This window comes from Paenarthrobacter sp. 10L420 (genome assembly GCF_056395385.1).
This window is the reverse complement of record NZ_JBFTJK010000003.1, coordinates 283,336-338,283: the sequence shown is the minus strand read 5'-3', so window position 1 is coordinate 338,283 and position 54,948 is coordinate 283,336. Positions and strand designations below refer to the sequence as shown.

The window sequence follows — 54,948 nt, the reverse complement described above, 5'->3', positions numbered from 1 at the left end:
CTGTTCAGATTCCTTCCGGCGTCGTGGGCTCTGTTCCCAAGGCCTCGCCAATGTCACTCAGTTGTTCAGGGCGCAGTAGCCCACGATTCCCGGCACGCCGGGCCGTTGCCCGGGCCATGGCCTGGTAGGCCGCAAGCACGTCCCCACCCGCACCGCCGTCGTATTCCTTCAGCGCCTGGGCGTGCGCAGCCACGGTGCCCACATCGCCCCGCGCGACGGGACCGGTAAGCGCAGACTCGCCGGACGCAAGAGCGTTCTCCAGCGTGGCCCGCAGCAATGGACCCAGCATGGTCTCGGGGGATTCGACGCCGATTTCCCGCAGCAACTGCGACGCCTGCGCAACAAGCGTCACCATGTGGTTGGAGCTGTGCGCCAGGGCCGCGTGATAAAGGGTGCGGTCTGCCTCGGCAATCGCTACCGGCTCGGCACCCATCTCCACAACGAGGGCTTGGGCAATCGGCAACATAGCGGCGTCCGCAGTGACTCCGAAGGTGCAATCCATGAGGCGGGTCAGGTCCAGGCTCATGCCGGTGAAAGTCATGGCAGGATGCATGGCAAGCGGAATGGCACCCGCGCTGCGGATCGGTTGCAGGATCCCGACGCCGAAACGGCCGGATGTATGCGCCACCAACTGGCCCGGTTGCCAGGCACCAAGCTTCGCGAGTCCCTCAACAAGTTCGCCGAGGGCATCGTCGGGAACGGCCAGCAGCACCAGTTCCGACCGCTCCACAATGTCCTGGATCCCAAGGATCGGGACTCCCGGCAGCAGCGTCTCTGCCCGCTCGCGGCTCGCTTCGGAAACGGCGGAAACCCCGACGACGGCGTGCTCGGCCGCGCGCAAAGCGGCACCCAGGACGGCACCCACCTTTCCGGCGCCGATGATGCCGACTCCGAGTCTTCCTGGCCTAACCATGCTGGGGGTCCTCCTGGGTTGGGGCTTGCGGTAGTGATTGAGGCGGTGCTTGCGGTAGTGATTGGGGTGGAGCCTGGCCGCTTACCTGCGCAAGCCATTGCTCGCTGGTCTGCCGCTTTCTCGCCTCGCGGGCACGGGCAGCCTGCTGGTCGAAGAGTTGCACAGCCTGCTCCACGTCGGCCTGATAGAGGCGTGGCACCACAGGTCCCGCCGTGGTGTGGAGGACAAGATCAGCCACCCCGATACGCCGCGCCAGCGGACCTTGCTGCAAGGCCATGGACTGTGTGCGCTGATGGGGAACCAGGACCAGGGTGCGCCACCATCGGCCGGATCGAATCAACAATGCCGTTCGCGTGGCCAGGAAACCATTGCGCCGCCAGCCCAGCGGTGCCAGGAGCCAGGCCCGGCGCGGAGTAGTGACGAAACCATCCGTGGAGGTAGGCCCAGCCAACCCTTCCAGCGCGGAAGTGAACACCCGTTCCGGATCCTCAACACCCGGGTCCGGCAGCACGAGGGACAGCATCCGCGTGACATCCGGCTTCAATCCCACTGGCAGCAAAGTTGTCCGCGCAGCGTTCTCATTGCCTGCCGCGCCACCGTAGCCGGCCACGTTAACTTGCATGCGGTACCAGCCGAAGAGCCTCCAGATGGGCGGCTGCCTGACCTTCAGTGCCTGGATTCGGCCCGGGGGCAAGGTCTGTGCCTGGGTGTCCAGGAGCCCGTAGCGTAGCCGGATCCCATCAGGGGAGATCGCCGCAGTGAAGTTGTAGCCCTTGTTGAATGAGTTCCAATAAGCAGCACCAATGCCCAGGACCGCCGGGATCAGCGCCAGGAAGATGGCGCTGTTTTCGGTGTACACGGAGATGGCTATGGATGCGGCGGCGCCGAGCAGGATACCGACGGTCTGCTCGCTCAGCAGGAGCGAGCCAATAAGCCGGGAAGGCGGCACGGACAAGACGACGTGCTCCGGCGCTTCGGGGATTTCTTGCGCAGTCTCCGGGCCGCTCACCACTCCGGCGGCACGGGCAAGGATAGTGGCGCGTAACTGTTTGGCCTGGGCCAGCGGAAGGTAAGCGAGCCGCACGGCAGACTCGCCGGCGTCGGCGACTTCAAACTTGAGCTCAGCGAGGCCAAAGATCCTCGCCAAAAGGGGCTGCACGATGTCGATCGCCTGGACCCGGTCCAACCGAGCCTGCCGCTGCTGCCTGAACACGAATCCTGTGTTGACCCGGACATAGCCCTCGGCCACCTGGTAGCGCGTGAAGTACCAGCTCAGGATGAATCCGCCCACCGTCAGGAGAAGCACAATGCCGCCACCGGCCAACAGCCAGGGAACCCGTCCGTTGAGGTTGGGATCCAGGATGTCGCGGCCCTGAAGTACGCGTTCAAAGGCGTCGCGACCGAAAAAGTATCCGACGGCGGCCAGCGCCACCCAGCCGCGTACGAACGGTGACGCTGGATGCACGCGCCGCCAATCGCCGTCGTCCGCTTTAGCCGGGAGGCCCACGGTGGCGCTACCCCCCGTGCTCACAGCCCGGCCAGCCTGGCTTCTCCACGTGCCGAGAGCTGTTCACGCAGCCGTGCGCCTTCCTCGGCAGGAAGTCCAGGCAGGTAAGCGCTGGTTCCAGCTGAAGCCGTGTGAAGTTTCAAGGTGCAAAGACCAAGGCCGCGTTCCACCGGACCAACAGTCACATCCACGTACTGCATCCGGCCGTACGGGACCACCATGGTGCGTTGGAAAAAGATGCCACGGCGAATGAGGAGATCGTCATCGCGCTCCGCGTAACCGATTGCACGGACCTGGCGCGGAATCAGCACGAGCCGCCACAACGCCAGGACAAGCATCACCGCGGGTACTGTGATGGCGAGCCACAGCGGAGGCCAGCGCCACCAACCCAGCTGCACAAACACGAGAGGGAGGCTAAGGATCGCCACCATCACCAGGTTTCCAATGGCCCACTCCACCAAGCGGACCGTGACGTACTTCGGGGAGACCCGCAGCCACTGGACGCCGGGAGGGTCAATCGCCTCGGTACGCATACTCGCCTTCGCCTTTTGCTTCCCCGCGGCGGGTTTCCGGTCCAGGGGTGCCACCTTCGAGGTCTTCCGGTGGGATCCGGCAGAATCTCTCGACCACCAGGCCGACGACCACCATCACCACGCCACCACCGCCCATCAGGACGGCGTTCCAGAGGATGCCTTCACCACTGCGCAAGGTCCCGATTCGGAGAAGGTCAAAGGAGATGCCGGCGTGCCAGCCCAGGAGGAGCGTCCCGGCATATGCGCAGGCTTGGGCAAGGATCAGCGTCCGGGCGGCAAGGATCGGGTTGAGCAGGTTCTTCTTCTTGCCGTTACGCCACCGCAGCACCCGGATTCCCATGATCAGGGTGAGTACTGCGATGACGCCCATGGTGACCAGTGCGGAAACCGGAAGCACGGGAGTGGGCATGCTGAAGCGGTTTGTTGCCGCCGTGGCCAGCCAACCGATGGCGGCAGCGATGATGGCGATGATGACCAGGACCGCGGGGCGCATGGGCTTCACTTCTACTCCACCGCTCCCGTCGCCGGAACACCTGCGATATCGCCGTAGCCGTCGAACCGACGGATGTCGGGCATGTCCTCAGCTGCGGCCGCCAACTCTGCAACGCTTTGCCCGTTCAGTTGGGCGTTCGGCTCCAGCAGCGACCATGGGTACAGGACAAAGGCGCGTTCGGCCGCCCTCGGATGAGGCAGGGTCAGGACGGGGTCGTCACTGACCACCTCACCGAAAACGATGATGTCTACGTCCAGTGTTCGCGGACCCCAACGCACTTCACGGGTGCGGTGGTGCTTCTGCTCGACGTCGTGGCAGTGCCGCAACAACTCAAGTGGACTGAGCGTTGTCTCAACTGCCATGACCATGTTCAGGAAATCGGGTTGCCCTTCCGGGCCGCCGACTGCTTTTGTCTGGACCACCGGAGACACTCCAAGGAGCCTTATGTCCGGCGGGTCCACGAGATCGGCGACGGCGGTGGAGAGGGTGTCGTTCCGCTCGCCGAGGTTGCTGCCGAGGGCCAGGATCGCTTTGGTGTATCCGGAGTTCATGATCGCTCCCTGTGGACACTCACAGTGACATCGCCAAACGGAACCTCAATGGGCGCTTTCGGCTTATGGACGGTGACATCCACTGCGGCCACGTTGTAATTGGCGAGGATGCCATCGGCGATCCTCACTGCCAACCCCTCAATCAGGTTCAGCGGCTCGCCCTCAATATGCGAGGTGATGAGCTCAGCCACCTCGCCGTAGTGCGCGGTGTACTGGAGGTCATCCGTCTCCGCAGCCTTGCTGAAGTCAGTATGAAGGACGGCGTCCACGACGAACGGCTGGCCGTCCCGGCGCTCGAAATCGAACACTCCGTGATGGCCGACGGCGGTGACACCGGTCAGCGTGATCCTGTCCACAAGGTCCTCCGGTCAGCGGGCGATTCGAGCAGCAACCTTGACGGCGTCAAGGCTCGGACCGACGTCGTGGACGCGAACAGCCCAAGCACCCTTCGCAGCGCTCAAAGCAGTGATAGCTGCGGTGGCGGCGTCGCGTTCCAGCGGTGCGGCAGACTTGCCGGCAACAGTGAGGAGCGAGCCGAGGAACCGCTTGCGTGATGCAGCCACCATGACCTTGTGGCCGAGTGAGAACAGCTTGTCCAGGTTCTTGAGGATTTCCCAGTTCTGGTTCTCGTTCTTGGAGAAGCCAATCCCGGGGTCAACGATGATCTGCTCCGGAGCGACGCCTGCCGCGTAAAGTTTGTCGCGGACACCGCTGAGCTCAGCCACAACGTCTTCCGTCACGTTGTTGTACTCCGTGAGGCTGTCCATGGTGCGGGCATCGCCACGACGATGCGTGAGGATGTACGGGACCTTGGTGCGTGCGACGAGCTCGGGCATGTCCGGCTCGATGGTCAGGCCGGAGACGTCGTTGATGATCGCCGCGCCGGCTTCCACGGCAGCGGCCGCTGTTGAGGTGTGCATCGTGTCGATACTGACGAGTGCGCCAGCCTTCACCAGCGCCTGGATCACCGGGAGGACCCGGCGTTGTTCTTCTTCAGGGGAAACGGGTTCGGCGCCGGAGCGCGTGGACTCGCCACCGACGTCGATGATGTCCGCGCCGGCGTAGAACATACGCAGCCCGAGCGCGATGGCGGTGTCCGGCGTGCGGTGGGTGCCGCCGTCGCTAAAGGAATCCGGTGTGACGTTGAGAATTCCCATAACGAGCGTGCGGTCCGTTGGCAGGTCCTCAAACCTGGCCGCGGGCCGCGGCTTGCGGAGAATCGGCAGTGGGCTTGTGGCCGGGCCGGTTCCGGGTGCTGCAGCGAGGGAATCCATATATTGCTTACCTTCCGAGTATGAGGCTCATGGCCTCGGCGCGGGTGGCCGGGTCATGGAGCTGACCGCGCACCGCACTGGTGACAGTCTTGGCGCCGGGCTTGCGGATGCCGCGCATGGACATGCACATGTGTTCGCATTCGATGACGACTATCGCCCCACGCGGGTTGAGGTGCTTGACCAGTGCCTCAACGATCTGGGTGGTGAGCCGCTCCTGCACCTGGGGCCGGCGCGCATAAATGTCCACCAAACGGGCCAGCTTGCTCAGGCCCGTCACCTTGCCCTCATGTGACGGAATATAACCGACGTGAGCCACCCCGTGGAACGGCACCAGGTGGTGTTCACACGTGGAGTAGAAGGGAATGTCCTTCACAAGGACAAGCTCTTCATGGTCAAGGTCAAACGTGGTGGAGAGGACATCTGCCGGGTGCTGGTGGAGGCCCGCGAAGACCTCCGCATAGGCCTTGGCAACACGCTTGGGCGTGTCATGCAGGCCCCCGCGATCAGGGTCTTCACCAATCGCCAGCAGGATTTCACGTACTGCCGCTTCAATGCGCGGGCGGTCTACTTTGTGGCCCCGCTTGCCGTCCGCGGCTGAGCCGTGGTCGGCGGCGAGGTCGTCGTCGTCGAAATGAGTCACAGCAGAAAGCTTAGCCGTGAAGCGGGGAGTCGTTGCCGCCGTCGGGTCCCGGTGACTGGAATGACTCCTGGCTGCTGACGCCCTGGGCATGCGGGGCTACGGCATCAAGCGGTTCATCCAGGCGAGCCTTCTTGGCCTCTTCCTGGGCCTCGCGCTCAGCCTTCTCTGCGCGCGACTCTACGGGCGGAATCGACTGAACAGGGCGGGACTCTTTGGACAGCCAGATCTCACGGAAATCGCGCTTGCGGATGTCGTGGAAGATCTCGGCGATCTCGGCCTGGTTGAGGGTTTCGCGCTCAAGGAGTTCCAGTGCCAGCCGATCGAGGACTTCGCGGTTTTCTGTGAGGATGGCGTAAGCCTCGTCGTGCGCCTGGTCGATCAGGCGACGCACTTCCTCGTCCACAACGTAGGCGATCTGGTCCGAGAAGTTGCGCTCCTGCGCGGCGTCCCGGCCAAGGAACGGCTCGCCGCCACCCTGGCCCAGCTTCACAGCACCAACGCGTTCGCTCATGCCGTATTGGGTGACCATCTTCCGGGCCGTTGACGTGGCCTTTTCGATGTCGTTGGACGCGCCGGTGGACGGGTCATGGAACACGATTTCCTCGGCAACGCGACCACCCATGGCGTACGCCATCTGGTCCAGCAACTCGTTACGGGTAACCGAGTACTTGTCGTCCTCAGGAATCACCATGGTGTACCCAAGGGCACGGCCACGGGGAAGGATGGTGATCTTGGTGACCGGAGCGGAGTTGCGCAGCGCGGCAGCAACCAGTGCGTGACCACCTTCGTGGTACGCGGTGATCTTGCGCTCGAGTTCCTTCATGACGCGGCTGCGCTTCTGCGGGCCTGCCATGACGCGGTCGATTGCCTCGTCCAGGGCACGGTCATCAATCAGGTTGGCGTTTGAACGCGCAGTCAGCAGCGCAGCTTCGTTCAGGACGTTGGCCAGGTCCGCACCCGTGTAGCCGGGAGTCTTCTTGGCAACACCCCTGAGGTCGATGCCCGGGGCCATCGGCTTGCCCTTGGCGTGGACGTTAAGGATCTGTTCGCGGCCGATCATATCCGGGGCCTCAACGGTGATCTGGCGGTCGAAACGACCCGGGCGCAGCAGCGCGGGGTCCAGCACGTCCGGACGGTTGGTGGCCGCGATGAGGATGACGTTGGTCTTGACGTCGAAGCCGTCCATCTCAACGAGGAGTTGGTTCAAGGTCTGCTCGCGCTCATCGTTACCGCCGCCGATACCGGCACCGCGGTGACGACCAACGGCGTCGATTTCATCAACGAAGATGATGGCAGGGGAGCTTGCTTTGGCCTGTTCGAAAAGGTCGCGAACACGGGAAGCACCAACGCCGACGAACATTTCAACGAAGTCCGAGCCGGAGATGGAGAAGAAGGGAACGCCTGCCTCACCCGCAACTGCGCGGGCCAGCAGCGTCTTACCAGTGCCTGGAGGGCCGTACAGCAGCACACCCTTGGGGATCTTGGCGCCAACGGCCTGGAACTTTGCCGGCTCCTGGAGGAATTCCTTGATTTCCTGGAGCTCTTCCACGGCTTCGTCAGCACCGGCGACGTCAGAGAAGGTCACCTGCGGCATGTCCTTGTTGACCAGCTTGGCCTTGGACTTGCCGAACTGCATCACCTTGGAGCCGCCACCCTGCATGCGGGAGAGCAGGAACCAGAACAACACACCGAGCAGCAGCACGGGGATGAGCAGGGAGAACAGACCGGAGAACCAGTTATTCTCGACCGGCTGGTCCGTGAAGCCCTTGTCCGGGTTGGCGCTGGTGACAGCCTTGACGACGTCCGGGCCACGGTCCGTGACGTAGAAGAACTGGACGTTCTTGCCCTTGTCCTGGCCATCAATATTCAGGTTGTCTTTCAGTACCAAGTCAACGCGGTTCTCGGCGTCGAAAATCTTGGCCTGCTCCACCTTGCCGCTTTGCGCGAGGAGCTCGAGGCCGTCCTTGGTGTCAATACGTGTGGAACCGCCCGGAGCCAGCGTTGCGAATGCCACCAGGAGCAAGCCGACGACGACAACAATCCAGATGCCCGGGCCCTTGAAGAAACTCTTAGCTTTCATCTGATCGGGGTTTTGCCCCGTCCCTCCTGGTAGTGCTGCGAGGCGCAACTTCTGCGCGCGAATGGTGCTGCTTCAGTTTCTAGCTATACACCGTTCCCAGTTATTCACGCACTGGAATGCTCAAAAGTTCCCTCTGGGCGTACACAGGATACTCGCCTGCGTCGCTCTAGGACAGCCCTGGATGGGGATTCGTGATGGATTCCCGGGTCACCAGGGGACACTCCAGAATCGTCGGTTTAGCTGCCAGGACGGCGAGGCCCGCTTTGCCCTCGATGGCATCGATCAGGCGTTCAGTAGCCCAGGCGCCCATCTCGTAGTGGGGCAGCGCCACTGTTGTCAGGCCAGGATAGAGGTTGGCGGCGATGAGCTCCTGGTCATCGAAACCCACCACGGACAGTTCGTTGGGAATGCTGATTCCTACCTCGGCCGCTGCCCGGTAGGCGCCCATTGCCATGCGGTCGTTGTAGCAGAACAGGCCCGTTGGCCGGTCCTTTCGCTTGAACATCCGCAAGGCGGCAACATAGCCGCCCATCACCTCCGAGAGTTCTGACTCCACAGGTGCGGCGGCGGCGTCGAGCCCTGCTTCGTTCAAGGCGTTCCGGAAACCACGCAAGCGGTCCCGGGTAGCCGGGACGTCGTCAGTGTTGTTCAGGAAACCGATCCGTCGGTGGCCGGCATCCAGGAGGCTCTGCACGGCTACCCTCGCCCCGCCTTCTTCGTCGGGCACTACCGAAGCGACACTCCCTGCCACGCTCTCGGAGTCCACAAGCACCGCGGGAACTGAACTCAGGTTTTCCGGCAAGGTGACCTCGCGGTGGTACATGGTGGCGTACAGAATGCCATCCACGCGCCGCTCCAGGAGGGCCTCGACGTCGGCCTGCCGGGACTGGTCACTCGCCGCACCTGAGGTGTTGATGATCATCAGGTTGTAGCCCCGTGCCCTGGCGGCCTCATCCGCACCCAGGATGATGCGTCCTGCGTGTGGTGTGGTGGCGATTTCCTCGCTGACGAGACCCAGCATCCCGGTCCGTTGCGTCCGCAGGGCCTGAGCCAGCCGGTTTGGGCCATAGCCCAGGCGTTCCGCCGTGGCTTTGACCTTCTCCCGTGTTTCCAGGCTGATACGGGCGTAGGCGACGTCGTTCAGGACGTGGGAAACAGTGGTGACAGACACGCCGGCGGCAACAGCTACGTCCTTGATGCCAATGCTTTTGTTCGTCAACCGGTCCCCACGTCCCTGTGATCCCGTGAAGGGCGTGTGTTACTCGTAAACGTGCGGAGCCAGCGTGCCCACGAAGTCCAGGTTGCGGTACTTCTCGGCGTAGTCCAGGCCATAGCCCACAACGAACTCGTTGGGGATGTCGTAGCCGACGTATTTGACGTCGATCTCGACCTTGGCTGCGGTGGGCTTACGGAAAGCCGTGCAGATCTCAACGCTGGCGGTACCGCGGGATTCCAGGTTGGATTTGAGCCATGAAAGTGTCAGGCCAGAGTCGATGATGTCCTCGACGATCAGCACATCCTTGCCCATGAGGTCGGTATCGAGGTCCTTGAGGATCCGGACAACGCCGGAGGATTGAGTGCCGGAGCCGTAGGAAGAAACTGCCATCCAGTCCATGCTGACGTGGCTGTGCAAGGCACGCGCCAGGTCCGCCATGACCATCACGGCACCCTTGAGGACACCGACGATCAGCAGTTCGCGGCCTTCGTAGTCCTTGTCGATCTGCGCCGCCAGTTCAGCGATGCGCGTTTGGATTTGCTCTTTGGTGTAAAGAACGTGCTTGAGATCTGCCTGGACGTCGTTTGAATCCACCAATGGCTCCTGTTTTGATGCTCGGGTGCGGCTACTGTTGGGGCGATTTCTGATGCCGGAATACTAGCTTCCCACAGCGTGCGGCCTCGCGGGGACCGCTGGTGGCCGAAGCAGCGGACCCTGGACCGCCGGAGGCAGCCCGTTCCTGCTCCAAATCGCTGAGGGACAAGCGATAGACACTGACGTGGCCCGGAAGTTCCACAGGGCCGGCCGAACCCTGGCGGCGAAGCAGTGCTTCCGCGGCTTGGAGCCGCCCGTAGCCGGGTTGTTGGCCCCCGACGTCGGCAGCCGCCTTTGCGATGACGCGGAACCTCAGCGCCGCGGGAAGTCCGCGGACGGCGTCCTCCGGCAACCACGCGCCGTCGTCGGTTCGCTGCACCATCGAGAGATACGTCTCGTTTGCGAGATCCTCCAGGAAATCCGCGTCCTGCTGCAGGATTGCGGCTGTCCGTGCCAGAGATTCGGCAACGCCTGGCCCCAGCTTTTCTTCGAGGACGGGCATGACCTCGACGCGGGTTCGCGAGCGTGCGAAAGCCGAGTCACTGTTGCTCGGATCGTGCCACGGCTGCAGTTCCTCCACCTCACAGATTTCCAGGGTGTCTTCCCGCCTTAGGCCCAGGAAGGGCCTTAGCAGGCGTCCCCGGGCCGGCCTCATGCCGGCCAAAGAACGCGTACCCGAGCCACGGGCCAGGCCCAGGAGCACCTGTTCGGCTTGATCGTCCAAGGTGTGCCCGAGCAGGATTCGATCGCAACCAAGATCATCTGCAGCGGCTTCGAGTGCTGCGTGCCGGGCATCGCGGGCTGCAGCTTCGGGTCCGAATCCAGTGGACGCCACCTCCACCGTACGCACTTCCACAGGTGACAGGCCCAGTTCCCGCAAGACAGCTGCCGTCCGGGAAGCTACCTCTGCCGAGCCAGCCTGAAGTTGGTGGTCAACAACCACACCTGCCACGGAAATGGGATGTCCATCCACGTGTCCGCGCCGGGCGAAGTATCCAGCTACTGCTGCGAGCGCAAGCGAATCAGGTCCTCCGCTGCAGGCTACGAGAACACGTTCCGGGTAACCCGCAGCGGCCAGGGCGTTCTGCAACTGCTTCCGTGCCTTGCCGACGACGGGCGCCAAACGGCCGGGCCGGCGTCGGCCCTTGCCTGTCACTCCATTCCCGGAACCACTGCTGGAACCACCATCTGAGGGGCCATCAAATACGGGTGCGCTCAAAGCCCCATCCGCTCGAGCCACATCCTGGAATTGTGGATCTCTTCCTCCGTGGGGAGGTTTTCGGCCGAGTTCCATACCCGGTTGAAGCCTTCCATGCCACCCACCTCGACAACCTCGCGCACGAACTTTGCGCCGTCTGTGTATTGGCGCATTTTGGCGTCGAGACCGAGGAGATTGCGGATGAACTTCTCGATCATGCCGCGGTCCTTGCCGCGATCATTGAACCGCTGGCGAATCGTCTTCACGGACGGGACGATGCTGGAATCGACCGCATCCATCACCACATTGGCGTGACCTTCGAGGAGGCTCATGACGGCAGTGATGTGGGATAGGGAAGCCTTCTCCTCAGGATCCTGCAGCAGGTCCAGAATGGCGCCCCGGCTTGGCACGTTCCCTGATGCAGCGCGGTCCTTCAGGGACTTGGCTACGGCGGCTGCCCGTTCAACCAGGGAATCCATGTTGCCCAGGAGATGACCGCTGAGCTTTTCGATTTCGGCGAGCATGTGGTCCCGCAGCCACGGCGCTGCGGCGAACTGAACGCGGTGGGTTTGCTCGTGGAGGCATACCCAGAGCCTGAAGTCGTCCGGGTGAACGTTGAGTTCGCGTTCAACAGAGATGATGTTGGGTGCAACAAGGAGCAGCCGGCCGCCCGAAGGAACGTTGGCGTCCGGGGCCAAGGCCGCGAAGGGATCGTATTGGCCCAGGACTTTACTGGACAGGAAAGCAAGGATGGCGCCGAGCTGGCTGCCCGTGATGGCCCCACTGGCGGCAGCGGCAGCAGGTGACAGGGACAGGCTGCTGCGGGACTCCAGCATTTTCTCCAGGACAGGCTGGAGCATGACGGAGAAGCTCTGGGTGTTGGCCTTGGACCAGGAGGCTCGGTCAACGACGAGGACGTGCGAATCCCGCAGGTCCCGCGCCGCTTCAAGGCCGGTGATGTCATGGACATGCGGGACGGAGATATCGGCGTTGAAGCGCAGGTTATCCACCGCCTTGCCGATCTCCCCGGCGCTCAGCGCGGGACCAGGAGGGGTAAGCCGGGCAGCCGTGGAGGCGGCCAGGTCCCAATTGATCAGGGACGGGGCCCCTGCTGACGAATCTCGGGCAGATGACACCATACGGTCCATCACACCACATGACTCTGACAACCGACCCTTAAGTTCGCTCCGCGCGGAGCGGCGGGAGTTTGCTGTTCCCTAACCGGGCTGGCGGCACCCACATGAGGCCAGCACCGACGCCGAGCGGTCCATCGCCTCCTTGTTTCCAGCCGCACCCGGTTCCAAGCCATTGCCGATGAACGAGAACACCAGCAGGCGTCCATCAGCGTCCACTACGTACCCGCTCAGCGCAATGACGGTGTTGAGCGTGCCGGTTTTGGCGCGGACAAGGCCTGCGCCCTGGGCTGTACTCGGGTCCACATACCTGTCGTCCAAGGTGCCCGTAAGGCCCGCCACCGGGAATCCGTCCAAGGCCGTCCTCAGGCTCAGGTCCGGTCCGCTGGTGATGGCGCGGACTACCTCGGCAAACTGGCGGGCAGTGACCTGGTTCTCCAGGGCCAGTCCCGAAACGTCGGCCAACTGCATTGAACCTGTGGCGATTCCCAACTCCCCCAGCCGCTGCCGCACGGCTGAAGTGGCGCCGTCGTACGTCGCCTCCTGACCGGAAGCAATGGCGGTCATCCGTCCGAGCGCCTCCGCCAGGAAGTTGTCCGAGGTCTCCAACATGAGGTCCACTTGCTCGCTCACAGTGGCGGACTCAGCGGCGGCCAGCACCTTGGCGGGGACGCCCTTGCCACGCTCGACGCCGGGACTCACCTGGACACCGGCAGCCACCAATTGTTCCGCGAAAGCCTGGGCGGTGGTGATGGCCGAATCCTGTGGACGCGGCCCAGTGGTAACGGTGGGTGAATAGCGCCCGGAATTCAAGGCAAGGGAAAACAAAGGGGCGGTCTCGCCAGCCGCGACGTCGTCCAGGCTCCACGCAGGATTGAGGGGCGCGCCGCTGAACAGGGAATCATCCACCTGCACCGTCACGGGCCCTTTGACCCCGGCGGTAGCCAAGGAAGCGGCAGTATCGGCGGCCAGGGTTGCAAGCCCGGCCCGGCCCATCACGGCAGCTGGATCCGAGGCACCTCCGCCGAGCAGCACGTCCCCTCCCCCGGTCAGCACCACGGTTGACGCATCAGAACCGGACAGCACGCGGGTGGTAAAGCGGGATTCGGGACGGAGCGCCTTCAAAGCGGCGACGGCGGTCAACAGCTTCATGTTCGACGCCGGGATACGGTTGGCGTTGGCATCGCGGTCGAACAGGACCGTGCCTGTGGAGGCGTCCATGACAATTCCCGTAATGCTGCCCGCACCGGAAGGTTTCAGGGCCTCATTCACAAGTCGCGAGAGCTCAGCCGGTACTGGCACGGGCGCATCTGCGTCCAGGGGAAGCACGCCGTTGGCCTCGGACAGGCGGTCAGGTTCCTGCTGCCATGGCGGCGCGGAAGGGGAGGGCTTGGGTGCGCTGAGGAGTCCTGGCAGCATGCCGACCACCACGATCGCCCCGAGGCACAGCAGAACCAACGTCAACAGCATCGGCCATTTCAAGCGCCCCCACGCCGTGGACACCCACTTCCGGGCACCCCCGTTTTTAACGCCCTTCATGCAGTTGCTTGGTCCTGTCAGTCCTGAAAATGTCCCCGCCGGTTCAAGAAACCCGGGCCTCTCGCTATATCCTCAATAGTAGTCGGCGGCGCTGGCTGCACTTTTGCACGCCGCGCCCCACCCCCACCCGTCAAGGAGCACGCCATGAAGCACGACGTGACCATCGAGATCCCCAAGGGATCGCGCGTCAAGTACGAAGTTGACCACGAAACCGGCCGCGTCCGCCTGGACCGCGTCCTCTTCACCTCCATGCAGTACCCCACGCACTACGGTTTCTTCGAGAACACCCTGGGCGAAGACGGCGACCCGCTGGACGCACTGGTGCTCCTGCAGGACTTCGACCTCCACCCGGGCGTCATTGTTGAGTCCCGCCCCATCGGCGTTTTCAACATGACCGACGACGGCGGCGGAGACGCCAAGGTCCTCTGCGTTCCGGTGGATGCACGCTTCGACCACATCCAGGAAGTCAGCGACGTCAGCGAATTCCTCATCAAGGAAATCGAGCACTTCTTTACCCGTTACAAGGACCTGGAGCCCGGCAAGTGGGTTAAGGCTGAGGGTTGGGGCGACCGCGCCGCTGCCGAAGCCGAGCTGGAAGCTTCCATCAAGCGCTTCTCGGCCGAAGGCCACTAGCAACACCTACGACGGCGGGTAGTGCTGTTCCCTGTGAACAGCACCACCCGCCGTCGTGCTTTAAGCAACGCGAGGTCACTTATGGCCCTTTGTGGACCCCCACATGGGCCATAACTGACCCCGCGTTGTCCACATGGGTATCTCTCCCCATCGCGGCAGCTTCGGAGTCCCCCTAGGCTGGGACGAGACTTTACGACGCATGTAACAGGGGGTTCCACATGGCTGGGTTCTACGGCGCGGACATTGCGCAGCTTCGCAGTCTGGCCGGCGTCATGGGCAAGGCTGCCGATGCCATCAATCTGCAGAGCGCGCAGCTGTCCAACGCCATCAACTCCGCAACCGCCTGGCAGGGGCGCGACGCCACAGTCTTCAAGAGCGATTGGAACAGCCAGCACAGGCAGAGCCTGGTGAAGGCCGCCAACATGCTGAGGGACAACGCGAGCCAACTCAAGAAGAACGCCAACCAGCAGGAATTTGCCAGCCACAATGACGGCTCGGGTACATCTGTGGGCGTCCTTGCAGATGTCTACGACACAGCAACGGGTGTCAAGGAACTCGGCGCGCAGCTTTGGACTGCTTACAAATACGGCAAGCTCGGCCATGCCGAATGGGTCAAGACCCGCGAGGTACTCACCAATTGGCGGGCTGGCGGTACAGTCCTGCGGGATGCCTTGAGCGCCCTGCGCAGCGGCGAGAAGGTCACTGACGTGATCACCGACCTCAAGGCCAACATTCCTTACAGCCAGGCTTTCCAGGACGCCTCGAAGTTCTCCAAGGGCCTGCGAATCGCCGGAGCCTTGGCGGCGCCATTGAACATCGTGGGCGGCATCAGCGACATGATCAGTCCCGAGCACGACGGCTGGCGCGGTACTGGAGACCGGGTAGCCGGCGGCCTGTCCGTAGTAGGCGGGGTGGGCAGCATCATGCTGATGACCGCTGGTGGTGCAGCCTTGCTGGGGCCCATTGGCGCCCCGATCGTGATCGGTGCGGGCATCGTCGCCGGCGCCTGGGCCTTGGGCAACCTGGTGGCGGACAACTGGGATTCCATCAGCAACTTCGCCCGGAACCCCGGCAGTTACATCGCCGACGGCGCCCGGGAAGTAGGCAATTTCGCCAAGGATGTAGGCAGTAAGGTGGCAGACGGGGTCGGTAATGCCGCCAAGTCAGTCGGAAACTTTGTCGGAGGGATATTCGGATGACCACGAGCACCATGAATTGGACCGAGCGGGATGTACAGGCTGCAGCGAAGGTTCTGGCGTCGGCCAGCGCCACAGGCAAGGCCCTGACGACCTTGACCGATGAAGAGGTTGTTGCCTTGGACGGCGTCCAGCACGAGCAAATCGTGGCCCTTCCGTGGCTCACGGCACAGGATGCCAGCAAGGAGCTGATGTGCGCGGTGGCCTTGCGCGGACTGCTCGCCAAGGAACTCGTCTACCCCGTCGTCTTTGAAGGCGAGACCGAGCCCACCCGCCTGCACGCAATTGAGGAAATCACCGGTGCCCTGACGCTGCGCCGCAGTGGCAGCAGCGTGGTCTCGGTGGAACGCACCGTTTCCACCGGCAAGCGCTGGCTCTACGGCTACATCCACGACGACGGCGTGCTGCTGGAGGAAGTGGACGAAGGCGGGCTGCACGGCTTCACTGTTGTCACCCGTGATCAGTTGGCTCCGCGCCTTGCTGAATTTGTTGACCCGAACACGGCCGCCCACCGCGACACCGATCCCACTGTTTATACGGAGGCTGCGTTCGAAGAATATGCTGCAACGGCCCTTGCCGATACCCAGGCGGCCAGCAACGTGGTGGTCTTCAACACTGACACGAACGAGTTTCCGACTGTCACCGTGTACACCGGTCCCAACAGCGTGCACGTCCTTACTCCCCGCGTAACTCCCAGCGTAGAAGGCGAATCTGTCTCCCTTGAGTTGAAGGAGACGTCCGCATCCACCCTTGCCCGCGTCCTCGGCGGGTTGGCTGGGCTGGCCTGACCCATGAGCAATTCGAAGTCCCAAACCGCTACTGGCTTGGTTGATGCCGTCAACGGCCGCCCTGTACGCCGCCATCCCGAGACTGGCGCCTACTTCGTGAAAGCGTCCGGAGGAGCCCACTTCTGGGGCCGCGTTCTTGACGCAATCGTGTTTCTTGCCGGGTACGGCGTCCTGGCCACGATCGTGGCCGTTGCACGCAATGCCATGATGAACAGTGGCTCGCTCCTGGCCTTCAATGACGGCTTCTGGCTGACGCTCTACATTGTTCTCTGGTTCGTTGGTTTGTTCGTTTACGGCATGATCTGGGGTACAGCGGGCAGTGTGGGAGATGCTGCCGCGGGCATGCGCTCGGTACGGATCAAGGACGGCTCGACGGCGGGTGCCTGGTTGGGCGGTTGGCGTGCCATCTGCTGGTCCTTCTTCCCATTCTTCGTGGTGATGCTGATTCTTGCGGCGTTCAGCGGGAGCTCGGACGATACGTGGGATCCGAAGTTCGCCGCTCTTGACCGACGATCCGGCGTGGCACAGGGCCGGCAGCCGGTCCCGGACCTCAAAGTGGTCGCCGCGCAGCAGCTAAAGAAATAAGAAAAATAAGCCCTTGCAGAGCGGCTACCAGCCGGTAGCATGTGATCCACTATGTTCACTCTGACCATCAACCAACGCGATAGTCGCCGGGATGGCGACCTCGTGCCCGAGCTCCTCAAGGACCTGCGGCATATTCCGGCACGGCTCGACTTCGACCGTTCGGTTGAGGATGAGGTGCAGGGCATCGTCGAGTCCGGCCACCAAGCTGTTGACACAGCACTGATCGCCCTCCGCACCGGTCAGTGGTACGTGGGAATCGGCGTCGGGCCCATCAACGAGCCCCTCCCCAACCTTGTCAAAGACGCTTCCGGGCACGGCCTTGTCTATGCCCGGCGGGCTGTTGACCGTCTCCGCAACGGGAAGGAACGGGTCCCCGTTGCCGTTGATGGCCCTTTTACGGCCTTGGCAGCAGAAGCCGAAGCAGTGCTCCGGCTCCTCGGACACATCGTGCAGCACCGAAGCGCGGCCGAGTGGCGGGTCCTGGACCTTCTCACTCCTGGAGTCCGCGGCCAACAAAAGGCTGTTGCCCAGGAACTCGGCATCACGACGCAGGCCGTCAGCAAAGCACTTGCCCGCGCGCAGTGGGTGGAAGAACATGCTGCCCGACCCGCCGCAGCCCGTCTGCTGCAAATGATCCTCGAAGTGCGCTAACGAGCCCCCGCGGACCCGCCGCTCGCACCCAACCGCGGCCGCGAACCCAAGTGAGTCGCAGTTAAGGCCGTTCTGACCACTCAAAACGGCCTCAACTGCGACTCACTTGGGTGAGTAACGCGATTACTGGTTGCCGAGGTTGTCCTTGGCCATGGCGGCGCGGTCCTGAACATCTGCAGCAGCGGCCTGGCCTTCGTCCTTCACGTTGGCAGCTGCTTCAGTGGCGCTGTCTTTGACGTTCTGGACTGCGTCCTGTGCCGGCTCCTTGAGATGCTCGGCCATCTCCTGGGCTGCGTGGCCCAGTTCCTCGGTCAGGGGCTGGGCTGCTTCCTTCACTGCCTGCGCAGCCTCGCGTTCCTTGTCCGACGGTGGGATGAGGGCCGAAACCAGCAGACCGGCGCCGAAGGCGATCAAGCCGGCAGCAATGGGGTTGCCTTGGGCTTTTCGTGTGATCACCTGTGGTGCATCACCAATGTCCGAGACCACACCGGAAACAGTGTCCTGGGCCTGGTGGGCAACATGGCCCGCCCTGTCCTGAACATCGTCGCGGGCGCCAAACACGGCCGTTTTGATCCTGTCTACCCTCCGGTTGACGATGTGGGAGGGCGTGACCTTGTCGGCAACGGCGTCAACGTTGGTACTGAGCCGCCTGCGAGTTTGTTCGATGTCGGCGCGCAGGGCGTCGGGGTTCTGCGTCATCGTGTCTCCTCGGTATTCGGTTTGAAGGTTGGAGGTATTTCCTTGACTGTCTCTGTGGTGCGCGGCATGCCCTTGATGGTGTTCAACTCCTTGCGACCCATCGAGGCCAGCACTGCTGCGACTATGCCCCAAATGACCGCCACAACAACTGCGGACCATCCCAGGCCGATGAGCTGACCCAGGGCCCACCAAAGCGCCAGGGAAAGGAACAGCATGGTCAGATGCCCGGCCCAAGCGGCTCCGGCCATCATCCCGGCGCCCTTTCCGGCCTTGGTGGCCGATTCCTTGAGCTCTACCTTGGCCAGCTCAACTTCCTGCCGCATCAACGTGGAGACGTCGCGCGTCAGGTCACTCAGCAGTTCGCCGAGGGGTACGGATTCGGCTTTCATATGGGCTTCAGTGGGAGGAAGGTCGGCAGGACTACTCATCGGGGACCTCCGTATACGGGATCATCGGGATCGCTGGGATCGTCGGGACCCACAAGTGGATCTCCTTGCGCCTTAACTCCACCGGCATCGGTTTCCGGGTACGGCATGGTTGATCCTTCAAGGCCACCCGTGGTGCCCGCGCCATATCCGGTGTCAGTTCCAGCACCCGCGCCATATCCGGTGTCAGTCCCAGCACCGGTTCCGTATCCAGCACCAGTTCCAACGCCCGTCGTTCCGTATCCTGCGGTGGTCGTCTGGGGCCCGGGCAGATCAACGGCCGGAGGAGACACAGCGCCACCCTGGGTCGGGTAGTACTGGGCACGCGGGGTGGTATCCGAGGTGGCCGTTCCCGTCATGGGCGAGTTGTCCGCCATTCCCCGGCCCAAACGTCCGGCGAGGACGCCAGCACCCGCAGCCAACAGCAAGAACGTGCCGGGCTTACGCCGGGCAAAGCTCTTTACCTCATCCAGGAGTGAACCGGGATCCCGGTTCTCCAACCAGTGGGCAACCGAGGAGGAGCGCTGGGCCGCTTGCTGTACCAGGTCCGTGGCGACTCCGCCATCCTGGGTCGAATTGGCCATGGTGGATAGTTCGTCGGAAATGGACCGCAAGCCCTCCGCAACCCTCTGCTGTTGGGTAGCGGCCTGATCCGTCAACTCGCCCTTGGTTTGTGTTAGCAATTGCCGGGCGTTCATCTTGACCTCTTGGGCCACATTTCCGGCTTCGGCCTTGGCTGTTTCGACGACGCCGCCAGCCGCATCGCGCGCTGTGCCGGCGACTTCGGCGGCTTCGTGCTTAGCCGAATCGACCGTTCCCGTGCCGGATGTGGTCCCGGTTCCCCCGGTAGTGCTTCCGTAGCCGGTAGTACCCGCGCCGGCATCGGTTTCCATGCCAGTGGTGTCGGTTTCAACCGGTGAGTCGAGGTAACTTCCCGAGTAAGGCTCGGTCCCGGCGGGGACCCCAGTCCGTGGCGCCGCGAAGCTTCCGTCCTGCGGCGATTGGCTCTCAGTCATTGTCGCTCTCTTTCCACAGTTGGCAGGCTGCGGACAGCAGCCGGGATAGTAAGTATCGTTACTATCAATGGGTGTGTACCCGCTTGCCGGGGATTCAATCGCCACATTCTGAAACGAAATCCAAGCTCGACACGCGGAGTAAGACCCGTCTACGTTGGACCAATGAGCCACAAGCCCTCCAGGCGGCGGCTGATTCCCGCGCTTCGAAAAGCTGTCACGCGTCACCGACTCCTGTTCGCCGCCAAAACCGCGGCGGCGGCAGGATTGGCCTGGTATCTCGCGCCCTTCATGCCTGGTCCTGCAGCGTCCTACCCCTACTACGCACCGCTCGGCGCACTCGTGAGCATGCATCCCACGGTGGCGGACTCCGCCAGGCATGGTCTGCAGAGCCTCATGGGCCTGGCCCTGGGTATAGGCATGGCTTTTGCTGTGACCACAGTGGCAGCGCCGACGGCGTTGGCAGTCGCCGTAGTGGTGGGGTTGGGCGTGATCATCGGCGGCCTCCCCCGGTTGGGGACCGCCTCCGAATGGGTTCCCATGGCTGCCCTGTTCGTACTCGTCCTTGGGGATTCCAACGCGGAGGGCTTCTCCTTTGCCTACGTCCTGCAGATGGCCATGGGCGTAGCCGTTGGCTTCGCTGTGAACTGGCTGGTGTTTCCGCCGCTGCACCTCGAAGGAATCGACCCCGCCCTGGCCGGGCATCAACGGGCTTTGTCCCAACAATTGAAGGACATGGCGCGCGCGATGGAGGAATCCTGGCCGCCCAACCACGAAGCCTGGGCAAGCCGTAGCGGCGAACTGTCAGCTACCGCCGCAGCCGTGCGGACTGCCGTTCATGAAGCGGAACTGAGCGCAAAAGCGAACCCCCGGTCCCGGCGTCGTGCTGGCCGGCTACCAAGTGATTTGGCTGGATTGCGGATAGTGGAACGGCTAACCTTCCATGTCCAGGACATCACGGACGTCCTGGCCAGCGTGATCTGGGAAGAGGACGCGGGAACAGTCATCCCGGACAGCGTCCTGACCAACCTGTCCGAAGCGCTGGAGGCCGTGTCCCGCGTGATTGATCAGTGGCGGGGCGAGGATGCCGGAGAATTGAAGAGCCATTTGGCGGAGGCAAAGGACAGCATCTCCGAGCTCGGGGATGCTGTCACGGAAGCTGCTGCCGGCCAGGCTTCGGTGAACGCGGCGGCGTCAGTGGCCATGAGTTTGCGCAGGATCATCACGGTGGTATCCCCTGCGGATTAGGGCCACAAACACAAAAACTAGCGTGGCGTTAATGGCGGCGAGGCTTTCCGCCCCTTGCCGGCTCCGAGACCCTCCAGCACTTCCGTCAACGCCTCCAACGATGATCGGTGCGGCATCCAGCCCAGAAGGCTGTGGGCGCGGCTTGTGTCCATAATGGGTGAGCCGGCCGCCATGTCCACCCAGCCGCCGTCGGTTACCTGCAACCGCAAACGCCAACTGACCTCGACGACGGCGCGCAGCACCGGGAGCGGCAAGGGCAGCTGCCGCCGGGCGTTGAGGATCCATGCGAGGGCGTTGGGGTCCAGCACAGGCTCCGCGGCGATGTTGAACGCGCCTTCTGCCCGACGTTCCAGCACGCGCCAGTAGGCATCGGCGACATCGTCGGCATGAACGGCCTGAAAAATCAGCTCCTTCGGGAGGGGGAGGATGGGCAGCCATGGCTTTCGGGGAATGAGCCGTGGGAGAACGCTCCCCAGGAAGTAGCGGCCCACTTCACTGCCCGCTTCGGCGCTGAAGATCAGTGCCGGGCGTAGCCGGGCCACTACGATGTCCGGATTCTCGTTGGCAAAGCCATCCAGAAGCCGCTCTTGCGCTGCCTTGTCCACACTGTAGTGGGATCGCTTAATCCCGCCTGCCGGCCAACCTTCCTTGGTCCGTTGATCCTTGGGGGCCGGCGAATAGGCGCCAACGGATGAGGCACAGACAACGTGCTTCACGCCGGCCTTCCTGGCCGCGCCCAAAACGTGGGCTGTTCCCGCTACGTTGGTCCGGCGCAGAAGTTCGCGATTGTGATTTGGCTGGATCTGCCAGGCCAAATGCACTACGGCGTCGGCACCTGCGAAGGCGTTTTCCAGTGCTTCCCTGTCCTTACAGTCGCCGACGTCGAGCGTGTGCCACTCCACTGCGTTGTAAGGGGCTGCGTTCTTGTCAGGTTCGCGTCGCGCTATCCCCACGAGTTCAAGATCCGCGCCCTCTTCCGAGCGGGCAGCCTGCAACCGCTTCAGCAAAGCCGTGCCCGCGTTACCGGTGGCTCCCGCGATGACTATGCGCATGAAACTCTCCCTTCGCCTTCCTGCAAAGCCCGGTCAGGCATGCGGGTTCTCTCCTGTGGAACGAATACGCTCCAGTACCGCCGTCGTGGAGTGTTCGGGGACGTAATCCAGAATCGTCACCATGCCGCCATAGCGCTCCACAGCCGCGGTCTCGGCGAGCATTTCCGGCGTGTAGTCGCCGCCCTTGGCGTACACATCGGGCTGCAGCAACTCGATGAGCGGGATGGGAGTTGGGGTGTCGAACACCGTGACGTGATCCACGCAGCTGAGCGCGGCGATCACGGCAGCACGGTCCGCTTCTGGATTCACGGGCCGGTCCTGCCCCTTCAGCTGCCGCACTGAGGAATCGCTGTTAAGGGCCACCACCAGGACATCGCCCAGTTGCTTGGCCTGGTTCAGGTAGCGGGTATGGCCACGGTGCAGGACGTCGAAGCACCCATTGGTCAGCACGATCCTCCGACCCTCCCTGCGGTGGGCTTCCACCTGCCTGGCCAATTCATCGGCTGTCAACGCAGTATCGGCGAACCCTCCGAGGTGACGGGCAAGTTCCTCGGTGGTGCAGACCGAGGTGCCGGGGCGGTGGACCACCACATCAGCTGCGGCCTGGGCGAGGTCCACGCTGGTAGTCAGGGGCAGCCCGGCCGCCCGCGCCAAGGTCAGCGCGGCAACAAACGTATCGCCGGCACCGGAGGCCTGCTTCTCGGCTTCCGGCCTGGCCCAGGTTCGGTGGGTGCCGCGGGATCCGTTGGAATCGTCGCCGCTTGCGTCCGGATCGCTGGAACGCAGCGTCAGAGTCCCGTCACGGTCCAAAGTCACGACGACGGCGCCCGCACCTGAGGCTCGAAGGAGCTGGTCCGCGTGGGCCTCCACGAAGGGGCAACGTGCAGCGCCACCGGGAAACTCTGTTCTGAGCAGCCCGGCAGCTTCCTGGGCGTTCGGGGTGGCGAGATCCGGCTTGAGTTCGGCCCACCGGGCAGGATGATGGGCATCGACCACCAACAAGGTACCCTGCCTGTGGCTGGCAGGGTGAGAACCGGTCTGGGGATCATGGGCGGGTCCCAGTGCATCCATCAAAGCTGCACGCACTGGTCCCTCCAACGCGCCGGCCTCGTAGTCGCACAGCACCACGGCGTTGGAACCCGCCAGTGCTCCGGGGATGGCGGCTGCCAACTTCTGGAGGCCCTCGGCGGGGACGTCCGCGGCTGCGTCATCCAGGCGAAGCATCACTTGGCCGGCGCTGCTTATCCGGAACTTGGTAGTGGTGATCATGCCGGTATGCTGCACCACGCCCGATACGTCGATGCCGGCAGCAACGAGTCTCCCAAGGAGCTCCTGACCCGCAGAATCCCGGCCGACCAACGAGACAAACCTGACGTTCGCGCCAAGGGCCGCCAGGTTCATGGCAGTATTGGCCGCTCCTCCGGGGGCGAAGTCGCGGCGCTTGACCTGGACCACCGGGGCGGGAGCTTCGCGGCAAAAGCGCTCAATCAGTCCGTCCCACCAACCGTCCAGGATGGCGTCGCCGACCACTGTCACAACGGGCCGTTCCTCGGCCAAGCGGCGCGGCAGCCATTCGGCCAAACCTTCTTGATTGGATAGGCGTGCCATTGGGTACCTTCCGGTAGAGGCGGCATGTTCCTGCTCCCCTCAGGTACCCCACAGCCCGCGGTTCACACGCCAGGTTCGGCAGTTTTCCACCACCTATGACGAAGGGAGTCCAGATGGTCGTTCAACCGAATTCAGGCGTTGGCCCGGTGCTGGAGAAGTTCCCGAACGTGGAACGGATCGCGGTTCTCAGGGGTGGCGGCCTGGGCGATGTGATCTACCTATACCCCGCGCTCTATGCCCTGAAAGCGGCCTATCCTGAGGCCGCGATCACGCTCCTGGGCACGCCGATCCACGCGGCCTTGGCGGCTGGAACGGATGGGCCCATTGACGACGTCGAAATTCTCCCCTTTGCCAAGGGCGTACGCGATGGCGGCCATAGGGACGGCGATCAAAAAGACGACGCTGAAGACAGACTTGCCCAGGAGGAATTCTTCTCAGCCATGCGCGCCCGCAGGTTCGACCTCGCGCTGCAAATGCATGGCGGCGGCCGGTACTCCAACCCTTTCCTGCTCCGTCTGGGGGCACGGCACACCGTGGGCACCCGAACCAAGGACGCCGAGCCCCTGGAGCGGAATCTCGATTACATCTACTACCAAAACGAGCCTGACCGATGGCTCGAGGTAGCGGGGCTGGCCGGCGTGCCAACCATCATTTCTCCACCCTTACGGCCCCTGCCCGAACACCAACAAAGCGTGCAAAGCCTGCTCAACCCCCACCGGGGTCCCCTCCTCGTGGTCCACCCAGGTGCCACCGATCCGCGGCGGCGTTGGCCGGCGTCGTACTTTGCTGAAGCTGCGGCGACCATCGCGCAGGAAGGTGCGCAGGTGTTGGTGGTGGGTGACCGCTCCGAAAAAGCGCTGGGCCAGGAAGTGGCAGAACTCGCGGCAAGGCAACTGACAGCCGGGGACAAAGATGCCGTGCGCTCAGTTGCCGGCGAACTGGAGATCGGCGAACTCGCGGCGCTCTTGGAAGCGGCCACCGTAATGCTTGCCAGCGACAGCGGTCCCCGGCATTTGGCGCAAGCCCTTGGAACACCAACCGTGGGGATCTTCTGGGTAGGGAACGTCTTCAACGCAGGGCCCCGAGGCCGGAGCCTGCACCGTATCCACATGTCATGGGTGACCCAGTGCCCCCGGTGCGGAGCCGACGTCACGCAGGTGGGCTGGTCTGCACAGCACTGCGGCCACGACGACACCCTGATTCGGGGTATCGCCGTGGCCGACGTTGTTCAGGACGTGCGTGACCTTATGGCCACGAGCCTTCTTCTGCGGGGCAAATAAGGAGCTCGCGGACCTCGCTGCCAAACGGCTGCGACAACGCGAACACCACAGCTTGCGCCACATTCGCAGGATCGTTGAGCTTGGAGTCGTCCTGCGGCTTGTATTGTTCGTCGCGGTCATCAAAGAAGTGTGTCTTCATGCCTCCCGGAATGATGGTGGTGACACCAATGACTCCCCCGGTTTCGGCGGCCAGTGCCCGGCTGAATCCGATGACGCCGAACTTGGAGGCGCAGTACGCCGTGGCGTCCGGCAGTGCCCGCAAGCCCAGGGTTGAGGCGATGGTGATCGCCCGGCCCCGGGATTCCTTCAAGTAGGGCAACGCCGCACGGACCACGGAAACAGTGCCCAGGAGGTTCACTCCAATCACCTTTTCCCACTCGGCTGCGGGGACGTCGGCCAGTTTGCCACAGCGGTCGATGCCCGCGGCGGTCACCACCCCATCCAGGCCGCCGAGGCTTTCGGCTGCCTCCTTCACGGCAGCTTCAACTGATTCACGGTTGGAGACGTCGACTTCAAGGGCTTTCGCGCCGGACACGTTACTGATATTGCGGTCGAAGACGAAGGGAGTGCCTCCGGCGTCGCGGATGGCATCGACGATTGCAGCGCCGAGGCCGGAGCCGCCTCCGGTGACGATGACGCGGCCGGGAGTTTGCGTGTTCATACGGTTCCTTTCGGTGGTCGATTCTTTGTTGGCAGTTACGGTCAGCTGACTTTGGCCAACGCTTCAGCCAGGCCGCTGGTGGAGCGGGCCGGATGGAAGGGCACGGTCACGCAACGCCCTCCCCACGCAGCCACGAGGCTGGCTTCCGGCAATTCATGGGGTTCGTAATCCCCGCCCTTGACCCAAATATCGGGCCTGAGTTGGTTCAGGCAGGCCTCGGGGGTGTCCTCATCGAAGACCACCACGGCATCAACGCAGGACAACGCGAGCAAAAGCTCTGCCCGGTCCTCCATGCTGACGATCGGCTGGTGCGGGCCCTTGAGCCGCCGTACGGAATCATCGGAATTCAGGCAAACGATGAGGCAATCACCCATGCTGCGCGCCGCGGCCAACGTCCTCGCGTGACCAGCATGGAGGAGGTCGAAGCAGCCGCCGGTCGCCACAACAGTCCCGCCATTCGCGCGGACTGTTCGCGCAAGTTGGATTCCGCGTTCCAGGCCCGGAAAGCGGCCAAAAAGCTCGACGACGGGACTCGCCTTTGCCCTGACAGGCTGGCTGATCCCTCCTGTGCCGGGGGTGCTCGTCTCCATGGCCAGGGAGGAAGCTCCGCCCTTCGCGAGAAACGCGGAAGCATCCTCAACAGCCCTGGCCGCAGCACCAGACAGCTCGAGCCCCAGCCCCAAATACACGGCAAGGCTCCCAGCCAAGCGATCTCCGGCACCGCAAGGATCGTCCACGACTGTCTTTGGAGCGGGGATGATCTTGCCCGGCCCCGCAGCCTCCACCAAGACTGCACCGTCTTCGCCGGTGGTGACCACGACGGCGTTGCTGCGCCAGCGATCCAGCAAATGTTTCCCTGCGTCCTCCGCACCGGACGTGGACGGATCCAGTCCGCCCGCCTTCGCAGCGGCGCCCGCTTTCGCAGCGGCCCGGGCCTCTGCGAGGTTGGGGGTCACGACGGCGATACCCGGCACAGGCTCGGAACCGGCAGGGTGCGGATCCCACACCACCGGGACGTGGCGGGCAGCGTCGGCAAGCGCAGTGCGGATGTCGGGGTTCGCCGTGATTCCGCGGCCGTAGTCGGCCACGATAACCGCTTCCGCGGAGGCAATGGCTGCGAGCATCTCCCCGGTGCATGACGGGGAAGGGGCAGGCGCGCATCCTTCGTCGAACCGGACCATGGGGTGGGTTCCAATACGCACGCGGGTCTTGGTGGGCGTTGGGGCGAGCGGGGCTCCGGTGAGTATGGCGACACCGGTCAGGGCGCGCCTGAGGTGGCTGGCGCCGTCGTCGTCCGATACCGCGGTGACCAGGGCGACGTCGTGACCATCCCGCGCAAGAAGGGTAGCCACGAGACCCGCCCCGCCGGCCCGACGCCGGATATGGGCGACGTCCACGACGGGTACGGGCGCGTCGGGGCTGAGCCGCGTGGCGGTGCCGCTGATGTCCACGTCCAGGAGGACGTCACCTACCACTGTCACTTTCATGGCTGGGCTCCGTCCTCGGCCAGGCGAGGCCCGGTCCGACGCGCGACCTCCGCGTCGAAGGCGCGGCATACAGCGTGGACGGCAATGAGGTGGCCTTCCTGGGCGTTGGCTGCGATGGCATCCACTGTGATGGCTTGTTCGCAGGCGTCGGCCAGCGGGTTGGGGCCCGCGCCCGTCAGCGCCCACGTAGTGACGCCGCGTTCCTTTGCCGCTCTGACCGCGTTGAGGAGGTTGGGGCTGCGTCCGCTGGTCGAGAGCAGGATGAGGACGTCCCCTGCCCGGCCGTGTGCCCTGACCTGGCGGGCGAAGACTTCCTCGTAGCCGTAGTCGTTTGACAGTGCCGTGAGGGCGGAGGTTTCGGCGTGCAGGGAAATCGCGGAGAAGGGTGCGCGTTCGGCGTCGAACCTGCCCACGAGTTCGGCGGTGAGGTGCTGGGCTTCGGCAGCCGATCCCCCGTTGCCGGCGGCCAGCAGCCGTTGTCCGGACAGGAGCCGGTGGGCGAGTTCCGTTCCCCACGCCGAGAGGCGGGCTGCCTGCGAGCGCAGGGACTCCAGCGCCGGCAGTACGTTGTCCAGGTGTGCGGTGACCTCTGGTGCGATCTGTGGTTCGCGGATTTTTGTTGACCTTGTTGACCCGCTCCAGCCCGCGGGCACGGTATCCGGGACGGGCTGCATGTTGGGCGTGATTCTCTTGGGAACTGTCGATTCTGTGGTCACAGCGCTGTTCCTTCCAGTGATTCCAGGCCTTCCCCGGCTTGCCGGGGAAGGCCTGCTGCCAAGACGGACCGGTACGCTTTCTCGGTGTCTGCGGCGATGCGGTCCCAGGAGTAGCGTGAGCGGGCGCGGCGGTTTCCCGCCCGGCCCATTTCGGCACGCAGGGCGGGGTCCGCGAGGAGCCGCCCCACGGCGTCGGCGATTGCTTCCGGGTCCCGCGGCGGTACGTGCAGTCCGGTTTTCTGGTCAACCACGGTCTCCCGGAGTCCGCCGACGGCCGCGGCCACCACGGGCACTCCGCAGGCCATGGCTTCAAGGGGAACGATGCCGAACGGTTCGTACCACGGCGCACAGACCACGGCGTCAGCGCTGCGGAAAATTCCGGGCATTGCGTCGCGCGGGACCTGTCCGCGCATGGTGACCTTGTCCTCCACTCCAAGTTCCTTGGTCAAGGCGCGAAGCCTTTGGGCTTCCGGATCCTCTTCGAGGTTCAGCGCGTCGCCGGAGCCTCCGACTATGAGGAGCTCGACGTCGTCGAAACCGGCCTCAGCCAGGAGGGGCAGTGCCTGGATCACCAGATCCACGCCCTTCCTGGGGACCAGGCGGCCCACACTCAGGATGCGGTGCGTGCGGGACTTAATTTCTGGTTCTCCCGTGCCCGGGAAGAGGTTGAGATCCACCCCGCACGGTGCGATGGAAATCCTTGACCGGCCAATGCCCAGCGCTTTGAGCTCAAAGACCTCGTCAGGGCAGGTGGCGATCACCCAGTCCGCGGTGCGCCCTACCCACGGTTCCAGCCATGCACGTGCGGGTGGGCTGGTGTCCGCTGAACCCTGGTGCCTGCGCTTGACCGAACCCAGTGCGTGGAAGGTCTGGACCACAGCAATGGGCTCGGCGGCACCGGCCCGCCTGGAAGCTTGGATCGCGGCCAGCCCGGACATCCAGAAATGGGCGTGGACAACGTCCGGGACCGATCCCGCCCAGTCGCGGCAAATGCCATCGGCGAGCTCACCCATGAAAGGAAGCAGCTCGTCCTTGGGGATGTGGCGGGCCGGGCCGGCGTCAACGTGTACCACGGTGAGTCCCTGCGCAACCTGCACCTTTGCAGGAAGATCCGGGTCATCCCGCCGCGTGTAGACGGTGACCTGGTGGCCACGGCTGGCAAGGCTTGATGAAAGGGCCGCCACGTGGACGTTTTGCCCCCCGGCGTCCACACCTCCCAGGGCGGCCAATGGACTGGCGTGTTCGGAAACCATGGAGATTTTCATGGGTACGTCCTCTCTGTGTCATGGCTGACGGACTCCGAACCGGGTTGCGGGCGGCGTTCCGTGTCGGGGGGCTGTTTGTTTGGGACCTGCTTTTCGGGAATCTGCTTTTCAGTGATCTGCTTTTCAGGACGACGGGTTTCTGCGGGCGAGGGGCGGGCCGTGGGGAGATCGGCCAGGAGTTCGTCCCAGGCATGATGAAATTTCCCGAGCCCATAGCGTTCCAAGGCTGCAGCCCGGGCCACCATCCCCATCGCGTAGGCGTCACCGGGCTCGTCCAGCAGGCACCGCGCAAACCGTTGGAGTTCGTCCACGTTGTTCGAAACAAGACCGGCTCCCGGCGGGATAGCGCGCGTCGCTTCCGTGGTTGCCAGCGCCAGGACAGGCATTCCCAGGTGCATGGCTTCGAGCAAGGCCAACCCGAGGGACGTCCAACGGAGGGGATGCAGGTAGAGCCGGCAGCGGGCGAGTTCCTGATGCAGCCTGGGCGCCGGTACGTCCCCGGAAATCCGCAGGCGCTCCTCGCTCAAGCCGAACCCCTTCAGGTTCAGCGCTTCCGCCAAGGCTTCCGTCCCCATTCCGAACACCCTCAAGGGCCCTACCCCGGCGAAGCCAGGGAGGAGATCGGTGCCCGTCACCCGGCCGCGACGGACGGGTTCGTTGACCACCACCCCCATCTCTTCGCGTTCACCGGTATAAAGCCGGCCGGGATCGGGGATGCCGTGCTCGATCACAACTGTTGGCGTGGATCCGGTGTCCCAGAAGAGTTGGTTGAAGTGCGTCACATGAACCACGGGGATAGTGTGCTGATCGGCCAGTGGATGGAGAGTGAACGGGACGTCGCCTTTGGGTGTGTTGTGTTCAAGGTAGACGGCAGGCAGGTCAACACCGGGCCTGCGACCAAGCTTCCGGGCAACGGCGGCGATCTCCTCCGGACGCTGCAGGACCACCGCGTCCACGCTGTCCGGATCAAGGGTGTCAAGGTCAATCTCCTGCGCGGCGACCGGCCACTCACGGCCGCCTCGCCCCAAACCCCACGCACCGCCGTCGGGCTCGACAGGAAGGAGGTATTCGTGCGGGCCCCTGACGAACGCCTCCATCCATCCTCCGTGGATGTGCCAGACCAGAATCCTCATGGTTTCCACACCTTTCTTCGGGTGCTGAGGGAGGAGACTCCCCCCAACAGCCGTTCCACCGCCTCCAGGACTTGTTCAGGGGTAACTGAGCTCAGGCACGGGTGACCCGGTACCGGGCATATGCGTGCCCGCGTGTTCCTGCAGGCTGCTTCCTGATCCCCAAGCAGTTCCATCGGAACGCCGTAGGGCGCCCAACGAATAGCTGGAACCACAGGGGAGAACAGGCACACCACCGGCGTGCCCACCGCTGCGGCCAGATGGGCGGGCCCCGTGTTGCCGGTGACCACGACGGCCGCCCCCGCGAGTACCTTTGCCAGCGTGCGCAAGTCGGTCCGGCCGCCGAGATTGTGTGCCGAGGGTCCTGCAACGGTTGCCGTCAGCGACGTTTCGCCAGGCCCTCCCGTGACCACCACGCGGTGCCCATACGCTTCAAGGAGTTCCACGGTAGCTGCGTGGTGGAGTGCAGGCCACGCCCTCGCGGGAGCCGCTGACCCCGGGTGGACCACGATGTACGGGCCCTTTTGGGTGAGTTCGTCCACCAGTTCCTCGGGTTCGTCCAGCGGATTGATGTGCAGCTTGCCGTCGTCGCCGCGGGGAAGCTGGAAGCCCGCTGCCTGCGCAATCCCCAGAGCACGCACCACTTCAGGTTGGTCCTCGGGAAAGTCTTCGCCCGGTTTCAACCGGACGTCCAGGAGGGAGCCGGCGTAGTCAGTGGAGGCGCCCGTGATGCGCTTGACGCCTGCCAGCCGCAGCAGCAGTGCCAACGGAAGCGGGGACTGGTGGAAGGACGTGAGGATCACAGCTTCCTCAATCCTGGAGCTGCGCACGAACTCAATCAGGCCATTGGTCAGCTCAGCCGTCACGGCTGGCCCCGGATTGACGATCCATGGGCACGGCCACGTGTGGACCTGGGTGACTCCGGGGAGCATCTCCGCAGCGCCGGCGCCCTCGGGCCCGCAGAGGAGGACGACGTCGTTGCGTCGGCTGCCGTCCGGCCTGCTTCCGTTCGCCACGGCACGGAGGGCGGGTCCAGCAAGGAGAACATCGCCCATGCTGTCCAGTCGGGCTACCAGGACGCGGCTCATACAGGTGCGTCCTGCCTGGCGTCGGGTTTCGGCGATGCCCCTCCTGTCGCGGTTGTTGCGGTTGTCCCGGTTGTTGCGGTTGTCCCGGTTGTCGCGGCATCAAGCAACAGCTCGACGGCGGTCAACAGGTTCTCCGCGACCACCCCTGCCGCCTCAATTTCGTCGGCCCGGGTCACGTGAGTGGGCACGAGTACTGCCTGCGAGCCGGCCGCCGTCGCTGCTTCCACGTCGGCGCCGATGTCCCCAACAAAGGCAACCTGGGACGGGTGCAGCCCCAGTGTGCTGCAGGCGGCGAGAATCATTCCCGGCGCAGGCTTACGGCAGGTACAACCATCAGCTTGCCCGTGCGGACAGATTTCCCACACATCGAACGGGCCCAGGAGCTCATCCACCCGCTGGTTCACGGCGAGGACCTGATCAAAGGTCAGCAAGCCACGGGCAATGCCCGACTGGTTGCTCAGCACGCCTGTTGCCAGTCCCGCCCGGCGTACGCGCGCCAGCGCCAAATGGGCACTTTCCATGGGCCGCACCAGTTGCGGGTCACCGTTATATGGCACGTCAACGACGAGCGTTCCATCGCGGTCAAACAGGACCGCTTTCAACGTTCCAGTTCCTCCCATACCCGCAACGTTCCCCAGTTCTCCCGACACTAAACAGCGTGGCGGCGAGAAGTTTCCCTGCGGCGCCGGCGCTGGCCTTGGCCGTTAGACTCCTAGCGGGAGGTCACCATGGACACAGCCGAAAAGAACGGACAACCCCTGCTGCTCGCCCTGCGCGCCCTGAAACTCGGGGACCTCCTGGTTGCCGTTCCGGCGCTTCGCGGCCTGCGCCGGGCGTACCCCGAGCACCGCATTTTGTATGCGGCGCCGGCCTGGATTTCGGAGGCCCTGGAACTGGTGGGCGGCATCGACCACCTGCCCACGCCGGGCCTCGATGATCCACTGAGCATCCCCCCAGGCGTCGTGGACGTCGCCGTCAACCTGCACGGGAACGGACCCGAAAGCCGCCAACGAATCAACGAACTTCGCGCGAAGCGGGTGCTCGCCTACCAAACTCCCGGCCTCGACGGACCGGTTTGGACAACCGGAATCCCTGAGCGCGAGCGCTGGGCCAGGCTCCTCAACTGGTACGGCATCGACGCCGATCCGCTGGACTACCGACTCAACAAACCAAACATTCCGTCACCCCGGCCCGGCGCAACCGTTATCCATGTGGGTGCCGCCTACGGCAGCAGGCTCTGGCCGATCGAGCGATTCGCCGAAGTTGCCGTCGAACTCTCCCGGGCAGGGCACGATATCGTGCTGACCGGGGGCACGTCCGAGCGCGAGCGGGCAGTGGAGACTGCTGCCTTGGCAAACCTCAAAGGAGCAAATCTCGACGGCGGCGTCCTGGCTGGGCGGCAGGGCCTCGCAGAGTTCGCAGCAACCATTGCGGATGCTCGGCTCGTCGTTTCCGCGGACACCGGCGCCGCCCACCTGGCGTCTGCCTATGCCCGGCCCTCCGTGGTCCTGTTCGGCCCCGCTCCTGCCGAAGAATGGGGTCCGCCGCCTGGACCCCACGTGGTGCTTACCGCCGTCGAACTCCGCCGCGGTGACGTTTTCGCCGCCGATCCCGATCCCGCGCTCCTTGCCGTGACCGTCCGTGACGTGTTGGATGCCGTGGACGGGTTGGGCTGCTGAGTCCTGCTGGCTGCTGTTTGCTTATTGTGTTTATTAGGTCGCTGTTCCTACGGCGCAGTTCCATCTTCGAGATGCGCTTCCTCATCCAGTAACTGTGTCTGCAGGGACACCAGGATCTTGGAAAGCCGCCGCGAGACCTGCATTTGGGACATGCCCAGAGCCTCCGCGATGGTGGACTGCGTTTCCTCCCGGTAGTACCGGCGATAAAGAAGGTGCCTGTCCTCAGCGCTCAGGTCCCGGATGGCATTGCGCAGGGCGAGCACGTCCTCCAGCCGATCCGTAGGGCATCCGAAAGCGGAAAGGCATCCTTGCAGTCCGTCGCGGCCCTCTGCAGCAGGGGCGTCGAGGGAATCCGGCCGCTTGCTGGTGCCGGCCATCAACGCTTCCCTGACTTGGCAGGGCTCCAGTCGAAGGTCCGCCGCCACTTCTTCCGGTGTTGGGGTCCTCTGGAGGGCTTGGGTCAGTTCCTCCGTCCTGGCGAGGACTTGGCGCCGCACATCCTGGATGGGCCTCGGTGGCCGCACTACCCAGCAGTGATCGCGGAGATACCTTTTGACCTCGCCCGCAATGGTCGGGGCGGCGTAGGCGGGGAAGCTGACACCCTTGGTTTCATCGAATCCCCGGGCCGCCTTTATTAGGCCCATGTACGCAACTTGCCGGACGTCGTCGATGTCGTGCGTGTGGGCGGAATACCTGGCGGCAATGGACTTTGCGAGATTGAGATGGTCCAAAACCAAGCCGTCCTGGAAGCTTTGACGGATGGTGCTCTCCGGCGCAGGAGGCCGGGTTTGGACGTCGTGTGGTCGGGTTTGTCGCATGTGGCTTCAATCCTTAGACCTGCTCGGAGTGAGTGAGCCCACGGCAAGACTCCTTAAAAAGAGAAGCACACTTACTATTAGCTTTCAACGGGTATTCAGGACTAGGCTCGAAGGGTAGCCGCATCCAGGGATCGGAGATCCACGTGGAAGACCAACAACTCACCGAACCGCATCTTGTAGCAGCGGAGATCCAGGACCTGCTTCTGGATACACCCGACGTGGAGGCCTTCCTGACCGAGCTTGCACGCCACTCAGCGGCGATGTTCACCAAACCTGACAATGAAGTCTTTTGCGGAATCACCATGCTTCGGCATAGGGCGACGGCCACCGTGGCCAGCAGCAGCGAGCGCGCGCAGATGCTGGACGAACTCCAGTATCAGTTCGCAGACGGTCCCTGCATCCATTGCTGCCGGGTAGGCACCCAAGTGCATATTCCGGACTTTGAAAAAGACAACACGTGGCCTGAGTACAACGATCTGGCTCTAGCGAATGGTGTTCATTCCGTCCTCGCTGTGCCTTTCCCGCTCACGGATGACACCGCACGGGCAGGCTTGAACCTCTACTCCGAACGCCCCAACGGCTTTGACCAGGTCGCCGTCCAGAGGGCCAGCGATTATGTGCAGCAGGCATCCAAGGGCATTCAGCTGGCAGTGCTCATTGCGCAACATAGCCAGACAGCCGCCAACCTTCGCGCAGCCATGGCCTCCCGGACGGTCATCGACGTCGCCACGGGCATCATCATCGCCCAAAACAGATGCAGCCAGGCTGAAGCCGTAGAGCTGATCAAAAAGGCCTCAAGCAACCGGAACGTCAAGCTCCGGGATGTTGCGCAGGCAATCGTTGACTCAGCCGGTGGCGGCCCCGTCCAGACCCATTTCACTTAAACCCCTCACCTAAACCACAACAATCCAAATCGAGGTGTCTCTCATGCAAACCGTCACGAAAGCCATCGAGGTAGAGGTACCGGTTTCGGTCGCCTACAACCAGTGGACCCAGTTCGAAAAGTTTCCCGAGTTCATGAGCGGCGTGGAAAACGTCCGCCAGATCAACGATTCAACACTCCACTTCTCAACCAAGGTCGGCGGAGTCCGGCGCGAATATGATGCCCGCATTACACAACAAGTTCCGGATACCGTCATTGCGTGGGAAAGCATCGACGCACCCCGCAACGCCGGCACAGTCCGCTTCGACAACCTCGGACCCGAGCACTGCGGCGTCAACGTGACCCTCGAATGGGAGCCTGAAGGATTCGTGGAGAAGGCCGGCGCCGCGCTCTCCGCCGACGAGATGCAGGTGGCCGCGGACCTGGACAAATTCAAGGACTTCATCGAGGACCGCGGCCGCGAAACCGGTGCCTGGCGCGGGCGGGTGGACTAAGGGGTCCGGCTGCTACAGCACGCTGCGCAGAACCAGGGCGGCGCCGTCGTCGAATACTGACGCGGTGACCTCATCCGCGACGGCTATTACTTCCTCGGGAGCCTGGCCCATCGCCACTCCCCTGCCTGCCCATGTGAGCATCTCGATGTCGTTGCGGCCATCGCCCACCGCCACCGTGTTGGCCTGTTCCGTGCCGATCCTCTGGCGCAGGGCCTCAAGCGCGCTGGCCTTGGTGACGCCCTCCGCGGCAATGTCCAGCCATGCCGTCCAGCCCACCGAGTACGTCACGCCGGAAAGGCCGATGTGGCGGATGGCGTGGTTGAAGTCGTCCGAGGTGTTGTCACTGCTGAAGACCACCACGCGGACAGCCGTTGCCTCCAACATGGTCTGGAAGTCCACGCCGATTGCCTCGACGCCAAAGCTGGCGTCCTGGAAACGCTCCGTGGAGAGGAAGTTCCCGTCTTCGTCCTCCAGCGCGTACTTCGCATTGGGCAGGCGTTCGCGCAGGGCCTTCAGAGCCGGAGCGGGATCGAACGTTGCCTTGTGGATGATCTCGTAGCCGGCCTCCAAGGTGGGATCCAGTCGAAGCGTCACGCCGCCGTTGCAGCACACCGCGTAACCACGTTCCAAGCCGATTTGCTCGATGATGGGCAGGGTGGCATTCAGCGACCGGCCGGTGGCGATCATGACGTCGTGCCCGCTTGCCACTACCTCTTGTGCAGCCGCCCTAACCCCGGGAGACATGTGGCCGTCGTGGTCCACGAGCGTGCCGTCAACGTCCAATGCGATCATGAGTTTGTTGTTGTCATTTGGCTGGTCATCGATGCCAGCAACTGGAGTGTCAGTCAAAATAGTCATGGTTCCAGTAGAGCAGACACCTCTGACACCGCACTAGGACCGAGGACACAGCACCGGATTAACGCCGCGTGAACACTCCGCCCCTCACTCCCCGCCCGCACCAGACACCCTCCACCGGACCTGTCGTACCCGCCGGCTCCCTCCGCCATCGAAAGTTGTTTCCATGAAAGAAACAGCCGAGTTCCTGGTGTCCACGCAACAGAGAGCCAACTCGGGAGATATTCGTTCGCTCAGCAGGCGATTTACGAAGGGTGAGCTGGTCAGAGTGCGCAAGGGAGTCTACATGGACAAGAGCCGGTGGATGTCCCTAAAGCCTTGGGAGCGCTACTCCGCGACCATCAGGGCAGTCGCTCTGGAACTACCTTCTGCACACTTTTGCTACGAGACGGCGGCCGTACTCTGGGGGATGCAGGTTGTCGGAATCCCGGCGCACATCCATTTGGCCAATTCGTCATCCAGCCACGCGGGTTCCAAGCGACCGACTACTCAGGCCTCCGGAGGCACGAAGTCTGGCAGCACAGGACTGGAGCGCACCAAGAGTTACGGCATCTATCGCCATGCCTATCAAGCGAGTCCAGTACACCTGAACGGGCTGACCGTCACGGACCTTAATTCAACAGCGGCTGACGTAATGGCCCGGCTTCCCTTCGCACGGGCGGTGGTTCTAGCGGATCACGCCATCAGCCCAAAAAGGTTCGGAGCTTCGGCCGCCAGCGTTGAAGACCTGCATCTTGCAGGAGAGAGCCTGGCATCCGCCGCAAAGAGACTCTGGGTCAGCTCAGTCCTTGACTTCGCCGACGCTCGCTCGGGATCAGCTGGCGAGTCCCTGAGCCGTGCGCAGATGCATCTACTTGGTTTTCCAGCCCCCGAGCTTCAGGCCGAATTCCATGACGCCTTGGGATTCGTTGCCCGGACGGACTTCTACTGGCGGGAACTCAAGATTATTGGCGAGGTCGACGGAGATGCAAAGTACCTCAATGACGAATACCTCAATGGGGGAACTGCACGTGAAACCGTGCTCAAGGAGAAGAAACGCGAGGACCGACTCCGTGCCATGGGCTTCCACGTAGTGCGGTGGGACTGGACCACTGCCATCAGGCCGGAGAAGCTGCTTGCAAAGCTCGAAGCAGCCGGACTTTCCAGGACAAGAAACCCCGCCCTACGGACCATTCACCGCCGCGCGCGAGGGTGAATGGTCCGTTGGGCGGGGTCTTCCGCGGAGAGAACTACAGGACCGGCAGAACCTCAAGCCCGCCAATGTACTTCTGCAGCGCCTTGGGAACGTTGACCGAGCCGTCCGGGTTCTGGTGGTGCTCCAGCAGGGCAACGATCCAGCGGGTGGTGGCCAGGGTGCCATTCAGGGTTGCGACGGCGCGGGTGCCCTTGGCAACGCCTTCCTCGTTGATCACGCGTTCGCGGATGTTGAGGCGGCGGGCCTGGAATGTGGTGCAGTTGGACGTGGACGTGAGCTCGCGGTAGGCGTTCTGCGTAGGAACCCAGGCTTCGCAGTCGAACTTGCGGGCCGCGGACATGCCGAGGTCGCCTGCAGCCGTGTCGATCACGCGGTAGGGAAGCTCGCACTTGGCCAGCATTTCCTCTTCCCAGGCAAGCAGTCGTTGGTGCTCCGCGGCTGCTTCTTCAACCGTGGTGTAGATGAACATCTCCACCTTGTTGAACTGGTGCACGCGGATGATGCCCCGGGTGTCCTTGCCGTGCGAACCGGCCTCGCGGCGGTAGCAGGAGCTCTGGCCGGCGTAGCGGATGGGGCCGGCCGAGAGGTCCAGGATCTCGTCTGCGTGATAGCCCGCGAGGGCCACCTCGGAGGTTCCCACAAGGTAAAGGTCGTCTTCGGCGAGACGGTAGATCTCGGCGTCGTGCTTTACGTCAAAGCCGGTGCCCTGCATGGTCTCCGGGCGCACCAGAGTGGGGGTGATCATGGGGACGAAGCCGGCCTCGATCGCCTGGTCCATGGCCATCTGCAGAAGTGCCATTTCCAACCGGGCGCCAACACCGCGGAGGAAGTAGAAGCGCGCACCGGAAACCTTGGCGCCGCGTTCCATGTCGATCGCGCCTATCAGTTCGCCGATTTCCAAATGGTCCTTCGGCTCGAAATCCGTGAATTCGCGCGGGGTACCCACGGTCTTGACCACAACGTAATCGTCCTCGCCGCCCTCAGGAACACCATCCACGATCAGGTTGGGGATGCCGCGGAGCAGCTCTTCCTGTTTGGCCTGGGCAGCAGCGGCTTCAGCGGAAGCGGCCTTCACCGAGTTGGCCAGTTCCTTGACCTCCGCCAGCAGAGCCTGCTTTTCCTCACCCTTTGCCTGGGCAACCCTCTTGCCGAAGGCGTTCTGCTCGGCACGGAGGGTTTCGTGGCGGATCAGCGCGGCGCGGCGATCGGAGTCTGCGGAGATGATCGCGTCCACAACAGACTCGTCGGCGCCACGGGCGCGCTGGCTGGCACGGAACTTGTCCGGATTTTCGCTGAGGTCTTTTACGTCGATCACCACACAAGAGTATCGAATGGGGCGCTGATTTCCTGTGCGGACCCAGAGCCGTGCAAGCACTGGAATGAACGCAGTCAAATCAGGACTACGCAGGGCGATAGTGTTGGAGCACCATGAGCGACTGGATCCTGTACGTGATTCTCGCTGGGGGCGTGGCGTTTGCCGTCTCCAGTTGGTGGGGTGTGCGCCGATTGAGAGCCCGTCACATCAGGAGCGCGGTTCGGGAGGACACGCACAAGCCGGAGCCTGGGCATCAGAAGGTTGCGGTGATCCTCAACCCTGTGAAAAACAAGTCGATCGAGGCCCGCCAAGCAATCATCGACGCATGCGACCTCGCCGGTTGGGACAGTCCCCAGTTCTTCGAGACCACCCTGGAGGACCCCGGTTACGGGCAGTCGCGCCAAGCGCTGGAGTACGGGGCCGACGTCGTTCTTGCGTGCGGCGGCGACGGTACAGTGCGTGTCGTGGCTGAGTCGCTGGCGCATAAGGGCGTGGCGATGGGCCTCATTCCGCTGGGTACCGGCAACCTTCTGGCTCGAAATGTCGAACTGGACGTCAACGACATCGCCGACTGCATCCAGATCGCCCTCTTTGGCCATCAGCGTTTTATCGACACCGCCAGCATGGCAATAGACAACGACATCACGGGAGAATCATCCACGCACACGTTCCTGGTGATCGCCGGCATGGGCCTCGATGCGGAGGTTCTTGGCGATACGAAGGAAGACTTGAAGAAGTCCGTGGGTTGGCTCGCCTACACCGAGGCCGGAGTCCGGCATCTGCCCGGCCGCCGCAAGCGTGTCACCATCACCATGGATGACCAGCCGGAACAGGCCCGGAAAATCCGCAGCGTGCTTTTCGCCAACTGTGGCCTCATTCCGGGAGGTATTGATTTCATTCCGGAAGCCATGATCGACGACGGCATGCTGGACATCGTCGTCATCAGCCCCCGAAGTGCCTTCGGATGGATTGCCATGTACGCAAAGATCCTGTTCAAGCACAAGCGGAATCTGCCGGTGATGAATTTCTATCGCTCCGGCAAGGTCACCATTCGCAGCCAGGAACCTATGGCGACCCAGCTCGACGGCGACCCCGCGGGCGAGGCCACGGAGGTCACCGTTCAGGTCCAGCCGGGTTCGCTGTTGGTGCGGGTACCGAAGGCTCAAACCCTCTAGACTGCGCCCTTCTCGGGTTGGGCCGCATTTGCTGCGGCTGCTTCGGCTGCCGCCTTCGCTGCAGCCCGGGCCTCGGCCTGCTCTCGGATCATCGCTTGTTCTTCTTCAAAACGGAGTCGATCCGCGCGGTCAGCTTCGTCGCCGTCCCAGTCGTCCTTGTTCTCGCCGGAGGGCTTGGGATTGACGATCATGCCCTGGCCGTCTTTGTCATCTCGGTGGACAGACATGACCGCTCCCTTCTTTTGGGCATTCATCCATCGTTTATGGATCAGGCAAGCATACGCACACTTGCATCAGCGCGAAAGGGGTTGAAGGTTCAATTATTTAGCGGCAGACCCAGCGCAACCTAGCCCTTCAGAATCGATTGGACCCACGCATGAGCGGAGGCAAAGGCGGCGTCCGACGTATGTGGGGCAACCACCGCAGCTTGCTTATCGGCGCGCGCGTATGAGCCCAGGAAACGGGTTGCCGGACTGATTCTGTGAAGCCCTGCCAGGGCATCAGCAACGCGGGAATCAGACGCATGACCGTCGGCATCGATGCTGAAGAAGTAGTGACCCAGGTACTGGCCGGTGGGACGTGATTCGATACGGCTCAGGTTGACCCCTCGCGAAGCGAACTGGTCAAGGATCTCCATGAGCGCACCTGGGTGGTCCTCCGGCAGCGGGACAACAACGGTGGTCTTGTCGGCACCCGTGCGTTCAGGCAAAGTACCCGGCCGGCTCACCAGGATAAATCGGGTGACTGCGTCCGGGTTGTCGCCAATGTTTTCGGCCAGAACGTTGAGTCCGGGTTGCTCAGACGCGATCAGCGGCGCGCAAATAGCGGCGTCGTAGTGCGCATCTCCCTCAAGGAGGCCCATGGCTGATGCGGCGGTAGAAGAACCGGGGACATAGTCCGCGTTCGGAATGTTTTCATCCACCCACAGGCGGCATTGAGCCCACGCGTGACCATGGGTGGAAATGCGCTGAATACTCGAAAGCACGACGCCGGGCCTTGCCACGAGCACGAAGGTAATAGGAACCAGCGCCTCACGGATGATCCGGAGTTCGGGGCCCGTGGCAATGGCGTCCAACGTCGCGGTCACGCCACCCTCCACCGAGTTTTCGATGGGAACCATGGCGGCGTCGGCCTCGCCATTGCGCACCCGCTCAAGCGCCGTGTTCACGTTGGTGCAAGGAATGCGGAAGGCATCAGCGGCGCCGGGGACCTGCATGAGGGCGGTCTCAGTGAACGTTCCCTCAGGGCCCAGGAACGTGTAGGTCGGTGCTGACATTGAGTATTCCTTGGTGGTTATATGCGTGGGAAAGGCTAGACCGGAGGTTAGAGAACCACTGGCTTGAGGCCGTTGTCCGACACCATCGGCCTGCCGGCTTCGAACCACATATCCATGCCCCCGGCTACGTTCACTGCTGAGTAGCCCTGGCCCACCAGCCACTGGACTACTCGGAACGAACGGCCACCGGTACGGCAGATGACGAAAAGGTCGTCGTCCGGATCCAGTTCATCCAGGCGGTTCGGCAGTTGGTCCATGGGGATATGCCGTGCACCTTCAACGTGTCCGGCAACCCATTCATAGTCCTCACGAACGTCCAGGATGCTGGCATCAGCCGGAATATCGCCCACAGGCACGGTTTCGAAGTCGCTCATGGCGGTTCCTTCCCATCGATTCAGGTCATCATCCAGCCTAGTCGCAGCGGCCGCGAAGCGGGACGTCGCTTGCGCGCCGCGGTTACGGCACTAAGACTGGGACGCAAGGACTCCCTTGAATCGGCTGTTAGGAGCAGGACCATGGCGGCTGGCCAACCCACCATCCTCGCAACATCCGGCGGTTACAAGCCAGGCAGCCGGACCCGCATCGAGTTCGACCACCTCATGCACTACGCCGTCGAGTTATCCGGGGTAAGTGGCCGCGCACCGCGCGTGACCCACATTGGTACGGCATCAGGTGACCAACGCTGGTGGGCAGCAGAGGTGGATCAGGCCGCCCGCATCGCCGGGTTTGATTTCGCTCATCTGAACCTCTTCACCATGCCCAATATTGAGGACCCCGAAGCGCATCTTCTGCAGCAGGACGTGGTGTGGGTCCACGGTGGTTCGGTGGTCAACCTGCTTGCCGTGTGGCGGGCACACGGCCTGGATGGAATTTTTCGGAAGGCTTGGGAAAGCGGGGTGGTCCTGGCCGGCGTTTCCGCGGGTTCCATTTGTTGGTTCAAGAGCGGCGTGACGGACTCCTTCGGGCCTGAATTGCAGCCGGTGACCAACGCGCTTGGCTTCCTTCCTTACGCCAACGGCGTCCACTACGATTCCGAGCCCCGCCGGGCTCCTGCCATCCACAAGCTCGTGGCCAACGGCACGCTGGGCGAGGCGCATTGCACCGACGACGGCGTGGGGCTGGTTTACCGGGGCACCGAACTCGTGGAAGTGGTGTCCGAAGTCAAGAACAAGGCTGCATTCCGGGTTACTGCAGGTGCTGGCGAGAGTGTGGACGCCATCGCTGTGGAGGAACGGTTGGAGTCTCGTTTCCTTGGTTGATCTTTCCCCGCAAGCCCTCAGCGCTGTGGAGCTTCGCGATGCCCTCGCATCCGGCGAACTGTCGGCGAGGGAGGCGACTAGTCATTTCCTTTTCGTCATCGAGGCCCGGAACAGGCACTTGGGCGCCTTTATTACCGTTACTCCAGAGCAAGCGATGGCCGACGCCAGCAGGGCAGACAATCTCCATTCGAAACTGCGCAGCGATGGCCGCCTTTCTGAGTTGCCGCTGTTGCATGGTGTGCCCTTGGCCTTCAAGGACCTCACTGACGTGGCAGGCATTCCCACTACTCACGGCAGTGCCGCGTTGGAGCACAAACCTGCGCCGGAGGACGGCGCCCTCGCAGCCACTTTGAGAGGCCAGGGCGGCATCTCGCTTGGCAAGACGCAGGTTCCGGAGTTCGGACTCACCGCGTACAGCGAAAACCGCATCGCACCGCCGTCGCGCAATCCCCATTCCTTAAGCCGAAGTTCCGGTGGATCGTCGGGCGGAAGCGCTGCGGCCGTGGCAGCGGGCATGGTTCCGTTCGCTCCCGGGACCGACGGCGGCGGTTCCATCCGGATTCCGGCCGGTGCCTGTGGACTGGTGGGACTCAAGCCCGGGCGCGGCCTGGTGCCGTCCGGAGCGAGCGCGGGCGATGCAGCTAAATTGGTGGTCGCCGGACCGCTGGCGCGTACGGCCGCGGACGCTGCCCTGCTGATGGATGCGCTGGTCCCCCGCGAACAAGCGCCCGACGGCGGTTATCTCGCCAACATTGACCACGCCCCAACGCCGCTCAATGTAGGCGTGAGCCTGGATAGCCCGTGGGCCGGCGTTTTCCCTTTCGAGGTGGAACAGGAAGCATTGGACGCCCTGGCGCGGGGGATCAAGCTGCTTGAGGAGGCAGGGCACCGTGTTGCGGAAGCGGAGATCCGCTACGACAACCGCTACCCCGAGGCGTTCACCGCAGCTTGGACTGCCGGCGTCGGAAGTGCGCGAATCGCACCCCAGCGCGAGGCGCTCCTGACCCCGCTCACCCGGACGTTCCGTCGTCGTGCGCAGCAGCGCAGCGCGTTGAAGGTCAATGAGGCCTTGGGTTTCCTGCGGCAGTTCGAGCACGACACGATCGCGCAATACGCGGAGTGGGACGTCATCCTTATGCCCACGCTGGCGCAGACACCGCGCCCGATCGGCTGGTTCACGGGCGGTGGCCACAGCAGTGAGCCCTGGCCGAGCGAGTGGGCCGGTGACGCGGACGAAGATTACAGAAGGCAATGCGAGTACGCGCCTTGGTCCTCCATGGTCAACGTGTGCGGATTGCCGGCAATCAGCATCCCCGTCCATGTGACAGCAAGTGGCCTGCCGATGGGCATTCAGATGATCGGGAAAGAGGGTTCTGAGCTGCAGCTTCTCCAGCTCGCGGCCGTTCTGGAGGCCTTTCACTAAGGGGGATTGTGCGGTTGTCTATCATATGGAAAGTGGTTGCCACGGGCACCTTTCGATGTGACAATGCCCGCAGTCAATGCCAGCATTGAGGAAATGAGCACACCTCTAACCACGGCTACGCCCCAAAAACCATCGGGCGATACGTCATTTTTCGGCCACCCAAAGATGCTGGCCAGCCTCTTCTCCGTGGAGATGTGGGAGCGATTCTCCTTCTACGGCATGCAGGGCATCCTGCTTTACTACATGTACTTCACCTCCGACCAAGGCGGGCTGTCCATAGACAAGGGCCTCGCCGCCGGCTTGGTGGGCGCATATGGTGGCGGCGTTTACCTGTCCACCATCCTCGGCGCCTGGCTTGCTGACCGTATCTTCGGTTCCGAAAAGGTCCTCTTCGGCTCAGCCCTCATGATCATGGCCGGCCACATCGCGCTGGCCCTCCTGCCCGGCATTCCCGGACTGATCGCGGGCCTGGTACTTGTGGGTATCGGCTCCGGTGGCCTGAAAGCCAACGCGACGGCGCTGGTCGGCAGCCTGTACGGCGAGAAGGACGAACGCCGCGACGCCGGTTTCTCCATCTTCTACATGGGCATCAACATCGGTGGACTCATCGGCCCGCTGGTCACCGGCTGGCTGCAGGAGAGCAACGGCTTCCACTGGGGCTTCGGCGCAGCGGCAGTGGGCATGGCGATCGGCCTTCTCATCTACTCACTGGGCCGCAACAAGCTCCCCGCCGAAGCGCACCGCGTTCCCAACCCGCTGCCGGCTGCTGACCGCACCCGATACGGGCTGATCTTCCTCGGCATCCTGATCGTGATCGGCGTACTGCTCGGCACGGGCACCGTTAACGCCGACAACCTGGCACGCAGCATGGCCTACGCCGCCATCGGCGCCTCGGTGATCTACCTTTTCCTGATCTTCCGCAGCCCGCTCGTTAGCGGTGTGGAGCGTAAACGCGTAGTTGCCTTCATCCCGCTGTACATCGCATCGGCCGCATTCTGGGCACTCTTCCAGCAGCAGTTCACGTTCATCGCCGTGTACTCCGAGGAGAAACTTGACCGCAACCTCTTCGGTTGGGAAATGCCGGCCGCATGGGTCCAGTCCATCAACCCGGTGTTCATCATCATCTTCGCCGGCGTCATGGCTGCCCTGTGGACCAAGCTGGGTGCCAAGCAGCCGAGCTCCCCGCTGAAATTCTCGGCGGGCCTGCTCATCGTGGGCCTCGCCTTCCTCTGCTTCATCCCTCTGGCCGGCGAGGGCAAGACCCCGCTGCTGGCACTGGTGGGAATCCTGTTCCTGTTCACGCTGGCGGAGCTCTTCCTCTCCCCCATTGGCCTGTCCGTGAGCACCAAGCTCGCCCCGCAGGCTTTCCATACCCAGATGGTGGCGCTGTTCTTCCTGTCCGTCTCCCTGGGCACCACTTTGGCAGGCATCCTTGCCGGCCTTTACAACCCCGACGACGAACTCCCGTACTTCCTGGGCATTGGCGGCGTGGCTGTGGTGCTGGCTGTGGCCCTCGCCGCTGGATCACCGGCCATCAAGAAGCTGATGGGCGGGGTTCGGTAGCTGGTTTTCGGCCTCCGCCGGACCAACGCCGCCTGACGACACGCAAACGGACCATCGCCGCCTACATCCAGGCAGCGCTGGTCCGTTGCTGCGTCGCTCACACATTCGGGTGTCGCTTAGGAATTCGGGCGTCGCTCACGCCAGGTGACCGACCCGCCCTGCGCTAAATAACGACGGCGACCCTTACGTTCTGTGGGATTCCCACCTGACGTAAGGGTCGCCGTCGTACGCGTTAGTAGTTGTACCTGCTGCTCGAGGCCCCGATCGCGGCGAAGAAGAAGATCAGGACGACCACCGTGATCGCCACGCCGACGTAACCCATGATCAGGCCGGCAATCGCCATGCCCTTGCTGGCGGGCTCGCGGTTGAGGGCAAGGTGCCCCAGGATCACAGCTGCAATCTGCGGCAGGATGAAGAACCCGAAGCCAATGAAAGTGGCAATGCCGCAGCACATGCTCGCAATGCTTAGGCCCTTGGGCTGCGTGGGCATGGCGTAATACGCCGGCTGGCCGTACGGGTTCTGCTGGCCGTAGGGCTGCTGCTGATACGGGGCCTGGTTGTACTGGCCCTGGCTGTACTGGCTCTGGTTATAAGGGCTGGGCGGCTGGCCGTAGGGCGAGGGGCTCGGCTGGCTGTAATCACCCGGTGTGTACGGGCCCTGGCTGGCACTGCTCTGGCCAGCACTGCTCTGGCTCTGGCTCGTGGGCGGGAGCGGCTGCGTGTAGAAATCGTCCTTGCCTTGGGCGTTCTGCGTGTATGCGCCTTGGTCGTACGGCGGAAGCGGCTGTGTCTGCGAGCTCTGCTCCGGCGGGCTGAATTCGGCGGGCGGGATGTACTGCGGCGGTTCGTAGCCCGCCGGTTTGTCCTCGTTGCCCTTGGATGGTTGATCTGACATGGGAATCCCCCTCGCTAAGTCTTTGTTTCCCACCCTACCGCCGCCGGGTGCGCCGCATAAGGCAACGCGCTTTTCCGGTTCCGCGCAGTGCCAGGGCAGGCGTCACACGGTGTCAGGGCGGAATCCTCCCACTAAAGCCGCCGCTCGTAAACGCGAGGTAAATCTTTGACTCATCCGCCGCCACATCGCCGCCATTCTGCGTCACAGGGGCCGGATCCCGGGACATTTCCTGTCAGGGGGCGTGGTGGTCTGGCATGCTGGACGACATGGCTAGCCGAGCGGGCACAGTTGCCCTTCCCCAAGACCTTGTTGACATCACAGCCCTGCTGGACGCGTACTTCGACGTCACCCCGGATTTGGGCGATCCCGCGCAACGCGTGGCGTTTGGAACGTCGGGCCACCGCGGATCCAGCCTGAAGTCGTCGTTTAACGAGCCGCACATCCTCGCGATCACGCAGGCAATCGTTGAATACCGCGGCCGTCAGGGCATCACCGGGCCGCTGTTCATCGGACGCGACACCCACGCCCTGAGCGAGCCCGCGCAGAACTCCGCGCTGGAGGTCCTCGCGGCCAACGGCGTCACAGTACTCGTGGATGCGCGCCACGGCTACACCCCCACACCTGCACTGAGCCACGCCATCCTCAAGTACAACCGCGAAGCTGCGCCGGGGACACCCCAGGCTGACGGCATTGTTGTCACGCCCAGCCACAACCCGCCAGGCGACGGTGGCTTCAAGTACAACCCCCCGCACGGCGGACCGGCCGACACCGACGCCACGGGTTGGATCGCCGAACGCGCCAACCAGCTTCTTGAGAACGGCCTCCGGGGCGTCAAGCGCATTCCGTTGAACGATGCTTTGAATGCTGACACCACTGGAAAGTTCGACTTCCTCAGCAGCTACGTTGACGATCTCCCTTCCGTCCTGGATCTGGATGCGATCCGCAACGCCGGTGTCCGCATTGGTGCCGATCCCATGGGCGGCGCTTCCGTTGACTACTGGGGCGAGATCGGTGAGCGCCACCAGCTCAACCTGACGGTCGTGAACCCCACCGTCGACCCGCAGTGGGCTTTCATGACACTGGACTGGGACGAGAAGATCCGCATGGACTGCTCCTCGCCGTCGGCTATGGCCTCGCTCATCAAGCGCATGTCTCTGGGCGCGGACGGTACCGCCGCCTACGACGTCGCCACGGGTAACGACGCCGACGCCGACCGCCACGGCATCGTCACGCCGGATGGTGGACTCATGAACCCGAACCACTACCTGGCCGTCGCCATCGACTACCTGTACCGCAACCGCAGTGGCTGGAATCCCGCGTCCGTGGTGGGCAAGACGCTGGTTTCGTCCTCGATCATCGACCGCGTCGCTGCAGGGCTGGGCCGCAAGCTGGTTGAAGTTCCCGTCGGCTTCAAGTGGTTCGTGCCGGGACTGCTGTCCGGCGAGGGTGCTTTCGGCGGCGAGGAATCGGCCGGCGCCTCCTTTAACAAGCGCGACGGCAGTGTGTGGACCACGGACAAGGACGGCATCCTCTTGGCCCTGTTAGCCTCGGAAATCATGGCTGTCACGGGTAAATCCCCGTCGCAGTTGTACAAGGGGCTCACCGACCAGTTCGGCGCGCCGGTCTACGCCCGAATCGATGCCGCGGCTTCCCGCGAGCAGAAGGCCAAGCTGGGCAAGCTCTCCGCCGCGGACGTCACGGCCACTTCATTGGCGGGCGAAGATATCACCGCCAAGCTCACGGAAGCCCCGGGCAACGGCGCTTCGATCGGCGGCCTGAAGGTTGTTACCGAGAACGCCTGGTTCGCGGCCCGCCCCTCCGGGACCGAGGACGTCTACAAGATCTACGCGGAGTCCTTCAAGGGCGCCGATCACCTGGCCAAGGTGCAGGAGGAAGCCAAGGCTTTGGTGGATGGGGTTATTGCTTAGGTTCAGGCGGTTTGCGAGTCCTCAGCCTCTGCAGCGTCCTGCGTCCAGAGTCTGAGGATGCGCCGGATGGTGTGGTTGCCTTCCGGCGCCATGTCCACCAGCGCAACCTGGTCAAGCACGACGACGTCTCCCGGCTTTGGGCGCTTGCCGTCGTGATGCGAGATGTGCGGTCGGTAGCGTTCAAGGACGTAGTTCGGCGTAGCGATGCGCCCGCCCACGCTGACCACGGCATCGAAGAGTTCCTCGTGCAGGCCTTGAAGCAGCGGGTTTTGTTCCACCAAGCTCACGGGGATGGACCCCATGTGGCCAAAGCCCGCTTCTTCCCCAATGGTCAGTTGCGTTCCGAGGGCTCCCTGGACTGGCGCTTCGGCCAGGTCCGCGAGGACATCGGCGACGTCGGCACTCACGTCAGTTCCGACGTCGAACCTTAACAACGTGATGTGAAGCGGCCAGTCGCTGCGCGGAAACACCAGCCCCGGCCGCACGGGCTCCGTAAATGCCACCCAGATGAGGTTCCGCATAGGCATAGTTTGCCACTCAGCGAGTCAGAACTGACGGGATCTGCGAGAGGGATGCCGAAATAGCCGCAGGACGTGAGAGAACATCCAAACCCCCGGATCTTCTCTCACATCCGGGGCCTTAAACGCCGATGCTCTCGCACGTCACGTACGAGAGCATCGGCGGAACAGCCGGAAAGACTAAACGGTGCGAACAACTTCTTCGTATGCGAACTTCGGCTTGGCTTCGCCCCATGCGTCCGGGCCGGGCTGGCCGATGTTGACCACGAGGAAGCTCTTCTGGTCCGCCGCCGGGAAGAATTCGGCGTCGATTGCGGCGAAGTCAGCGCCGGTCATTGGGCCGGCAGCGAAGCCGAGCGAGCGTACGGCCAGAATGAAGTAGCCGGCCTGCAGGTGGGCGTTGTTGTTGCCCGTAGCAGCGGCGAAAGCGGGGTCGGCGTCGTACATGGCCTTGGGGGCGCCGTAGGCCGGAAGGAACTTGTCCCACTGACCCTGCCAATCGGTGTCGTAGGAGAGGATGGCGACCAGCGGGGCCGAGGCAGTCTTGGCCTGGTTGCCCTTGGAGAGCGCATCAACCAGCTTGGCGCGGGCCTCGTCCGAGCGGACGTAAGTCACACGCAGGGGCTGGGAGTTGAAAGCTGTGGGGCCGAACTTGGTGAGCTCGTAGATGGCGCGTGCCTGCTCGTCGGTGACCTCACCGGCAAAGCTGTTGGCGGTTCGTGCTTCGGCAAAAATGGCGTCGACTGCTGCGGCGTCAATGACTGCTTCTTCGTGGGCGATCGTCATTCGTGAACCTTTCGCTGGGCCCGGGCCTTCGGGATGGCCAGGCGCTTCTGCTTTCCATGGTTGCAACTTCAACTTCACATGTCCTCTTCCCATGACGGACCGTGACGTTCGGCACAGTCCTTCTGCAGGTTCCGCCTTGCGGGGCCCGTTTTGCTTGCCAAACGGCGAGCGAGGCGCGTAGAGCGGGCCCCGCAATGGCGGTAATGTTGCACCGAATCCCAACATTCTTCTGAGGAAGGCCCGCCATGAGCATGCTCGGCACCAAATGGAAGCTCCACGGCAACGGGAAGTCGATCCGCCCGGGCCACGTGGTCTCGCCCGACGAGCGGCTGGCTTGGCCCCTGACTATTGGCATCGGCATGCAGCACGTCGTTGCGATGTTTGGCGCAACCTTCCTGGTCCCCATCATCACCGGCATGCCGCCCGCCACCACCTTGCTCTTCTCGGGCATCGGCACGCTGCTTTTCCTCGTCATCACCAAGGGCCGCGTGCCCAGCTACCTGGGTTCGAGCTTCGCGTTCATCGCCCCAATCATGGCGTCCCAGCAGCAGTACGGCGTTGGCGGCGCTTTGGGCGGCGTGGTGCTTGCCGGCGTCGTGCTGGCCCTTATTGGCGCAGTGGTCCAGAAGTTTGGCGCTGAATGGATCAACCGGCTCATGCCGCCGATCGTCACGGGCGCGATTGTCGCGCTGATCGGCCTCAACCTGGCCCCGGCCGCGAAGAACAACTTCGACCTCGCTCCGGTCACCGCCCTGGTCACGCTGGTCACGATCATCCTGGTCAGCGTCCTCTTCCGCGGAATTCTGGGGCGCCTGAGCATTCTGGTGGGCGTGGTGGTGGGCTATCTCGTGGCGATGATGCGCGGCGAGGTCAGCTACGAGAAGATGGACGCTGCCGCATGGGTGGGCCTGCCGCTGTTCCAAACGCCCGAGTTCCACGTCGGCGTTGTGGGGCTGTTCGTGCCGGTGGTGTTGGTGCTGGTCGCTGAAAATGTGGGGCACGTGAAGTCGGTGGCCGCGATGACCGGTCAAAACCTCGACGGCGTCTCCGGGCGGGCGCTGATGGCGGACGGCGCCGCAACCGTACTTGCCGGCTTCGGCGGCGGTTCCGGTACTACGACTTACGCGGAAAACATTGGCGTCATGGCCGCCACCAAGGTCTACTCGACGGCGGCCTACTGGGTGGCCGGCATCTTCGCCATCCTGCTGAGCTTCTCCCCGAAATTCGGCGAACTGATCGCAACCGTGCCACCCGGCGTCCTCGGCGGCGCGGCGACCATGCTGTACGGCATGATCGGTGTGCTCGGCGTGAAGATCTGGGTGCAGAACAAGGTCAACTTCTCCAACCCGATCAACCTGACGACGGCTGCTGTTGCCCTGATTATCGGGATTGCTGATTACACGTGGACCATTGGCGAGCTGAAGTTCACCGGCATTGCTTTGGGGTCTGCCGCTGCGCTGGTGATTTATCACGGCATGAAAGGACTGGCCCGCTGGCGCGGGACGGTCGCTGAGCCGGAAACCGAGACGGCGGGACTGCCGCCATCGGTGAAGTCGGCGATGAATGCTGCGGCTAAGCGGGGGAAGAAGGGGAAGTAGGGGTAGACCCGGAGACCGGCGGTGCGCACCCGGAATCGACGGCAAATGAATACTCAGCTTGCTTACTAAAATGACCTTCCCTAGGCTTGAACAAGTCAGACAAACAACTCTCACGGCGGCGGCCCACGCTCAAGAAGCAATCCACCGCGCAAATGGAGGAGGAACAATGTCAGAACACAGCATCACAGGCAAGAAGGTCGCATTCCTTCTGACGGACGGCGTGGAGCAGGTCGAACTCACCAGCCCCTGGCAGGCCGTGAAGGACGCCGGAGGCCAGCCCACGCTCGTAGCCCTCTCCAAGGGAAAGCTCCAGGGATTCAACGGCGTCGAAAAGGGTGACACCTTCGACGTCGACCTCGCGGTAGCCGACGCGAACGCATCCGACTTTGACGCACTGGTACTCCCCGGTGGCGTCGTGAACGCCGACCATTTACGGGTCGACAAGGACGCCCAGAACTTCACGCGGGCCTTCTTCGAGCAACACAAGCCGGTGGCCTCGATCTGCCACGGACCGTGGATCCTCATCGACGCGGGCGTCATCAAGGGCCGCAACGTCACGTCATACCATACGCTCCAGACCGACCTCCGGAACGCGGGCGCCAACTGGACCGACGAGGAAGTGGTGGTGGACCAAGGCCTCGTCACCAGCCGGAATCCGGACGACCTCCCGGCGTTCAACGCGAAGGTTGTTGAAGAGATCTCGGAAGGCCAGCACGCAGGCCAGACCGCCTAGCGTTCAGCCCCGGAACAAACGGCGAGTGCCGCCGTCGTACTTTTCACAGGAAGTACGACGGCGGCACTTGCGTTTCGCGAGTCGGCGTGGCTTGGCGTCACTGCCCTCCCCGAATGCCTACTGCCTGCGCACAGCAGCGGCTGGCATGGGTTCTTGCGGGCGTGCGGGAACAGTAAACAAGGGCATCAGCCACTGAATCAACGGCCCGATCAGCAGGATCGCTGCAAACAGTATCGATCAGCTGAGGGATACTGGCATGCTGCTGATGCCGCTAGTTCCGCACCGGACAATCGTCCAGAAGATGAGGCTTACTCAGGAATGGTACGGGGAGTACCGAAAGGGCTCGCCTGTCGTTGACGCCTACAAGGAACTAGCAGAGAAGATCATCCGATGACAGAGACTATGAAAGACAGGCCGGTCCTTCCAGCCCGTCGCGGCCCCAAACCGGCGCCGGACGAGCGCCTGGATCCCGTAGACATCGTCGCGCCCGCACTAAGACTCAACCCGCTGCCGCGCCCGCCCTCCAACAGACTCCCGCTGCTGCGACGACAAAGAAGCGGGAGGCCACCATCGCAATCGGCCCTCGAATCTCCATATCGGTTATGGAACTGCTGGACCAAGCTATTGCTGAACATGGGATCTCGCAGCGGAAAGCTATTGAGGATGCCATCGTTGCCCGCTGGGGGCCGAAAAGCTGACGGACAGCCGCGCGCTGCTGGCCTGGCAAATTGGAGATCGTGCAGCAGGAGCGGGCCGGGGTCTTGGTAGTAATGGAACAGGATTGAACGCTAAGCCTCGTGGTTCGGTAGTGTGAGGGCGTGGCGGTGGAATTCCTCAGTGATGATCAGACCGCTGTTTTTGGGCGGTTTAGGGGTGAGCTGGCGCGGGCGGATCTGGCGCGGTTCTTCCATCTCGACGCTGCACGCCGCAGCGCTTACACCTGGATCGACGGGTGGTACAACGGCCGAAGTCGCCACTCCAGCATCGGCTGTCTCAGCCCGTTAGAGTACGAACGCCGCCAATTCACACTGGCAGCCTAACCAACTAACCACCTGTCCGGGCTCGGGGCAGCCTCAGGCGAGTGACTCTGTGTACGGATTCATGTCGGGACGCTGATGAGCCAAGTGAAACAAATCACCCCTGAGTCGACCAACACGTCTCGCCGCATTCAGCCTCATGTGAAAGTCCCGATCTTCCCCTCCCCAACCAATAAACGATTCATCAAAGCCGCCAATGGCTCGGAAGTCTCTAACGTTGGTAGCGACGCAAAGACCTCGAGGATCGGCTAGTGCATAGCCGGAAAGCTCGATGGCGGCGTCAGGTGTGTCATGATTGCGCAGATCATCGGAGGACTTGCTGTCGAGAAAAAGCCCCCTGTTTCCCGGCACGAAGTTCCTCCCCTTCTCTTGCCGAGCGTGGACGATTAGCTCAATAAAGTTGTCAGGCAGATAGAGGTCGCCGTCGAGAATCAGAATATCCTCGTCACCGTTGGATGATGCAACACCCCGATTTACGAGCATCGATTTGTTGAACGGACCCGAATGTTGAACGTATACATATTCATCGACCAGGCATGAAAGCAAGTACTCGTGACGCTCAGAGATGTCGCCTTCCACGACCACGATTCGAATTTGTTTCCGTAGGGTTTGTTGATTCAGACGTTCGACGAGTGTGATCAGATTCTGAAACCGAGATTGCCGCGTTGAATCGTCTCGAAATGGCACTACGACGCGAATCTGAGGTCCTGAGACTACCCTGTCTTTGGTCGCCGTCTGGATCGAAAAGGTAAAGGGACTAGTGAAGTAGATGAGCCTTGCGCCTTCACGCACGCGCTCAGCAAGTTCCCGAGTTTTACCGTTCCCATTCGCTTTGCTCAGCTCGAGCGACATGACAGCGGTTCTGTACAGGGCTCGCGATTGAGGGGCGTCCAGATTTTGCAGGGTTGACCAAGAAGGGTCGCCAGGCAGTACCTCGGACACCGCAATACGAGCAGCTTCGTAAAGCAGCTCTGCCTGTTTCCAGCGCGGAAGACTTTGGGCAGGCGCGTTGATGTCAACGGCCGTTATTGCGGCTGCGGCTATCAACTCACAGTCATCTTGTCTAGCGGTCTCATCCTCATCGAAGCTTTGCATGCCATTCCTTCAGTTGGGGGATCAATTGGACGAAGCCACCAGCTCCGACTAGCAGAATCAGGGCAACCCACATAAAGAGCGGCTTCTCGACGCCTACTCCTACTAGTAGCGGCGCAGCGGCATATGACAGGGTCCAGGAGAGTTGAAAGAGGGCCATGAAAGGTATTTCGCGGCCGGTGGGCGATGCCAGTACAGCTGCTTGCGACGCGGCTGGTTTTGAGAGAATTTCCGCCAGTGCTATACCGACCACTGCGATGAGAGCCGCCGATCCCGTCACTGAAAAATTGTGGCTACGAGACGACAGCATCACGGAGCAGAGGATGAGAGAGGCAAGGACTAGGACGTACGTCGTTCCCATGACGGTTGAATCTGACCAGCTATTGGTCGCTTTTCTGATAGGGATTTGCAAGAGAGCGATCACGCCATAACGCACGGCGAGCACAACTGTGGCCCAGAAAACGGGTAATCCGAGGCCGGCCACGAGCAGGAGCGGAAAGACTACCGGCGTCACCGCCCAAGCAACTGATAAGAGTGTCTGCCCTGTCAGGAGACGCATAAATGAACGGTTTGCCAAAGGTTCAAGTACATCCTTGAAAGAAGTTTTCTCGGATGGAGCCCACTTCTCGGATCTCAGCCATGCGACAGCCAGCATAGAGAGCGTCTTGCTTGCGGTATTGGCTACCACTGCCCAAGTCAGTGCGCGCGTTGAACCGCTGGCCAAAAGCACAGTCGCAGCGATGGAACCGACTGCCACGGCGCCTGTACGAACAGCATTCGCCGTCGCCAGCCAGCTCCCAACCCTGTCGCGGCCGAACATCGAGGCAACAAGCGCCGGCCACGCGGCGCCATATACCTTGTCACCGAACATTCCGACAAAACTCGCTACCGCTGCCAAGGGGGACGAATACGCAACCAGATAGAGGCCAGCTCCTACTGCAGAAAGTAAATTGCTGGTCTGTAGCCCGCGACGCGGCCCGAGTCGACCCACCAGCTGGCCCGCGCTCGGAATCGTACAGATGGCCACGAGCGCCCCGACGGTTACTGCGGCACCTGCGTCGACCGAGTCGAGTCCATTACGTCGAATGAGCACTAGGAGAGAGATCGGGAGGAAGAACCCAACTCCTACGGCATCAACCATGACCGCGCCGAAGAGAAGAGAGTTGTTTCTCTGGGCGGTAGGGGCTCTGTCGCTAAACACCGAGAAGGCCCTTCGCCGTAGCGCTCTGC

General features: G+C 63.1%; 57 protein-coding genes (1 of these 57 only partly in view). 19 read left to right on the top strand and 38 right to left on the bottom strand.

The genetic code is table 11. From position 1 onward, the window contains the following. Positions 1-4: 4 nt before the first annotated feature. The 14 genes from AC1DD5_RS08395 to dacB form a co-directional block, all read right to left on the bottom strand. Entirely contained in the window at positions 5-913 is a 909-nt protein-coding gene (locus AC1DD5_RS08395) for a Rossmann-like and DUF2520 domain-containing protein (protein ID WP_477521128.1), read from the bottom strand. Then, complete coding sequence (locus tag AC1DD5_RS08390) at positions 906-2,444, bottom strand: PH domain-containing protein (RefSeq protein ID WP_477521127.1); 1,539 nt, start codon at positions 2,442-2,444, stop codon at positions 906-908. The genes AC1DD5_RS08395 and AC1DD5_RS08390 overlap by 8 nt, the downstream gene beginning before the upstream one ends. Next, on the bottom strand, positions 2,441-2,953 hold the full coding sequence (locus tag AC1DD5_RS08385; RefSeq protein ID WP_442018087.1) for a PH domain-containing protein: 513 nt from the start codon (positions 2,951-2,953) through the stop codon (positions 2,441-2,443). The genes AC1DD5_RS08390 and AC1DD5_RS08385 overlap by 4 nt, the downstream gene beginning before the upstream one ends. Next, positions 2,934-3,455 (bottom strand): DUF3180 domain-containing protein, encoded by a 522-nt coding sequence (locus AC1DD5_RS08380; protein ID WP_224166000.1) that lies wholly within the window; start codon positions 3,453-3,455, stop codon positions 2,934-2,936. The genes AC1DD5_RS08385 and AC1DD5_RS08380 overlap by 20 nt, the downstream gene beginning before the upstream one ends. A 2-nt stretch (positions 3,456-3,457) precedes the next feature. After that, positions 3,458-3,997, bottom strand: coding sequence for a 2-amino-4-hydroxy-6-hydroxymethyldihydropteridine diphosphokinase (gene folK, locus AC1DD5_RS08375; RefSeq protein WP_442005149.1), 540 nt, complete (start codon positions 3,995-3,997; stop codon positions 3,458-3,460). Continuing rightward, complete coding sequence (gene folB, locus AC1DD5_RS08370) at positions 3,994-4,353, bottom strand: dihydroneopterin aldolase (RefSeq protein WP_216924207.1); 360 nt, start codon at positions 4,351-4,353, stop codon at positions 3,994-3,996. Before folB ends, folK begins: the two co-directional genes overlap by 4 nt. Positions 4,354-4,365: 12 nt before the next feature. Next, positions 4,366-5,271, bottom strand: coding sequence for a dihydropteroate synthase (gene folP, locus AC1DD5_RS08365; protein ID WP_442005151.1), 906 nt, complete (start codon positions 5,269-5,271; stop codon positions 4,366-4,368). 7 nt (positions 5,272-5,278) lie between these two features. Continuing rightward, positions 5,279-5,911, bottom strand: a complete 633-nt coding sequence (gene folE / locus AC1DD5_RS08360; protein ID WP_442005152.1) for a GTP cyclohydrolase I FolE — start codon at positions 5,909-5,911, stop codon at positions 5,279-5,281. A gap of 10 nt (positions 5,912-5,921) precedes the next feature. After that, positions 5,922-7,991 (bottom strand): ATP-dependent zinc metalloprotease FtsH, encoded by a 2,070-nt coding sequence (gene ftsH / locus AC1DD5_RS08355; protein ID WP_442005153.1) that lies wholly within the window; start codon positions 7,989-7,991, stop codon positions 5,922-5,924. Between the two features lie 166 nt (positions 7,992-8,157). Continuing rightward, entirely contained in the window at positions 8,158-9,210 is a 1,053-nt protein-coding gene (locus AC1DD5_RS08350; protein WP_477521126.1) for a LacI family DNA-binding transcriptional regulator, read from the bottom strand. Positions 9,211-9,249: 39 nt separating this feature from the next. Continuing rightward, on the bottom strand, positions 9,250-9,801 hold the full coding sequence (hpt, locus tag AC1DD5_RS08345) for a hypoxanthine phosphoribosyltransferase (RefSeq protein WP_216924216.1): 552 nt from the start codon (positions 9,799-9,801) through the stop codon (positions 9,250-9,252). 31 nt (positions 9,802-9,832) lie between these two features. Further along, positions 9,833-10,891: a tRNA lysidine(34) synthetase TilS gene (tilS, locus tag AC1DD5_RS08340; protein WP_477521138.1), complete on the bottom strand. Its 1,059-nt coding sequence runs from the start codon at positions 10,889-10,891 to the stop codon at positions 9,833-9,835. 125 nt (positions 10,892-11,016) lie between these two features. Then, on the bottom strand, positions 11,017-12,138 hold the full coding sequence (locus tag AC1DD5_RS08335; protein ID WP_442005283.1) for a zinc-dependent metalloprotease: 1,122 nt from the start codon (positions 12,136-12,138) through the stop codon (positions 11,017-11,019). 78 nt (positions 12,139-12,216) lie between these two features. Next, positions 12,217-13,671, bottom strand: coding sequence for a D-alanyl-D-alanine carboxypeptidase/D-alanyl-D-alanine endopeptidase (gene dacB / locus AC1DD5_RS08330; protein WP_477521125.1), 1,455 nt, complete (start codon positions 13,669-13,671; stop codon positions 12,217-12,219). Between the two features lie 144 nt (positions 13,672-13,815). Between dacB and AC1DD5_RS08325 the strand changes: the two genes are divergently transcribed. The 5 genes from AC1DD5_RS08325 to AC1DD5_RS08305 all read left to right on the top strand — a co-directional run bounded on the left by AC1DD5_RS08325 (position 13,816) and on the right by AC1DD5_RS08305 (position 17,524). Beyond that, positions 13,816-14,304, top strand: coding sequence for an inorganic diphosphatase (locus AC1DD5_RS08325; protein WP_144663396.1), 489 nt, complete (start codon positions 13,816-13,818; stop codon positions 14,302-14,304). Positions 14,305-14,522: 218 nt separating this feature from the next. Beyond that, entirely contained in the window at positions 14,523-15,503 is a 981-nt protein-coding gene (locus tag AC1DD5_RS08320) for a hypothetical protein (RefSeq protein WP_442018092.1), read from the top strand. Beyond that, the gene (locus tag AC1DD5_RS08315) at positions 15,500-16,288 is read left to right on the top strand and encodes a hypothetical protein (protein ID WP_477521124.1); all 789 of its coding nucleotides are present in this window, start codon (positions 15,500-15,502) and stop codon (positions 16,286-16,288) included. Before AC1DD5_RS08320 ends, AC1DD5_RS08315 begins: the two co-directional genes overlap by 4 nt. 3 nt (positions 16,289-16,291) lie before the next feature. After that, entirely contained in the window at positions 16,292-16,873 is a 582-nt protein-coding gene (locus AC1DD5_RS08310; RefSeq protein WP_477521123.1) for a hypothetical protein, read from the top strand. A 51-nt stretch (positions 16,874-16,924) separates the two neighbouring features. Continuing rightward, complete coding sequence (locus AC1DD5_RS08305; RefSeq protein WP_442005159.1) at positions 16,925-17,524, top strand: hypothetical protein; 600 nt, start codon at positions 16,925-16,927, stop codon at positions 17,522-17,524. Positions 17,525-17,647: 123 nt separating this feature from the next. Here AC1DD5_RS08305 and AC1DD5_RS08300 read toward each other — a convergent pair whose 3' ends face one another. The 3 genes from AC1DD5_RS08300 to AC1DD5_RS08290 are packed head-to-tail and all read right to left on the bottom strand — an operon-like array spanning position 17,648 to position 19,664. Continuing rightward, a complete protein-coding gene (locus AC1DD5_RS08300) occupies positions 17,648-18,223 on the bottom strand; it encodes a DUF3618 domain-containing protein (RefSeq protein WP_477521122.1) in 576 nt (191 codons plus the stop codon). Further along, positions 18,220-18,651, bottom strand: coding sequence for a phage holin family protein (locus AC1DD5_RS08295; RefSeq protein ID WP_442018097.1), 432 nt, complete (start codon positions 18,649-18,651; stop codon positions 18,220-18,222). Before AC1DD5_RS08295 ends, AC1DD5_RS08300 begins: the two co-directional genes overlap by 4 nt. Next, positions 18,648-19,664 carry a hypothetical protein gene (locus tag AC1DD5_RS08290; protein WP_477521121.1) on the bottom strand — a complete coding sequence of 339 codons (1,017 nt, stop codon included), beginning with the start codon at positions 19,662-19,664 and terminating at the stop codon, positions 18,648-18,650. Before AC1DD5_RS08290 ends, AC1DD5_RS08295 begins: the two co-directional genes overlap by 4 nt. Positions 19,665-19,826: 162 nt before the next feature. Between AC1DD5_RS08290 and AC1DD5_RS08285 the strand changes: the two genes are divergently transcribed. After that, positions 19,827-20,909 carry an FUSC family protein gene (locus tag AC1DD5_RS08285; RefSeq protein ID WP_477514295.1) on the top strand — a complete coding sequence of 361 codons (1,083 nt, stop codon included), beginning with the start codon at positions 19,827-19,829 and terminating at the stop codon, positions 20,907-20,909. 17 nt (positions 20,910-20,926) lie between these two features. Here the strand turns inward: AC1DD5_RS08285 and AC1DD5_RS08280 are convergent, their stop codons facing one another. Further along, positions 20,927-21,961, bottom strand: a complete 1,035-nt coding sequence (locus tag AC1DD5_RS08280; RefSeq protein WP_477514294.1) for an NAD-dependent epimerase/dehydratase family protein — start codon at positions 21,959-21,961, stop codon at positions 20,927-20,929. 33 nt (positions 21,962-21,994) lie between these two features. Next, on the bottom strand, positions 21,995-23,569 hold the full coding sequence (gene rfaE2 / locus AC1DD5_RS08275; protein WP_477514293.1) for a D-glycero-beta-D-manno-heptose 1-phosphate adenylyltransferase: 1,575 nt from the start codon (positions 23,567-23,569) through the stop codon (positions 21,995-21,997). A gap of 113 nt (positions 23,570-23,682) precedes the next feature. On the opposite strand from rfaE2, the gene AC1DD5_RS08270 reads away from it, so the two are divergent. Beyond that, on the top strand, positions 23,683-24,849 hold the full coding sequence (locus tag AC1DD5_RS08270) for a glycosyltransferase family 9 protein (protein WP_477514292.1): 1,167 nt from the start codon (positions 23,683-23,685) through the stop codon (positions 24,847-24,849). Here the strand turns inward: AC1DD5_RS08270 and AC1DD5_RS08265 are convergent. From AC1DD5_RS08265 to AC1DD5_RS08235, 7 genes are read right to left on the bottom strand one after another with little or no spacing between them, the layout of a single operon-like run. Then, positions 24,815-25,510 carry an SDR family oxidoreductase gene (locus AC1DD5_RS08265; RefSeq protein WP_223947500.1) on the bottom strand — a complete coding sequence of 232 codons (696 nt, stop codon included), beginning with the start codon at positions 25,508-25,510 and terminating at the stop codon, positions 24,815-24,817. The two genes, AC1DD5_RS08270 and AC1DD5_RS08265, sit on opposite strands and share 35 nt — an antisense overlap. 41 nt (positions 25,511-25,551) lie before the next feature. Further along, complete coding sequence (locus AC1DD5_RS08260) at positions 25,552-26,997, bottom strand: PfkB family carbohydrate kinase (RefSeq protein WP_477514291.1); 1,446 nt, start codon at positions 26,995-26,997, stop codon at positions 25,552-25,554. Then, a complete protein-coding gene (locus AC1DD5_RS08255; RefSeq protein ID WP_477514290.1) occupies positions 26,994-27,713 on the bottom strand; it encodes a D-sedoheptulose-7-phosphate isomerase in 720 nt (239 codons plus the stop codon). Before AC1DD5_RS08255 ends, AC1DD5_RS08260 begins: the two co-directional genes overlap by 4 nt. Then, on the bottom strand, positions 27,710-28,978 hold the full coding sequence (locus tag AC1DD5_RS08250; RefSeq protein ID WP_477514289.1) for a glycosyltransferase: 1,269 nt from the start codon (positions 28,976-28,978) through the stop codon (positions 27,710-27,712). Before AC1DD5_RS08250 ends, AC1DD5_RS08255 begins: the two co-directional genes overlap by 4 nt. Further along, the gene (locus tag AC1DD5_RS08245) at positions 28,975-30,111 is read right to left on the bottom strand and encodes a glycosyltransferase (protein ID WP_477514288.1); all 1,137 of its coding nucleotides are present in this window, start codon (positions 30,109-30,111) and stop codon (positions 28,975-28,977) included. Before AC1DD5_RS08245 ends, AC1DD5_RS08250 begins: the two co-directional genes overlap by 4 nt. Beyond that, the gene (locus AC1DD5_RS08240; RefSeq protein ID WP_477514287.1) at positions 30,108-31,196 is read right to left on the bottom strand and encodes a glycosyltransferase family 9 protein; all 1,089 of its coding nucleotides are present in this window, start codon (positions 31,194-31,196) and stop codon (positions 30,108-30,110) included. The genes AC1DD5_RS08245 and AC1DD5_RS08240 overlap by 4 nt, the downstream gene beginning before the upstream one ends. Further along, complete coding sequence (locus AC1DD5_RS08235) at positions 31,193-31,816, bottom strand: D-glycero-alpha-D-manno-heptose-1,7-bisphosphate 7-phosphatase (RefSeq protein WP_477514286.1); 624 nt, start codon at positions 31,814-31,816, stop codon at positions 31,193-31,195. Before AC1DD5_RS08235 ends, AC1DD5_RS08240 begins: the two co-directional genes overlap by 4 nt. A 108-nt stretch (positions 31,817-31,924) precedes the next feature. Between AC1DD5_RS08235 and AC1DD5_RS08230 the strand changes: the two genes are divergently transcribed. Beyond that, the gene (locus AC1DD5_RS08230; RefSeq protein ID WP_442005174.1) at positions 31,925-32,875 is read left to right on the top strand and encodes a glycosyltransferase family 9 protein; all 951 of its coding nucleotides are present in this window, start codon (positions 31,925-31,927) and stop codon (positions 32,873-32,875) included. Between the two features lie 47 nt (positions 32,876-32,922). On the opposite strand, the gene AC1DD5_RS08225 is transcribed toward AC1DD5_RS08230, so the two are convergent. Further along, positions 32,923-33,693: a sigma-70 family RNA polymerase sigma factor gene (locus tag AC1DD5_RS08225; protein ID WP_477514285.1), complete on the bottom strand. Its 771-nt coding sequence runs from the start codon at positions 33,691-33,693 to the stop codon at positions 32,923-32,925. 143 nt (positions 33,694-33,836) lie between these two features. Here AC1DD5_RS08225 and AC1DD5_RS08220 point away from each other — a divergent pair, with 143 nt between their 5' ends. Together AC1DD5_RS08220 and AC1DD5_RS08215 are read left to right on the top strand one after the other, a co-directional pair. Continuing rightward, a complete protein-coding gene (locus AC1DD5_RS08220; protein ID WP_477514284.1) occupies positions 33,837-34,577 on the top strand; it encodes an ANTAR domain-containing protein in 741 nt (246 codons plus the stop codon). A 43-nt stretch (positions 34,578-34,620) separates the two neighbouring features. After that, positions 34,621-35,070 (top strand): SRPBCC family protein, encoded by a 450-nt coding sequence (locus tag AC1DD5_RS08215; protein ID WP_442005177.1) that lies wholly within the window; start codon positions 34,621-34,623, stop codon positions 35,068-35,070. 12 nt (positions 35,071-35,082) lie between these two features. Here the strand turns inward: AC1DD5_RS08215 and AC1DD5_RS08210 are convergent, their stop codons facing one another. Next, the gene (locus tag AC1DD5_RS08210) at positions 35,083-35,928 is read right to left on the bottom strand and encodes an HAD family hydrolase (RefSeq protein WP_477514283.1); all 846 of its coding nucleotides are present in this window, start codon (positions 35,926-35,928) and stop codon (positions 35,083-35,085) included. A gap of 163 nt (positions 35,929-36,091) precedes the next feature. Between AC1DD5_RS08210 and AC1DD5_RS08205 the strand changes: the two genes are divergently transcribed. Beyond that, positions 36,092-37,120, top strand: coding sequence for a hypothetical protein (locus AC1DD5_RS08205; protein ID WP_442005179.1), 1,029 nt, complete (start codon positions 36,092-36,094; stop codon positions 37,118-37,120). Between the two features lie 34 nt (positions 37,121-37,154). On the opposite strand, the gene serS is transcribed toward AC1DD5_RS08205, so the two are convergent. Then, entirely contained in the window at positions 37,155-38,435 is a 1,281-nt protein-coding gene (gene serS, locus AC1DD5_RS08200; protein WP_442005180.1) for a serine--tRNA ligase, read from the bottom strand. 113 nt (positions 38,436-38,548) lie between these two features. Here serS and AC1DD5_RS08195 point away from each other — a divergent pair, with 113 nt between their 5' ends. Then, positions 38,549-39,610 carry a diacylglycerol/lipid kinase family protein gene (locus AC1DD5_RS08195; RefSeq protein ID WP_477521120.1) on the top strand — a complete coding sequence of 354 codons (1,062 nt, stop codon included), beginning with the start codon at positions 38,549-38,551 and terminating at the stop codon, positions 39,608-39,610. On the opposite strand, the gene AC1DD5_RS08190 is transcribed toward AC1DD5_RS08195, so the two are convergent. The 3 genes from AC1DD5_RS08190 to AC1DD5_RS08180 form a co-directional block, all read right to left on the bottom strand. Beyond that, complete coding sequence (locus tag AC1DD5_RS08190) at positions 39,607-39,837, bottom strand: hypothetical protein (RefSeq protein ID WP_216924263.1); 231 nt, start codon at positions 39,835-39,837, stop codon at positions 39,607-39,609. The two genes, AC1DD5_RS08195 and AC1DD5_RS08190, sit on opposite strands and share 4 nt — an antisense overlap. A gap of 119 nt (positions 39,838-39,956) precedes the next feature. Next, positions 39,957-40,886: a prephenate dehydratase gene (pheA, locus tag AC1DD5_RS08185; RefSeq protein ID WP_477521119.1), complete on the bottom strand. Its 930-nt coding sequence runs from the start codon at positions 40,884-40,886 to the stop codon at positions 39,957-39,959. A 47-nt stretch (positions 40,887-40,933) separates the two neighbouring features. Then, positions 40,934-41,260 (bottom strand): rhodanese-like domain-containing protein, encoded by a 327-nt coding sequence (locus AC1DD5_RS08180; protein ID WP_442005183.1) that lies wholly within the window; start codon positions 41,258-41,260, stop codon positions 40,934-40,936. A gap of 141 nt (positions 41,261-41,401) precedes the next feature. Here AC1DD5_RS08180 and AC1DD5_RS08175 point away from each other — a divergent pair, with 141 nt between their 5' ends. The 3 genes from AC1DD5_RS08175 (at position 41,402) to AC1DD5_RS08165 (ending at position 45,131) form a co-directional block, all read left to right on the top strand. Beyond that, on the top strand, positions 41,402-42,145 hold the full coding sequence (locus AC1DD5_RS08175) for a Type 1 glutamine amidotransferase-like domain-containing protein (RefSeq protein WP_477521118.1): 744 nt from the start codon (positions 41,402-41,404) through the stop codon (positions 42,143-42,145). Beyond that, entirely contained in the window at positions 42,138-43,568 is a 1,431-nt protein-coding gene (locus tag AC1DD5_RS08170; RefSeq protein ID WP_477521117.1) for an amidase, read from the top strand. Before AC1DD5_RS08175 ends, AC1DD5_RS08170 begins: the two co-directional genes overlap by 8 nt. A 63-nt stretch (positions 43,569-43,631) precedes the next feature. Further along, positions 43,632-45,131, top strand: a complete 1,500-nt coding sequence (locus tag AC1DD5_RS08165) for a peptide MFS transporter (RefSeq protein ID WP_477521116.1) — start codon at positions 43,632-43,634, stop codon at positions 45,129-45,131. A gap of 232 nt (positions 45,132-45,363) precedes the next feature. Here AC1DD5_RS08165 and AC1DD5_RS08160 read toward each other — a convergent pair whose 3' ends face one another. Further along, entirely contained in the window at positions 45,364-46,026 is a 663-nt protein-coding gene (locus tag AC1DD5_RS08160; RefSeq protein ID WP_477521115.1) for a DUF4190 domain-containing protein, read from the bottom strand. Positions 46,027-46,292: 266 nt separating this feature from the next. On the opposite strand from AC1DD5_RS08160, the gene pgm reads away from it, so the two are divergent. Continuing rightward, positions 46,293-47,954 (top strand): phosphoglucomutase (alpha-D-glucose-1,6-bisphosphate-dependent), encoded by a 1,662-nt coding sequence (gene pgm / locus AC1DD5_RS08155; RefSeq protein ID WP_477521114.1) that lies wholly within the window; start codon positions 46,293-46,295, stop codon positions 47,952-47,954. A gap of 2 nt (positions 47,955-47,956) precedes the next feature. Here the strand turns inward: pgm and AC1DD5_RS08150 are convergent, their stop codons facing one another. Further along, a complete protein-coding gene (locus AC1DD5_RS08150) occupies positions 47,957-48,475 on the bottom strand; it encodes a 2'-5' RNA ligase family protein (protein ID WP_216924279.1) in 519 nt (172 codons plus the stop codon). Between the two features lie 177 nt (positions 48,476-48,652). Beyond that, on the bottom strand, positions 48,653-49,258 hold the full coding sequence (locus AC1DD5_RS08145) for a malonic semialdehyde reductase (RefSeq protein WP_442005190.1): 606 nt from the start codon (positions 49,256-49,258) through the stop codon (positions 48,653-48,655). 245 nt (positions 49,259-49,503) lie between these two features. On the opposite strand from AC1DD5_RS08145, the gene AC1DD5_RS08140 reads away from it, so the two are divergent. The 3 genes from AC1DD5_RS08140 (at position 49,504) to AC1DD5_RS08130 (ending at position 52,629) form a co-directional block, all read left to right on the top strand. Further along, entirely contained in the window at positions 49,504-50,856 is a 1,353-nt protein-coding gene (locus tag AC1DD5_RS08140) for a uracil-xanthine permease family protein (RefSeq protein WP_442005191.1), read from the top strand. 166 nt (positions 50,857-51,022) lie between these two features. Then, positions 51,023-51,589 (top strand): type 1 glutamine amidotransferase domain-containing protein, encoded by a 567-nt coding sequence (locus AC1DD5_RS08135; protein WP_442005192.1) that lies wholly within the window; start codon positions 51,023-51,025, stop codon positions 51,587-51,589. 818 nt (positions 51,590-52,407) lie between these two features. Next, positions 52,408-52,629, top strand: coding sequence for a hypothetical protein (locus AC1DD5_RS08130; protein ID WP_477521113.1), 222 nt, complete (start codon positions 52,408-52,410; stop codon positions 52,627-52,629). A 33-nt stretch (positions 52,630-52,662) separates the two neighbouring features. Here the strand turns inward: AC1DD5_RS08130 and AC1DD5_RS08125 are convergent, their stop codons facing one another. The 3 genes in view from AC1DD5_RS08125 to AC1DD5_RS08115 are tightly spaced (each overlapping or abutting the next) and all read right to left on the bottom strand, a layout consistent with a single transcriptional unit that may run on beyond the window. Beyond that, positions 52,663-53,721, bottom strand: coding sequence for a galactosyltransferase-related protein (locus AC1DD5_RS08125; protein ID WP_442005193.1), 1,059 nt, complete (start codon positions 53,719-53,721; stop codon positions 52,663-52,665). After that, positions 53,705-54,919, bottom strand: coding sequence for an MFS transporter (locus AC1DD5_RS08120; protein ID WP_442018123.1), 1,215 nt, complete (start codon positions 54,917-54,919; stop codon positions 53,705-53,707). Before AC1DD5_RS08120 ends, AC1DD5_RS08125 begins: the two co-directional genes overlap by 17 nt. Beyond that, positions 54,912-54,948 carry the end of an NUDIX hydrolase gene (locus AC1DD5_RS08115; protein ID WP_442005195.1) on the bottom strand. The gene runs 455 nt beyond the window's last position, so only the last 37 of its 492 coding nucleotides appear in the window; the start codon falls outside the window, past its right edge — the gene reads right to left on this strand; it ends in the stop codon at positions 54,912-54,914. Before AC1DD5_RS08115 ends, AC1DD5_RS08120 begins: the two co-directional genes overlap by 8 nt.

Bases quoted from the DNA above. Each gene is read 5' to 3' on its own strand.
- AC1DD5_RS08395 (WP_477521128.1), bottom strand. From the start codon at position 913: ATGGTTAGGCCAGGAAGACTCGGAGTCGGCATCATCGGCGCCGGAAAG.
- AC1DD5_RS08385 (WP_442018087.1), bottom strand. From the start codon at position 2,953: ATGCGTACCGAGGCGATTGACCCTCCCGGCGTCCAGTGGCTGCGGGTC.
- folK (WP_442005149.1), bottom strand. From the start codon at position 3,997: ATGAACTCCGGATACACCAAAGCGATCCTGGCCCTCGGCAGCAACCTC.
- folP (WP_442005151.1), bottom strand. From the start codon at position 5,271: ATGGATTCCCTCGCTGCAGCACCCGGAACCGGCCCGGCCACAAGCCCA.
- ftsH (WP_442005153.1), bottom strand. From the start codon at position 7,991: ATGAAAGCTAAGAGTTTCTTCAAGGGCCCGGGCATCTGGATTGTTGTC.
- AC1DD5_RS08335 (WP_442005283.1), bottom strand. From the start codon at position 12,138: ATGGTGTCATCTGCCCGAGATTCGTCAGCAGGGGCCCCGTCCCTGATC.
- dacB (WP_477521125.1), bottom strand. From the start codon at position 13,671: ATGAAGGGCGTTAAAAACGGGGGTGCCCGGAAGTGGGTGTCCACGGCG.
- AC1DD5_RS08325 (WP_144663396.1), top strand. From the start codon at position 13,816: ATGAAGCACGACGTGACCATCGAGATCCCCAAGGGATCGCGCGTCAAG.
- AC1DD5_RS08320 (WP_442018092.1), top strand. From the start codon at position 14,523: ATGGCTGGGTTCTACGGCGCGGACATTGCGCAGCTTCGCAGTCTGGCC.
- AC1DD5_RS08315 (WP_477521124.1), top strand. From the start codon at position 15,500: ATGACCACGAGCACCATGAATTGGACCGAGCGGGATGTACAGGCTGCA.
- AC1DD5_RS08310 (WP_477521123.1), top strand. From the start codon at position 16,292: ATGAGCAATTCGAAGTCCCAAACCGCTACTGGCTTGGTTGATGCCGTC.
- AC1DD5_RS08305 (WP_442005159.1), top strand. From the start codon at position 16,925: ATGTTCACTCTGACCATCAACCAACGCGATAGTCGCCGGGATGGCGAC.
- AC1DD5_RS08300 (WP_477521122.1), bottom strand. From the start codon at position 18,223: ATGACGCAGAACCCCGACGCCCTGCGCGCCGACATCGAACAAACTCGC.
- AC1DD5_RS08295 (WP_442018097.1), bottom strand. From the start codon at position 18,651: ATGAGTAGTCCTGCCGACCTTCCTCCCACTGAAGCCCATATGAAAGCC.
- AC1DD5_RS08290 (WP_477521121.1), bottom strand. From the start codon at position 19,664: ATGACTGAGAGCCAATCGCCGCAGGACGGAAGCTTCGCGGCGCCACGG.
- AC1DD5_RS08285 (WP_477514295.1), top strand. From the start codon at position 19,827: ATGAGCCACAAGCCCTCCAGGCGGCGGCTGATTCCCGCGCTTCGAAAA.
- AC1DD5_RS08280 (WP_477514294.1), bottom strand. From the start codon at position 21,961: ATGCGCATAGTCATCGCGGGAGCCACCGGTAACGCGGGCACGGCTTTG.
- rfaE2 (WP_477514293.1), bottom strand. From the start codon at position 23,569: ATGGCACGCCTATCCAATCAAGAAGGTTTGGCCGAATGGCTGCCGCGC.
- AC1DD5_RS08270 (WP_477514292.1), top strand. From the start codon at position 23,683: ATGGTCGTTCAACCGAATTCAGGCGTTGGCCCGGTGCTGGAGAAGTTC.
- AC1DD5_RS08265 (WP_223947500.1), bottom strand. From the start codon at position 25,510: ATGAACACGCAAACTCCCGGCCGCGTCATCGTCACCGGAGGCGGCTCC.
- AC1DD5_RS08260 (WP_477514291.1), bottom strand. From the start codon at position 26,997: ATGAAAGTGACAGTGGTAGGTGACGTCCTCCTGGACGTGGACATCAGC.
- AC1DD5_RS08250 (WP_477514289.1), bottom strand. From the start codon at position 28,978: ATGAAAATCTCCATGGTTTCCGAACACGCCAGTCCATTGGCCGCCCTG.
- AC1DD5_RS08245 (WP_477514288.1), bottom strand. From the start codon at position 30,111: ATGAGGATTCTGGTCTGGCACATCCACGGAGGATGGATGGAGGCGTTC.
- AC1DD5_RS08240 (WP_477514287.1), bottom strand. From the start codon at position 31,196: ATGAGCCGCGTCCTGGTAGCCCGACTGGACAGCATGGGCGATGTTCTC.
- AC1DD5_RS08235 (WP_477514286.1), bottom strand. From the start codon at position 31,816: ATGGGAGGAACTGGAACGTTGAAAGCGGTCCTGTTTGACCGCGATGGA.
- AC1DD5_RS08230 (WP_442005174.1), top strand. From the start codon at position 31,925: ATGGACACAGCCGAAAAGAACGGACAACCCCTGCTGCTCGCCCTGCGC.
- AC1DD5_RS08225 (WP_477514285.1), bottom strand. From the start codon at position 33,693: ATGCGACAAACCCGACCACACGACGTCCAAACCCGGCCTCCTGCGCCG.
- AC1DD5_RS08215 (WP_442005177.1), top strand. From the start codon at position 34,621: ATGCAAACCGTCACGAAAGCCATCGAGGTAGAGGTACCGGTTTCGGTC.
- AC1DD5_RS08210 (WP_477514283.1), bottom strand. From the start codon at position 35,928: ATGACTATTTTGACTGACACTCCAGTTGCTGGCATCGATGACCAGCCA.
- AC1DD5_RS08205 (WP_442005179.1), top strand. From the start codon at position 36,092: ATGAAAGAAACAGCCGAGTTCCTGGTGTCCACGCAACAGAGAGCCAAC.
- AC1DD5_RS08195 (WP_477521120.1), top strand. From the start codon at position 38,549: ATGAGCGACTGGATCCTGTACGTGATTCTCGCTGGGGGCGTGGCGTTT.
- AC1DD5_RS08190 (WP_216924263.1), bottom strand. From the start codon at position 39,837: ATGTCTGTCCACCGAGATGACAAAGACGGCCAGGGCATGATCGTCAAT.
- pheA (WP_477521119.1), bottom strand. From the start codon at position 40,886: ATGTCAGCACCGACCTACACGTTCCTGGGCCCTGAGGGAACGTTCACT.
- AC1DD5_RS08180 (WP_442005183.1), bottom strand. From the start codon at position 41,260: ATGAGCGACTTCGAAACCGTGCCTGTGGGCGATATTCCGGCTGATGCC.
- AC1DD5_RS08175 (WP_477521118.1), top strand. From the start codon at position 41,402: ATGGCGGCTGGCCAACCCACCATCCTCGCAACATCCGGCGGTTACAAG.
- AC1DD5_RS08165 (WP_477521116.1), top strand. From the start codon at position 43,632: ATGCCCGCAGTCAATGCCAGCATTGAGGAAATGAGCACACCTCTAACC.
- AC1DD5_RS08160 (WP_477521115.1), bottom strand. From the start codon at position 46,026: ATGTCAGATCAACCATCCAAGGGCAACGAGGACAAACCGGCGGGCTAC.
- pgm (WP_477521114.1), top strand. From the start codon at position 46,293: ATGGCTAGCCGAGCGGGCACAGTTGCCCTTCCCCAAGACCTTGTTGAC.
- AC1DD5_RS08150 (WP_216924279.1), bottom strand. From the start codon at position 48,475: ATGCGGAACCTCATCTGGGTGGCATTTACGGAGCCCGTGCGGCCGGGG.
- AC1DD5_RS08145 (WP_442005190.1), bottom strand. From the start codon at position 49,258: ATGACGATCGCCCACGAAGAAGCAGTCATTGACGCCGCAGCAGTCGAC.
- AC1DD5_RS08140 (WP_442005191.1), top strand. From the start codon at position 49,504: ATGAGCATGCTCGGCACCAAATGGAAGCTCCACGGCAACGGGAAGTCG.
- AC1DD5_RS08135 (WP_442005192.1), top strand. From the start codon at position 51,023: ATGTCAGAACACAGCATCACAGGCAAGAAGGTCGCATTCCTTCTGACG.
- AC1DD5_RS08125 (WP_442005193.1), bottom strand. From the start codon at position 53,721: ATGCAAAGCTTCGATGAGGATGAGACCGCTAGACAAGATGACTGTGAG.